This window comes from Bifidobacterium sp. ESL0825, assembly GCF_052606465.1.
The window spans coordinates 1,554,633-1,612,303 of sequence record NZ_CP199589.1 but is presented as its reverse complement, the minus strand read 5'-3'; the positions used below and the strand labels follow the sequence as shown (position 1 = coordinate 1,612,303).

The 57,671-nt window shown below is 60.3% G+C and carries 37 protein-coding genes and 1 tRNA gene (2 of these 38 cut by a window edge); 19 read left to right on the top strand and 19 right to left on the bottom strand.

From position 1 onward, the window contains the following. The 6 genes from yidD to ACUIAG_RS06860 all read left to right on the top strand — a co-directional run. On the top strand, positions 1 to 206 hold the 3' portion of the coding sequence (gene yidD / locus ACUIAG_RS06885; RefSeq protein ID WP_045925193.1) for a membrane protein insertion efficiency factor YidD. It extends 106 nt beyond the left edge of the window; only the last 206 of its 312 coding nucleotides appear in the window; its start codon lies off the left edge, out of view; the stop codon is at positions 204 to 206. Positions 207 to 208: 2 nt separating this feature from the next. Next, the gene (gene yidC, locus ACUIAG_RS06880; protein WP_045925058.1) at positions 209 to 1,231 is read left to right on the top strand and encodes a membrane protein insertase YidC; all 1,023 of its coding nucleotides are present in this window, start codon (positions 209 to 211) and stop codon (positions 1,229 to 1,231) included. 177 nt (positions 1,232 to 1,408) lie between these two features. Further along, positions 1,409 to 2,050, top strand: coding sequence for a Jag family protein (locus ACUIAG_RS06875; protein WP_445339464.1), 642 nt, complete (start codon positions 1,409 to 1,411; stop codon positions 2,048 to 2,050). Between the two features lie 437 nt (positions 2,051 to 2,487). Then, positions 2,488 to 3,369 carry a 16S rRNA (guanine(527)-N(7))-methyltransferase RsmG gene (locus ACUIAG_RS06870; RefSeq protein WP_445339463.1) on the top strand — a complete coding sequence of 294 codons (882 nt, stop codon included), beginning with the start codon at positions 2,488 to 2,490 and terminating at the stop codon, positions 3,367 to 3,369. Between the two features lie 2,057 nt (positions 3,370 to 5,426). Continuing rightward, positions 5,427 to 6,374 carry a ParA family protein gene (locus ACUIAG_RS06865; protein ID WP_445340383.1) on the top strand — a complete coding sequence of 316 codons (948 nt, stop codon included), beginning with the start codon at positions 5,427 to 5,429 and terminating at the stop codon, positions 6,372 to 6,374. Between the two features lie 4 nt (positions 6,375 to 6,378). Further along, complete coding sequence (locus ACUIAG_RS06860) at positions 6,379 to 7,971, top strand: ParB/RepB/Spo0J family partition protein (protein WP_445339462.1); 1,593 nt, start codon at positions 6,379 to 6,381, stop codon at positions 7,969 to 7,971. Positions 7,972 to 8,717: 746 nt separating this feature from the next. On the opposite strand, the gene trxB is transcribed toward ACUIAG_RS06860, so the two are convergent. Next, positions 8,718 to 9,662, bottom strand: a complete 945-nt coding sequence (trxB, locus tag ACUIAG_RS06855; protein WP_445339461.1) for a thioredoxin-disulfide reductase — start codon at positions 9,660 to 9,662, stop codon at positions 8,718 to 8,720. A 109-nt stretch (positions 9,663 to 9,771) separates the two neighbouring features. On the opposite strand from trxB, the gene ACUIAG_RS06850 reads away from it, so the two are divergent. Further along, on the top strand, positions 9,772 to 10,122 hold the full coding sequence (locus tag ACUIAG_RS06850) for a hypothetical protein (RefSeq protein ID WP_445339460.1): 351 nt from the start codon (positions 9,772 to 9,774) through the stop codon (positions 10,120 to 10,122). Positions 10,123 to 11,257: 1,135 nt separating this feature from the next. Here ACUIAG_RS06850 and ACUIAG_RS06845 read toward each other — a convergent pair. The 5 genes from ACUIAG_RS06845 to ACUIAG_RS06825 all read right to left on the bottom strand — a co-directional run bounded on the left by ACUIAG_RS06845 (position 11,258) and on the right by ACUIAG_RS06825 (position 21,061). Beyond that, positions 11,258 to 12,472: a D-alanine--D-alanine ligase family protein gene (locus tag ACUIAG_RS06845; protein WP_445339459.1), complete on the bottom strand. Its 1,215-nt coding sequence runs from the start codon at positions 12,470 to 12,472 to the stop codon at positions 11,258 to 11,260. Between the two features lie 3 nt (positions 12,473 to 12,475). Next, positions 12,476 to 13,759, bottom strand: a complete 1,284-nt coding sequence (locus ACUIAG_RS06840) for an aminotransferase-like domain-containing protein (RefSeq protein WP_045925052.1) — start codon at positions 13,757 to 13,759, stop codon at positions 12,476 to 12,478. 239 nt (positions 13,760 to 13,998) lie between these two features. Next, entirely contained in the window at positions 13,999 to 18,186 is a 4,188-nt protein-coding gene (locus ACUIAG_RS06835; protein ID WP_445339458.1) for a lipid II flippase MurJ, read from the bottom strand. Further along, positions 18,183 to 20,396, bottom strand: a complete 2,214-nt coding sequence (locus ACUIAG_RS06830; protein WP_445339457.1) for a DUF6049 family protein — start codon at positions 20,394 to 20,396, stop codon at positions 18,183 to 18,185. Before ACUIAG_RS06830 ends, ACUIAG_RS06835 begins: the two co-directional genes overlap by 4 nt. Further along, positions 20,393 to 21,061 (bottom strand): NUDIX hydrolase, encoded by a 669-nt coding sequence (locus ACUIAG_RS06825; RefSeq protein ID WP_445339456.1) that lies wholly within the window; start codon positions 21,059 to 21,061, stop codon positions 20,393 to 20,395. Before ACUIAG_RS06825 ends, ACUIAG_RS06830 begins: the two co-directional genes overlap by 4 nt. 81 nt (positions 21,062 to 21,142) lie before the next feature. Here ACUIAG_RS06825 and ACUIAG_RS06820 point away from each other — a divergent pair, with 81 nt between their 5' ends. Beyond that, positions 21,143 to 22,555, top strand: a complete 1,413-nt coding sequence (locus ACUIAG_RS06820) for a CCA tRNA nucleotidyltransferase (RefSeq protein ID WP_445339455.1) — start codon at positions 21,143 to 21,145, stop codon at positions 22,553 to 22,555. A 123-nt stretch (positions 22,556 to 22,678) separates the two neighbouring features. Here ACUIAG_RS06820 and ACUIAG_RS06815 read toward each other — a convergent pair whose 3' ends face one another. From ACUIAG_RS06815 to ACUIAG_RS06780, 8 genes are all read right to left on the bottom strand, one after another. Further along, positions 22,679 to 26,431, bottom strand: coding sequence for an RCC1 domain-containing protein (locus tag ACUIAG_RS06815; RefSeq protein ID WP_445339454.1), 3,753 nt, complete (start codon positions 26,429 to 26,431; stop codon positions 22,679 to 22,681). A gap of 251 nt (positions 26,432 to 26,682) precedes the next feature. Further along, positions 26,683 to 27,294, bottom strand: a complete 612-nt coding sequence (locus ACUIAG_RS06810; RefSeq protein ID WP_029676096.1) for a LytR C-terminal domain-containing protein — start codon at positions 27,292 to 27,294, stop codon at positions 26,683 to 26,685. A gap of 10 nt (positions 27,295 to 27,304) precedes the next feature. Then, entirely contained in the window at positions 27,305 to 28,225 is a 921-nt protein-coding gene (locus ACUIAG_RS06805; protein WP_445339453.1) for a 4-(cytidine 5'-diphospho)-2-C-methyl-D-erythritol kinase, read from the bottom strand. Continuing rightward, positions 28,222 to 29,103: a 16S rRNA (adenine(1518)-N(6)/adenine(1519)-N(6))-dimethyltransferase RsmA gene (gene rsmA, locus ACUIAG_RS06800; protein ID WP_445339452.1), complete on the bottom strand. Its 882-nt coding sequence runs from the start codon at positions 29,101 to 29,103 to the stop codon at positions 28,222 to 28,224. Before rsmA ends, ACUIAG_RS06805 begins: the two co-directional genes overlap by 4 nt. Positions 29,104 to 29,136: 33 nt before the next feature. After that, on the bottom strand, positions 29,137 to 30,540 hold the full coding sequence (locus tag ACUIAG_RS06795; RefSeq protein ID WP_445339451.1) for a G5 domain-containing protein: 1,404 nt from the start codon (positions 30,538 to 30,540) through the stop codon (positions 29,137 to 29,139). A gap of 403 nt (positions 30,541 to 30,943) precedes the next feature. Further along, positions 30,944 to 31,017, bottom strand: a tRNA-Thr gene (locus ACUIAG_RS06790). Positions 31,018 to 31,126: 109 nt separating this feature from the next. Continuing rightward, entirely contained in the window at positions 31,127 to 32,050 is a 924-nt protein-coding gene (locus tag ACUIAG_RS06785; RefSeq protein ID WP_445339450.1) for a thioredoxin domain-containing protein, read from the bottom strand. A gap of 61 nt (positions 32,051 to 32,111) precedes the next feature. Then, positions 32,112 to 34,115, bottom strand: a complete 2,004-nt coding sequence (locus ACUIAG_RS06780) for a serine/threonine-protein kinase (protein WP_445339449.1) — start codon at positions 34,113 to 34,115, stop codon at positions 32,112 to 32,114. A 171-nt stretch (positions 34,116 to 34,286) separates the two neighbouring features. On the opposite strand from ACUIAG_RS06780, the gene ACUIAG_RS06775 reads away from it, so the two are divergent. From ACUIAG_RS06775 to ACUIAG_RS06765, 3 genes are all read left to right on the top strand, one after another. Further along, complete coding sequence (locus ACUIAG_RS06775) at positions 34,287 to 34,685, top strand: carboxymuconolactone decarboxylase family protein (RefSeq protein ID WP_045925043.1); 399 nt, start codon at positions 34,287 to 34,289, stop codon at positions 34,683 to 34,685. Between the two features lie 203 nt (positions 34,686 to 34,888). Next, positions 34,889 to 36,016 (top strand): ABC transporter ATP-binding protein, encoded by a 1,128-nt coding sequence (locus ACUIAG_RS06770; protein WP_101433077.1) that lies wholly within the window; start codon positions 34,889 to 34,891, stop codon positions 36,014 to 36,016. A gap of 172 nt (positions 36,017 to 36,188) precedes the next feature. After that, positions 36,189 to 37,865: a DUF4032 domain-containing protein gene (locus ACUIAG_RS06765; RefSeq protein WP_445339448.1), complete on the top strand. Its 1,677-nt coding sequence runs from the start codon at positions 36,189 to 36,191 to the stop codon at positions 37,863 to 37,865. A 103-nt stretch (positions 37,866 to 37,968) separates the two neighbouring features. On the opposite strand, the gene rlmB is transcribed toward ACUIAG_RS06765, so the two are convergent. The 5 genes from rlmB to ACUIAG_RS06740 all read right to left on the bottom strand — a co-directional run bounded on the left by rlmB (position 37,969) and on the right by ACUIAG_RS06740 (position 43,799). Then, positions 37,969 to 38,961, bottom strand: coding sequence for a 23S rRNA (guanosine(2251)-2'-O)-methyltransferase RlmB (rlmB, locus tag ACUIAG_RS06760; RefSeq protein WP_445339447.1), 993 nt, complete (start codon positions 38,959 to 38,961; stop codon positions 37,969 to 37,971). Between the two features lie 114 nt (positions 38,962 to 39,075). Further along, on the bottom strand, positions 39,076 to 39,846 hold the full coding sequence (locus ACUIAG_RS06755) for a carboxymuconolactone decarboxylase family protein (RefSeq protein ID WP_445339446.1): 771 nt from the start codon (positions 39,844 to 39,846) through the stop codon (positions 39,076 to 39,078). 107 nt (positions 39,847 to 39,953) lie between these two features. Then, positions 39,954 to 40,535 (bottom strand): dCTP deaminase, encoded by a 582-nt coding sequence (gene dcd / locus ACUIAG_RS06750; protein ID WP_024627087.1) that lies wholly within the window; start codon positions 40,533 to 40,535, stop codon positions 39,954 to 39,956. 854 nt (positions 40,536 to 41,389) lie between these two features. Beyond that, a complete protein-coding gene (locus tag ACUIAG_RS06745; RefSeq protein ID WP_045925037.1) occupies positions 41,390 to 42,793 on the bottom strand; it encodes an MFS transporter in 1,404 nt (467 codons plus the stop codon). Positions 42,794 to 42,806: 13 nt separating this feature from the next. Then, on the bottom strand, positions 42,807 to 43,799 hold the full coding sequence (locus ACUIAG_RS06740) for a nucleoside hydrolase (protein WP_445339445.1): 993 nt from the start codon (positions 43,797 to 43,799) through the stop codon (positions 42,807 to 42,809). Between the two features lie 274 nt (positions 43,800 to 44,073). On the opposite strand from ACUIAG_RS06740, the gene fbaA reads away from it, so the two are divergent. The 8 genes from fbaA to ACUIAG_RS06700 form a co-directional block, all read left to right on the top strand. Further along, positions 44,074 to 45,138 carry a class II fructose-bisphosphate aldolase gene (fbaA, locus tag ACUIAG_RS06735; RefSeq protein WP_445339444.1) on the top strand — a complete coding sequence of 355 codons (1,065 nt, stop codon included), beginning with the start codon at positions 44,074 to 44,076 and terminating at the stop codon, positions 45,136 to 45,138. A gap of 174 nt (positions 45,139 to 45,312) precedes the next feature. After that, positions 45,313 to 45,609, top strand: a complete 297-nt coding sequence (locus ACUIAG_RS06730) for a hypothetical protein (protein ID WP_445339443.1) — start codon at positions 45,313 to 45,315, stop codon at positions 45,607 to 45,609. A 151-nt stretch (positions 45,610 to 45,760) separates the two neighbouring features. Further along, the gene (locus tag ACUIAG_RS06725) at positions 45,761 to 47,062 is read left to right on the top strand and encodes an adenylosuccinate synthase (RefSeq protein ID WP_101433069.1); all 1,302 of its coding nucleotides are present in this window, start codon (positions 45,761 to 45,763) and stop codon (positions 47,060 to 47,062) included. A 9-nt stretch (positions 47,063 to 47,071) separates the two neighbouring features. Next, on the top strand, positions 47,072 to 48,040 hold the full coding sequence (locus ACUIAG_RS06720) for an FAD:protein FMN transferase (protein WP_445339442.1): 969 nt from the start codon (positions 47,072 to 47,074) through the stop codon (positions 48,038 to 48,040). A 399-nt stretch (positions 48,041 to 48,439) separates the two neighbouring features. Continuing rightward, entirely contained in the window at positions 48,440 to 49,696 is a 1,257-nt protein-coding gene (locus tag ACUIAG_RS06715; protein ID WP_445340382.1) for an MFS transporter, read from the top strand. A 265-nt stretch (positions 49,697 to 49,961) separates the two neighbouring features. Further along, on the top strand, positions 49,962 to 51,011 hold the full coding sequence (gene ilvC / locus ACUIAG_RS06710) for a ketol-acid reductoisomerase (protein WP_015022635.1): 1,050 nt from the start codon (positions 49,962 to 49,964) through the stop codon (positions 51,009 to 51,011). 410 nt (positions 51,012 to 51,421) lie between these two features. Further along, positions 51,422 to 54,295, top strand: a complete 2,874-nt coding sequence (locus tag ACUIAG_RS06705) for an Ig-like domain-containing protein (RefSeq protein WP_445339441.1) — start codon at positions 51,422 to 51,424, stop codon at positions 54,293 to 54,295. A gap of 252 nt (positions 54,296 to 54,547) precedes the next feature. After that, positions 54,548 to 57,671, top strand: partial view of an immunoglobulin-like domain-containing protein gene (locus ACUIAG_RS06700; protein WP_445339440.1) — the 5' portion only. Its footprint extends 50 nt past the window's final position; only the first 3,124 of its 3,174 coding nucleotides appear in the window; its start codon is at positions 54,548 to 54,550; the stop codon falls past the right edge of the window.

The window sequence follows — 57,671 nt, the reverse complement described above, 5'->3', positions numbered from 1 at the left end:
AGTACGCTCTGACCGCTCTGAGGCGGTTCGGGGCCTTGCGTGGAACCATCCTGGCCGTTCTGCGGCTATTGCGCTGCACGCCTTTCAACAACGGCGGGATCGATGACGTGCCCCAGAGGTTTTCCATCTTCTATCGGTTCCCGTGGTCCAAGGCCCATGAGGAGGCCCGGCTGACCCCCATGGCCCCAGACAAGGAGACGGCCTGACAATGTTCCAGAACAACGACACTTTCACTTTCGATACGGGCATATACGGCTTCTTCTATAAGATCCTCTACCCCATCGAGTGGCTCATGACCTACATCATGACCTACTGCCACAAGTTCCTGACCCTGATCGGGCTCCATAAGGGTCCCGGGGTGGCCTGGGCGCTCTCGGTAGTGATGCTGGTGCTGGTCGTCAACCTCTGCGTGCTGCCGCTCTTCATCAAGCAGCTGCGATCCATGCAAAAGATGCAGGCCCTGCAGCCCAAGCTGATGAAGATCCAGAACAAGTACCGCAACAAGAAGGATCCAGCCAGCCGAGAGGCCATGAGCCGGGAGACCATGAAGGTCTACCAGGATAACCATGCCAACCCCATGAGTTCCTGTCTGCCCGCGCTGGTCCAGGGCCCGGTCTTCATGACCATGTTCTACGTGCTTTCGGCTGTGCCCTTCATCGCCCGGGGCAAGCGGGCGCCCCTTGGAGCCTTCAACCGACAGGTGGCGCGAGAATTCGAGGAGACCACCTTCTTCGGGCTGCGGATTTCGGACAACTTCATGTCCGCCCAGGGTGCGGGCCGCATAGTCATAGTGGTCTTCATTGTGCTCATGTGCCTGGCCATGTTCTACTCGCAGTTCCACAACGTCCGGCGGAACATGCCCAGGTCGGCCATGCAGGGACAGCAGTACAAGATGCAGCAGATGATGGCCTTCATCTTCCCGGTCATGTACATCTTCTCAGGCATCTACTTCCCCTTCGCCGTGCTGATTTACTGGCTGACCAACAACCTTTGGAATCTGGGCCGAACCCTCTTCCAGGTCCGCCATATGCCTACGCCGGGCTCGCCGGCTGCAGAGAGCAAGGAGGAGCGGGACCACCGCCGTGAGAACGCTCGTCGCAAGCGCCAGGGGCTGCCCTCTTTGGAGGAGGAGCAGCTGATGGAGGCCAAGCGGTTGGAGGAGGAAGCCCGCAACAACAAGAACGTCTCCCACCAGCGTTCTCAGCCCCACCGCAAGCGTCGCGGTCGTTGATGCAGCTACTGGCAGCGGTGGCCGGTGCGGTGACCAAGCTTTCGGTCGGGCGGATACTGGAGTAGTCTGCAATCATCACGTCCGTGTATCCTCAATACTGGACACTCGATTGGTGACCAGGAATCCAGTGGACCTGAGGTTATGAATCGGATGTAAACGCGTGTAAGGAGAGCATAGATGTCTCAGTCTCTGGACCAGGGAAAGACCATCGAGCAACTCAATGAGGAGGCGGATGTCGCCGCCGACTATCTGGAGGGGTTGCTGGACATCGTCGACTACGAGGGCGATATCGAGATGGGGGTGCGCAACCACCGTCCGACCGTGCAGATTGTGGCTGACGACGACACGGATATCAAGCATCTAATCGGCAAGGATGGCGAGGTGGTGGATGCCCTGCAACAGCTGACGCGGCTGGCCGTGCAGCAGAAGATAGGGGAGCGTTCCCATCTGATCGTGGATGTGGACGGCTTCCTGCGGCGCAAGCGCGAGCATCTTCGCGAGCAGGCCCTGGATGTGATCGACGAGGTCCGGGAGACCGGCGATCCCGTCAATATGAAGCCCATGAACTCCTTCGAACGCAAGATCGTCCATGACATGGTCCGAGAGGAGGGGCTGAAGTCACGCTCCCACGGTGAGGAGCCCCACCGGTACGTCACCGTCTACCTGAAGGCCAAGAACGAAGACGAGGACCTGTCTGACGATGTTGAGGACGAACCAGTCGGGTATGATGCCCCGCTGGACTCGGATGAAACCGATCAGACCGATGATTCGGCTGACTACGCGGCTGATGACGATCCTGCTGGCGCGGACAGGGAGTGATTGCAGAACCAAGTAGGGCTGTGCGCCGATGAAGTATTGGTGACGTCCGCCTTGTTTGGATTGTTTCATTGTTTGTTGCAGACAGACTGTCTAAGTTTGCTGTGCTTATCGGCCAGGGTCGTGCCATCTGTCAGATGTATTGCCTTGTCTGGCTCATGATGGTGCTGAGTTTGCCATGCTGCTTAATTCGTAATGATCTTGGTTGGTCATCCCCTATAGGAGGCCGCCTCCTATGCTGGTTCCGTTAGGATACTGATGTGTGCCTTCGACGCTATTTTGTAGTTGAAAACCGCATGTTGGTAACTGCCTTCGGAATCCAGTGGTTTCAGATTCTGACATGGTGGAATCTTCTGGATGCAAGATGCAAGACAGTATGACGCTGTCGGGGTCTGTGGCTGTGATTGACTGCGCGTCGAATGTGAATGTGAGGAGTTGAAATGGCTGTTGTGGATGATGAACTGAACGATAGTCCCCTTTTGAGGCAGGTGCTCGGCGATGCTTTGGCACCCATGCAGCGTTTTCACGACAAGCTCTTAGGTGAGGGTGTGGAGAGGGGCATCATCGGCCCTCGCGATGAAGACATTATTTGGGAACGGCACATACTCAATTCAGCTGCCATTGTGCCTTTTGTGCGAGAACGATTGACTACTGATGGTCAGACAGCAACGGTGGCAGATATAGGTTCTGGTGGGGGCTTTCCGGGCATTGTGCTAGCTGCGTGTCTTCCGCAGTGCAGTGTTGTGCTTGTCGAGCCAATGGAGCGGCGTGTGCTCTGGTTGCGGGAAGTCATTGATGAGTTGCACCTGGTTAATGCCTCAGTGCTTCGCAAACGTGCAGAGGATCTGGCCCCGCAATCCTCTCACGCATCGAATCGGCATAAGAAAAGAGCTTCACAAGGCCACCGTCATGGTCGTCGCCGAAGCGAGGAAGGGTCCAATTCTGTTTCTGGCCATGGTTCTTCAACTTTGGTCACCACCAGGAATGGTGATGGTCAGCAAACCGTGAATGATCCTGAATCATCGGCAGCGATGGGCGGAGAAAGTCTGGCAAGGGTAGGTTCCATGCCTTCAGTACCTGAGACTTTTGATGTCGTGACCTGCCGGGCTGTGGCACCTATGACAAAGCTCGCTGGGTGGACCCTGCCTCTCTTGAGATCAGGGGGTCAGCTTATTGCCCTTAAAGGCCGTTCGGCGCAAAATGAGCTTGATAAAGCTGCTAAAGAGATAAAACAATATCATGGAGTGAATCCACGGGTCAGCCAGGCTCCAGTTGCACCTGGTCTTGAAGAAACCCACGTAGTTCTTGTGGACAAACGCTAAAACACCACGTCGATACAACATTATTTTATGACTGCGTTGTCAGAGCATTTACCTAATAGGGAGATAAAAATCAGGAAACTTAGGAATTTGCTACCTCAGAGAATAAATTATCGGCATTCAAACAGAGCCATGTCAAAGCTTATGAGAAATTATTGAACAACTCTTCTTGATCGAAACTGCCTTTTCGGACAGCAACATGAGTGGTTGCCTCCTTACCGTGATGGGCGCCATGCTCAGTTAAGGAGAGTGCAAGCACACTTGTGATCCTGTATTGCCTTCCTTAGAATGGTTTTCACTCCGGAGCTTTTATGAACTTTGACACTCCAGCCTCTATCCTGTGTCAAAGAGTAAGGCTGCAGCTGCTTATACATAATCATAATATTTGAAATAATCATGTCTGTTTCATTTGCGATTGAGCACAACGCTTTGTATCTTCCGGTTGCTTCGCTCCGAGTCTTAGTTGATACTGGTTTTGTCTCCCGTACATCGTTGGGCTAATTGTATCGGATATATCTTCGAACTGGATATACCGCCAACTTTCTGATGTTTGATTAACCGTCTCTGGCGATGTTGTCCTTTTGGTGCTCAGTGATCTATAAATTGACCTGCTTTACCCAGTTCTTGCGTAGACCATCCTATTTATACTCGCCAAGGTGTGCTTATTTACAGGTCCCATTACATACAGGGTTTTAGCGTGTTTAAACCTGTGCATCGATCTTCGTTCTCTGATCATTAACACTTACAGAGCAATATTGATCGTTGTACATGTATGAGCGATAGCTTGAGTAATCGATTAATCAGCCCCGGAGAAACTCCGGAATCACTTTTCAACACCGAATATTGTTCTGAAGTGGGAGATAGAGGTTAGCGCTGCACTGAGCACAAGAGAGATATTCACTAGTTCCTGATGTGTGCACCAGAGATTGTTTCACGTGAAACATTGCAAATACACATCTTATTTAACATTTAACTGAAAAATCATGCTTCGTTGCTTACCGATGTCACAGGTTAATGCCCAGTTGATCGCTGAGGGTATGTGACATAAGAGAGAGGTATTCAAGAGAGGTATCCGAGACAGCTCTATTCAGCAGCATCTTAGCCATGACCTTATTCAGCTGTTGCTGCTCCTAGTGGATGATTTCTTAGTGGAGATTGTTTGCAATGTTTCACGTGAAACAATCGACGCGGAATTCAATAATCTAGATCACGGTTATTGGAGTACATGTGAAAGAATACGGCAATAGCTTCTATATCTTCATTAGGAAACGGGTAGTCTGTGAACACTTTCTTAGAGTCCTTTATGCAACCACACTTGCACCAGGTAGAATACGACGCTTATCGGTTAGTAAGACCTATCGCTTAACAATAATAAATACATATTTATAATTTAAAAATAGAGAAGCGTCTATTGAATCCGTAACATTGACTGCTTGTAGAAGGGCAGGCTTTGTGAATATACAACATGCAAGATTAAAGCACGCAACTACGTGAGCCAACAATCAACAAGGTAATAGTACTTCCCAGACAGTAGAGATGTTTCACGTGAAACACTACTCTGCAGTACAGTTGTACAAGGTCCGTCGCCAAGAGGTTTAATAGGAGCGTTGAAGCAGTGTTATAACCGCTATCCAACAGGTTGATGTATTCATTGACAAGTCCCATGAATAGTATTGCATGCTTAAGTGATGTAGTGAATTTATTGATTCCCGACTTTTAAGTTATGCACAATTTAGACCTCACAAATGAATTATCCACATTATCGTTTGTAGACCATGCCGCCTTGTGGGTAGCGCCAGAATTGTCAATAATCACAAGGCAAAGCTAATAATCTATAGAAAGGGTCAGCGGTGGAGGCACCAATGTAACTATCCACACTTATCCACAGTTATGAACAACGGCTGTGTGTAACTAGCGGTTATTCTGACATGTCCAACTAGGACGGGAAAATTGAGTTGTTATCAAAAGGAGGAAGGTTCGTGGCCGCATCGAAGAAGGTGAAACCCGTTACGAGAAATACCTCGGATAGCGGTGAGCAAAGTACGCCGAACGCATCAGGTATGGAGTCGGCAACGGATATTCTGAATCGAATATTCGCTGACGGGTCAGGTTCGGTGTCCGGTGCGGAAATGGCAGATCTTTCTGCACGTTATCAGGCCTTACGTCAGGCTCAATTCCCTCATCCTTCAAAAACCCGCTTCATTGCCGTTGCCAATCAAAAAGGCGGGGTAGGGAAAACCACTACCACAGTCAATCTGGCATGCGCGTTTGCTGAATTCGATGAACAGGTGCTGGTCATCGATATGGATCCACAAGGCAACGCTTCTACTGCGTTGGGTGTGGCACATGAGTCTGGTACACCATCAACATATGATGTGCTCGAGGGTCGTCTTGGGATCGATGACGTTAAGGTGGTTTCCCCTGAATTCCCCAACCTCGAGGTGGTCCCATCTTCTATTGATCTAAGTGGTGCTGAACTGGAAGTTGCGGATATGCCCAACCGTAATCAGCTGATGAAAAAAGCAGTTGCCGACTATCTCAAAGTCTGTCACCAACACTATGACTATGTTCTCGTTGATTGCCCCCCTAGTCTCGGACTGCTAGTTCTGAATGCCATGTGTTCAGTCAACGAAGTATTGATCCCAGTGCAAGCTGAGTATTATGCTCTTGAAGGACTGCAACAACTACTGCATACTATTGGACTTGTTCAGCAAAGTTATAATCCTTATCTCATAATCTCCACCATGTTGTTGACGATGTACGACAGGCGGACGTTGCTCAGCAAAGAAGTGTTTGATCAAGTCAAGGAACACTATCCAGAGATAGTGCTGAATACGACCATTCCGCGTTCTGTCAAAATCTCTGAAGCTCCCAGCTTTCGGCAAAGCGTTGTCACCTACGACCCTAAGGGAGCCGGCGCTATCGCTTATGAAGAGGCAGCGTTAGAAATCGCGCAGAGATCCGAGCAAGTGCTGGAACATATTGCCAATAGAAGACAGGGGGAGTGAGGACATGACAAGCCGTTCACGGTTAGGCAAAGGCTTGGGGGCTTTATTCCCTGCCCTGCCAGGTGAAGATGATGAAACCAATGCTGACAATAGTCGGCGAGGAGATAACAAAGTACCAAATCCAAGCAATAAGCAGCCTACTCTTCAAGGTTTGGGTGCGGAGTCGAATGGACGAAAGCGCCTAGAGAAGGACGACACAGCAAAAGGCGAGACAAAACCAGAAAGAAGAACTAGGCATTCGGATCCTGCTAGCTCAGAACTCGCGGATTCTGAAAGATTGTCTAAAAGCGGTCGTAAACATACCAACACAGGACAAAAGCGAGTCAGTATTTCCAAGTCGCTCGACGGTGATGTTTCACGTGAAACATCATCCTCGAAAAGGGCTACCAAGCGTAGGTCTGTCCCCTCCATCAGCAGCTTGGAGCATCCGAGCGATCTATTCTTCGGTTCTACGACGACAAATGTTTCACGTGAAACATCGCCGATTGCGGGATCGATAGAGGTTGATGACCTTCGGACAAAGGAAACTCGGCAAAGCATTAACCGTGCAGCTGCTATCGACAATGATAGTGGACTAAATAAAGCGGAGGGCACTAGCCAAGAGGAGCTGAAGCCTGTCCAAGGCGGGTATTTGGCTGAAGTGCGTGTGGACGACATTAGGCCCAATGCTCAGCAACCGCGGCAGATTTTCGATGAAGATGAACTGTTGGAGCTGTCCCGCTCCATCAAGGAAGTCGGTGTATTGCAGCCCATAGTGGTGCGAAAATCAACTTTTGCAGACCGGCCAAGAACAGTCGAGGATAAAACAACTTCAGCTGCCAGTGCAGGAGGTAAATCCGAAGCATTTGACACTAAGACTAGTGAAGAGCAATCGGGCCAGCATTTAAACCAGAGAAACGCTAATCTGGGGCAAACAACCCATTATGAAATCATAATGGGCGAACGTCGGTGGCGTGCTACTAGGTTGGCTGGTCTAAATACCATACCTGCAATTGTGAAAACAACGAGCGATGACGCCATGTTGCGTGATGCATTGCTCGAGAATCTCCACAGAGTAGCTCTTAATCCCTTGGAAGAAGCAGCGGCTTATCAGCAAATGATCGATGAGTTCGGCTTGACTCAGGACGGTTTGTCTAAGTCAATCTCCAAGTCCAGACCTCAGATCACCAACACGCTTCGATTGTTGAAGTTGCCTCCAAGTGTGCAGAAAAAAGTAAGCTCCGGGGTGTTGTCAGCTGGACATGCCCGTGCCCTGCTTACTTTGCCAGATGAAAAATCCATGACGGCTCTGGCAGACAAGATCATTGCTGAAGGACTGTCGGTAAGATCTACGGAGGAACTCGTAGCATTGCAGACCGGGCAGACGAAGAAGAGAGCAAAAAAGCCTAGGGTCAACGCATGGGTAGATAGTCCGGTACGCCAAGATTTGGAAAGCCGCTTTGATACAAAGGTGGCTATTAAGGGCACTAAAAAGCACGGGAAAATAGAAATCGTGTTTTCTTCGCCTGAAGATATGGACCGCATTGTTGCCATACTCCTGGAAAAGGATCAATCCGCGAGTAATAGCAGTCATTCAGGCGACAAAGGCTGGGTTTGATCCCATTCTGAAATTGCGACCGCAGGGGTTGCTCAACCAAACCCTGCCGATAAGGCAAGCGATTGTTTCATAGCTCAATCTGGTTTTGTATGAGCTGATGAGCAATCGCTGCATTTGTCTTAAACCTGGGATGGTTGAATGCCGTTAGTATGTGCCATTCTCTGCACAGATATATCGGTGTTGAAAGGCTGTGTGCAATATATACGCTGCCAGACTGTCGGATTCCGAATGACTGCTAACCGAGCAACCAGATTATGTTGCGGGCTCACGACATCAGATACGATCGGTATCTCAGCTCTTTAGCTGGAATAGATGGATGAGTGCCTCCAATAGTGGGGGCGTGCGGTGAGTCGTTGACTAGCCAGCCAGCTAGTGGGGCATACTGGAATGGCTTGTGTGTCAGCTAGATAGGTGAGTCTTCACCGCTTAAAGATGGTTCTAGAGCAAGCATCGCTCTTGTCTGGTAGGGCGATAGTATACCTGAGCTGGCAGGGCCTTTAGAATTTTCGATGTGGCGAGGGGGGGCTGGGTTGTGCAATGTCTCCTCAGCGGGGAGCAGTTATTTCAGTGGGGGCAATAGTAGCAGCTGTAAGGTCAGTGATGTTCCTATTGAGCGGGCTATTCCGTCGTGACCATTGGACAATTAAGGGCAGCTGAATAGGCGGCTGTGATGGTCAATAAACGATGTGCCTGGCAATCGTAAACTGCCAGGCACGTAAATTCTTGTTTACAGGGCGCATCAGGCCTTATCGGTTATCCAGGCTCGTAAGATACTCTTGAGCATCCAAGGCTGCACGGCAACCCATACCGGCAGCAGAAATGGCCTGACGATAGATCTTGTCGGTTACGTCACCAGCGGCGAAGACTCCGGGTACGGAGGTTTTCGTTGACCCACCCTTGACTAGGATATAGCCGTCCTGATCCAGGTCGACTTGGCCATTAAAGAAAGCAGTCTGAGGGGTGAATCCAATGGCAACAAAAACTCCATTCGCCGGTATATTGGACTGCTGACCTGTTGCTGTATTGCGTACATCCAAAGAGGTTACGCCGCTACCGTCGCCGTTGATCCGCGTGACGACTGAATCGAGAAGGAAGCTGATCTTGTCATTGGCCTTGGCTCGGTCCACCATGATTTTTGAAGCGCGGAAGCCTTGGCGACGGTGAATCAACGTGACAGAGGAGCCGAAACGGGTCAGAAAGTCTGCGTCACTCATGGCAGAGTCGCCGCCGCCAACGACCACGATCGGCTTATTCTTGAAGAAGAATCCGTCACATGTGGCGCAGTAGGAAACCCCTCGCCCAGAAAATTCGCGCTCTCCGGGAATCTCCAACTTTCGATATTGTGAACCAGTGGTGATAACGACTGCTCGAGTTTGGTATTCTTCACCGCCATCGGTGGTGATCCGTTTGATGTCTCCACTCAAGTCAACTGAGACGACATCATCGTATTCGATCTGAGCACCAAAATGTTCGGCCTGCTCGCGCATCTGATCCATCAGATCCGGTCCCAGTACAGCTTTTGGAAATCCTGGGAAATTCTCTACTTCTGTCGTGTTCATAAGCTGACCGCCGGGCGTTAGGGCTCCAGCAATAACGAGGGGAGCATAACCGGCTCTGCCAAGATAAATGGCGGCGGTGTAACCCGCTGGTCCGGACCCTATGACAATGGCATCGTGAACAGTTTGCTTCATAACGCTACTGTATCCATGCATGATGACCGGGTCACACGCGGTGGGCGAAAAGGGTCCTTACTTATCTCACTGTAAGTCCGTTCCTGACAGAGCAGGCTATTCTTAAACCATGGAGAAAACCGTGATAGTGGCTATCGTAACCAATCTTGGGACGATTCTGGTGCTGATCTGGTTTATGCTCCGAGTTGATCGGTTACTGCGGGAGCATCCCAGCCATCAGACAGGTGATAAGGATGAGGATGACAGCTGGCATAGCTGGCGTTTTTGGAATCCTCCAAGCTCTGATGACAATGAAGACAAGTTGGACGCAGATTCTCCGGTAACAGACAAAAGCCTTGGGGCTGATGATGATATGACAGTCAGGTCTGCCGACCGATATACATCCTCGACTCAAGAAGAACCGGGTGAAAGTCCTTCGCGCGCATCGGACAAGGGCGAGGAAAGCGGCGGAGATAAGTAAGGCATATTGAGCAAGGCCGCCGACTGTTCAATCATAGTGGGGTGCGGTTTCGATTGTTTGTTTGATCTTGTGAAATGCAGTCCCTGAACAAGGATAGATTGATGCACTTGGATATATTGATCCACTGATTTGTAGGGCAGTAATGGGGCTTATATCTATAGGTCTTGAAGCGGACACGGGGGAGCAAACCGCGTCAGCACAATATGACTCGATAAATGAATTCTGATAGGAAGATCGTGCTCTCAGCGAGGGCGATGAACAAACTAGGGCAAATGAACTGGGATAACAATGCCTAGGACCGAATGATAATTCGCAGGTGAAAACACAGCTTTCGCTCTCAGTTCATGATGGCATAGTCGAAATGGCCTGATTCTCGATGCTTTAAAAGCAGCATCACCTATATGCCGCCTTGCGGGTTTTTGATGAGATATCTTGGTGAGATAACTTGAGCAACATGATGCGAAACTTGTTGTGATTGCAACCCTATGAAGGCTGTATTCATTCTCGCTCGATCATATCTTTATTCGACCAGCACTTTTAACGGGAGAATCCGTTGTCGGCCATAGACCGCTATATCGCGTGAGGCTCTCGCTGGAGTTGATGACGTAAGTTGATCACCTCGGAATGTTTCACGTGAAACATTCGATATCGACTGTGTTTGTATTCAAGGGTGTGTATCAATACTGCGGTTTACTGAGCGTGGAGTCTTGGAGGATGACCCAGTTATTGTAGCATCGACAATTCATTAGTCCGCGTCGCTTCTGCGAGTAAGTCTTGTCGGCAATATAAAAGCCGGAACCTGATTGAACATGCCTTTCGGTCAATGTTGGCCTTGGCTGAGCAGTAGAGAAAAAGTTGAGAATACAGCAGATGTGGAGAGGCGAGCACATCGAATAGAAGGAAGGAAATAACCGACAACGAATGGTGAATGGTGAACAGCCGTCATTCGATGGCCTGAAAACGATGCTAATGAGAATATGGTGCCTGCCCTGGGTGCTATCCGCTCGGCCTGTATTGCAATCCGTGTATATTGCAGATCCGCCTGGCGCATATTGCACGAATTGCAAACTATGCACCAGGCGGACCCTGCTCGTGCCAGTCGAACGATAGGCGGGACCAGAGAGGCTTTGCTATCTCAATCGGTTCGCTTTTGATTCAAAACTGATTGAACCAATGCCGTGTATAGCTCTGGCAGATTGTAACCAGCGGCCTGCGCTGACTGTGGCAGCAGCGAAGTGTCCGTCATGCCGGGCGCCACATTGGACTCCAGGAATTGCGGCTGACCTTGGGCATCAACAATGAAATCGGTTCGTGAAATATCGCGGAGCCCCAGAGCACGGTGAGCAGTCAGTGCGGCATCGCTGACAGCCTGCGTGGTCTTGGCATCCAGTCGGGCTGGAACATAGAACTCTGTCGGGCCGGGTGTGGAACGAGCTTCGAAATCGTAGGTGCCTGAGGGAGTCCAGATTTCAAGCGGAGGCAGCACCAGGGGGTGTCCGTCAAACTCGAGGATTGACACAGAGACCTCGGTACCCGTGACAGCCTGCTCGATCAGCGCTACATCACCATAGGCAAAGCAGTTGATCAGCGCCTGAGTGAGTTGGCTCTGTTCAGTCACCATGGTGCACCCCATAGCTGAGCCGCCCATGGTGGGCTTGATGAAGAGCGGGAGCCCCAGCGAGCCTAGAAGCATATCGATAACGGGTTCGACACCCAGCTCGCGGAACATGGATTCGGGCAGCGTCACGGAATGCGGAGTGTGCAATCCGGCCATACGGACAACGTTCTTGGCGATGGGCTTGCTCCAAGCGGTCCGTGAGGCCTTGGCCCGGGATCCGATGTAGGGTAGTTCCGCCATCTCCAAGACATCGCGGATGGAGCCGTCTTCGCCGTTGGCGCCGTGCAGCAGAGGCCAGACCAGATCGGGGCGGGTCGACTCGTCGGTCAAGTACGGCAAAAGCGAGCCATCCATGTCGTGGACGCGGACTGTCCACCCGGCCTCCTCCAGGAATCCCTGGACCCGATGTCCCGAGCTGATGGAGACATCACGCTCATGGCTGAGGCCCCCGCAGATCACCAGGATCGACTTATCAGCACGCTTGGTGGCCTTGCTGGCCAGGGAGGTGACATCGTCCATGGTGACTGGCGTAGCCTCACGGATGGAGCGATGTGAGGTCCGCCTGGCTTTTTTGGCCACTTCGCCAGCAGCTGTGGCTGAAGTGGTGGCCGCAGTGCTGGTCGGGCTTGCGACCGTGGTCGTCGTCGCGCTCGCGGTTGCCTTGGTCTTGCTGGCTGCCGCGGTTTTGCCCCCGGTCTGCTGCCGAGGTGTCTTGCTGTGCTTGGGCGCCATGATTCAGCCCCTTTCCTTGCCGCTGTCAGGCTCGAACAGCCGGACGGTGGCGAGTTCGTTCTCGATGACTGTGGACAGTCTGCGTATTCCTTCCCGGATCCGATCGGGGGTGGGGTAGCAGAAGGACAGGCGCATGTGATCCGCTCCCTCCCCGTTATCGTAGAAGGCTGTGCCTGACACGTAAGCCACCTTGGCGGTGATCGCTCTGGGCAGCATGTCCTTGGCGTTGAGCCCCTGGGGTATCTTCAGCCAGATGTAGAAGCCGCCCTTGGGCTTGAGCCATGAGCAGTAGGGCAAATATTTTTTCAAAGCCTCGTCCATGGCATCGCAGCGTTCCTTGTACATCCCCCGGTAATCATTGATCTGCGATTTCCAGTCGAAGTTGTCCAGGTAGGTGGTGATGGTCATCTGGCTCATGTTGGAGGGGCAGAGAATGGCTGACTCGTTGGCCAGAACCAGCTTCTGTCGGATGCCAGGAGGCGCAACCATCCAGGCCACGCGCATGCCCGGGGCGATGATCTTTGAGAAACTGCTCAGGTAGACAATGCCCTCGGAATCGTAGGAGCGCAGGGCCGGATAGGTCTGGCCGTCGAAGGCCAGCAGTCCGTAGGGATTGTCCTCCACAATAAGCACGTGGTACTTTCTGGCGATCTCGATGATCCGCGGCCGCCGCTCGACGCTCATGGTGGCGCCGGCAGGATTGTGGAAGTTGGGTACAGTGTAGAGGAACTTGACCGCTTTGCCTTGGCGGCGCTGTTCCAGAATGGTCTCCTCCAGAGCCTCGGGAATCAGTCCGTCTCCGTCCATGGCCACGTTGACCACATCGACCTGGAAGGACTGGAAGACGCCCAGGGCACCCACATAATTAGGTGCTTCAGCCAGTACCACATCGCCGGGATCGCACATAATCCTGGTGATCAGGTCCAGTCCCGACTGTGAGCCGTTGACGATAACCACGTCATCCGGCTGGACATCCTTGATGCCTTCCAGCTCCATAATGGGCAGCACATCCTCGCGCAGGTGGGGATCGCCCTGTGCTGACCCATACTGCCAGGCCACCTGGCCCTTGCTCCGCAGCATGTCGCCAAGCTGGTCGGCCAGCTTATCGAAAGGCATCCGGCCCAGGTAGGGCATGCCGCCGGCCAAGGAGACTACCTCGGGCCGGTTGGCCACAGCGAAGAGGGCACGAATTTCGGAGGCGCGCATCTGCTCGGCCCGTGCCGCATAGGAGCTGTACCAGGGATCGTTCTTGATGACCTTGGATGCGATATTGGGATCATCCGCCATAACTGACTTCCGCCTTCCTGCCGCCGTTGTCTAAGGAAACTGTATTACCTGCTAGGGCTTTGTTGGAGGAAAAATCCAACACATTACCATTTCGGTACACCCATGGTCGGAACCCCGCCTGGGATTCCTGCCCATTTTCCAGGAACTACCAATCCTAGCTGCTTTGAAGATCGGCAACAGCAAGGCAGCGGTAAGGATGAACAGCCAAGTTTTTCGCCAAGGACGTGTGGCGGACCTGCTTAGAAGGCCTGGACAGACGTGAAGCGTAGGGAGTTGCCCGGCATGCCGTCCATGGGCACCCAGACGACCAGGTCCTGGGTTGTGACCGGTTCACGCAGGGTGACCTGGGTGGTGCCCGAGGGATCGAAGCTGAAGTCGGCCAGCGGCTGCCCCTGGTTGGGCTGGGCCGCTGTGGAGTTCGCGTAGATCTGAGCATGGCCGCCGCTCTGGGGCATGACGATGGTCAAGCGGGAGACTTCCTCCGGCTTGGTCAGGTGCATGTACCATCCGAATCCCTGCAGGCCGGCGGGCTTGTTCAGGAAGAGCTGCCGATCCGACTGATAGGCCGTGGTGTTCTTGGGCTTGGGCGGATCGGGGACCTTCTTGGCCTCCTTGTCGGCATGGCTGACCTTGTCGGCTCCGGCCTTGGCCTTGCCATTGCTGGAAGTTGTCGACTCCTCGTCCCCATCAGTCCCACCGGGGAAGGGGACGTTGGACATGACCGGCCAGCCGCCCTCCTCCTTGCCGACGTTGGGCCGGGAGCCGGAGATGGTCGAGACCGCCCAGACCAAGGCCACTACGATGATTGCGGCCGCTACCGCAATGACTACAGAGCGAGTCGTAAAACGGCCGAATAGACGGGTGTCGGCCATGTCTGTCTCGTCATCCAGATCCTCGTCCTGGCCATCGTCCGGAAGCTGCGAATAGGTCACCGGCGCCGGCATGGAGTGGATCTCAGGCGTGAAGCTGGGGGGCAGGGGCTCCATGACCGTGGTCTGCTGCTCTTCTTCATCAACATCGGGCTGCTTGGGAGATCGGGGCGCTCGCTCGGCATGCTGATTCGAGTCGACATTCTGCCGCTCTTCGTATGCCTGGTCGGTCGAGCCGCTGGCCACGCGGGCATGGGTCCTGTCGTGTGCCTCGGCGTCATCCTCGCGCCGGGCATGTGAGTCTCCATTGCTCTGTGGGGCGCTCTGTGAGGCGGACCGGCTGGATGCCGCCCTGGCCTGACGACCGCCGGACTTGTCGAAGTCCCACTGGGAGAAGCCGCGCTCCACGGGGTTGTCGGCGGTCACGCCGCTGCCGCTGATGGCCTCGGGCGGCCGATGCTGATCGTCTCCCACGGTCGGCATCCGCCCGGTCACTGCCTTGGACTCCTCGTCATGTAAGGCAGCGGGCCTGGCAGTCGTCGTCCTGAGTGCGCTCACATCCATGGCTGCGGTTCTGCGGGAGCGGCTGTTCAGCGAGCGCTGCCGCTGACGTTCGTCGAAGAGCGAGAAGAGGTCGGTGTCCGTGTCTTCGGGATTGAGCATCTCGATTTCGCCCCGGCCGGGGAAGAGCAGTTGGTTGGTCTTCCAGTGTGGCTCATGATGGGTCACAGTCTGTGCGGCAGGCAGGGCGGAGGAGGTCAGCCCATCGGGCAGGGGCAGTACATCCTTGGGATCTACCGGTCTCAGAGCCACGGTCTCGATGGAGGCGCGGCCGTCCATCTCAGGCCAGATCAGATCGCTGTCGGTCAGCTCCTCGGGAGGGATCCAGGGGCTGAGCAGCGCCGACAGCTCGGCCAGAGTGACCAGGGGCACCGGCTTGGCCCCCTGGTCATCAGTCAATCCCAGTCCGCGCATGCAGATGATCCTGAACTCCTCGGGCGTGTGCTTGGGAAGCTCCTGCAGGCTGGGCTGCCGTCCGTCTTGGTCGGGCCGGCGGGTCAGCATGGCGTAGAGCACGCCAGCCAGTTCGCGTATGGCATGCTCCTCGTCCGTCAAACCCATCTCGTTCGGGACTGACGGGTGCGCGATCATGGGCGAGATGGGGGCATCTGCCAGGGTGATAGAGGCCGGCGCCAGCCTGATGGTACTGGTTGAGACTGCATAGTCGACCATGCCGGCGGCATGCAGGGTGCGCATGGCCTCGGTGACCTCGCCCATGATGGTGCCCATGGCCCGGTCGCTCAGCGTCTCGCCGGCGGGCCCGTGCATATAGTCCCTCAGGGACATGCCGGCATCGGGGGCGGTGACGATCAGAGAGACCCCGTCCCGGGTGTGCAGCTGGTAGACCGGAGTGAATCGGCGGTCCTTGTTCAGCGCCAGGCCGGAGGCGTTGACGTTGATCAGGTCCGTGCAGGTCGAATCGCCGGCGATGAAGAGCTGGCAGTCCCTGTCCAGAACCTTGTCCTTGGCCCGCCAGACGCTCAAGCCCTTGGCACGGCGGAGCAAGGTGACCAAGGTGTATCTGCCGAGGATGGTGTCTCCGATATGCGCGTTCATGCTTGCCGAGCTCTCATCAGAAGTGGGGCGTCGCCTGTGGTTGGCGACGCCGTGGTGGACCGTGCTGTTCCTAGGCACAATCCTAACGGGTTGCGGGGCCGGAGGAGCCGGTGGGGGCCCGGCTATCGCGGATTCTCCATCAGTGCCGGGCTCGCGGGTCTCTTCGAAGTTCTCCAGAGCCGCGTCCATGCCAGGCTGGGTGGAATCAGGGGAGGAGGAGTGCACCACCCTGACCGAGCGGTCGGCCAGCCGGGAGGGCCGTCCCTCCAAGGCGTCCAGGCTGCGGACCGGGTGCCGCGCCGTCCTGCCCAGACGGCGGGCCAGGTCGACCATGAGCCGGGTGAATTCCTCGGTGCGCAGCGCGACCAGGGTCACGGCGTAGATGGCCGCTGTCAGCAGGGTGATGACCACGCAGATAAAGAGCGCCTGCACCCAGCTCATGTGGCCCTGCCGGTCCTGGACCCAGGCGCCGACCAGGCGGGTCAGCGGAGCCTTGACCGTCAGGGAGGCTGCCAGCGCCAGGCCCGCCGCCAGAAAAGCCTTGGCGTAAGTGCTAAGAATGCGCCGACCGTCCAAATATCCCTGGAAGGGTCTGCGCAGCATGCCTGCCAGCATGGGGAAGCTGAGGATGTTGCTCAAGGACAGGCTGAGTCCGACCAGGGCCGCCCAATAGCGGGGAGGGGCCAGACGGATGGATGCCAGGACCAGCACCACCTGGATGGTGTTGGAGACGGCTGCGAAGATGAAAGGATGCCGTCCGTCCTCGAAGGCGTAGAAGGTGCGCTGAATGAGCAGGAAGGCGCTCATGGGCACCAGCCCCAGGGACAGGCCTATCAGGGGTCCCGAGATCAGGACTGCCTCGTGGACGCCCACGGAGGGCAGCAGGGCACGGGTGATGGGCACCGGAATGGCCAGCATGACCGCAGTGAAAAAGAACATCATCAGCCCGACATTGCGCAGGGCCTGGCTCAGATCCTCGCGGGCATCCCCAATGCGGCCGTCCGAAACCGCCTTGGACAGCTTGGGGAAGATGGCCGTGCTGACGGAGACGGCCACCAGGGAGTATGGCAGGATGAAGAGGGTGTAGGCGTTCTGGTAGGAGCCGTTGCCGGCGATGTCCAAGGGGTTGCCCTCCAGGGGGGCGCCGTTGTTGATGCGGGCGTTGATCACATTGGCCAGCTGGTCGATGACTACCACACCCATGCTCCAGGCGGCCACCGAGCCCATGGATCGCAGGCCGATGCCCCGCAGACCCCAGCGCGGTCGGTAGCGGAAGCCGCTCATGATCAGGGGGATGAAGAGGACCAGCGCCTGGAAGGCCACCCCCAGGGTCCAGGCTCCGGCGGTCAGGGCCACCTTGCCGTTGTCCCAGAAGCCGACCGGCTGACTGCGGGCGTTGCCGAACAGGAGGATGAAGACCAGGAAGCCCAGGCAGCTGATCAGGTTGGCGCCCACCGAGCTCCAGGCGTATGCGGTGAACCGGCCCTTGGCGGCCAGGATCTGGCCCAGTACCGTGTAGAGCCCGTAGAAGAAGACCTGGGGCATGCACCAGAGGGTGAAGGAGTTGGCCAGGGCCCGCTGTGCGGGGTTCCACTTGGAGTTCAGATAGATGGTGGTCAGCACCGGGGTGCCCAGCATCAGCAGCAGGGTCAGCAGGGCCAGGAGAACCATGGCGACCGTGATCAGCTTGTTCAGCCGGTCAGCTGCGTCCCGCTCCTTGAGTGTGCGCACGATCTGCGGGACCAGGACGGCGTTGAAGATGCCGCCCGAGATCAGGGTGAACATGACCTGGGGGATCATGGCGCCGGTTTGGTAGGCATCGGCTGCGATCCCGGTGGTGCCGATGGCGGCTGCCAGCAGGATGGTGCGGATCTGCCCGGTCACCCGGGAGGCCGCGGTGCCCGTGGCCATGATGGCGGAATTGCGCCCTACGGAGCTCATTCGTCCGGGTCCTTCGTGCGGTGGAACTGCCGCCAGAGCCCCAGGAGCCCAAGCAGCACGGCGAAGACAATGATGAGCAGGCCGCTCATGTCGCTCAAACGAAGATTGCTGGTGATCTGGGCCCGGCGCATCTGACCGAAGGGGCGGCCCTGGCTGTCCAGCAGGCCGATATCCACGTTGGCCCTGCCGGCCGTCGCCACTCTGACCTTGAAGGTCACTTGGGCCTCGGAGCGGGCGGGAATGACCACATCCGCCAGGCGCGAGGTGACGATCTCCATGGAGTCGGTGCGGGCGCTGATGCGGGCGTGGACCGGGTAGGGGTGGCTGTTGCTGACGGTGACGGGCATGGAGGCCGTCTCGCTGACCACGTTCAGGGACTCGCTGGGCGTGATGCTGATGCCGTCCAGGAGCCGGTGGGATATGGCACCGGCCTGATCGGCCAGGCCGGCGGCGGCTGCGGTTCCGCCCAGGGACTTCAGGGCTAGATCGTCATGTGCGGCGGTCAGCCGGTTCAGCCACTGGTGTGGATCCTTGGGCTGGCGGGCGGTGGCGTCAGCATCCTGTCGGGCCAAGGCCTGGCTGTCGGTCTTGCCGGTCGTGGCGCTGGCGGTGGGCTGGGAGGCCTGCTGACCGTCGGCCAGAATGGAGGAGGCGAACCGGTCGATGTCCGCCCTGCTGGCGATCAGAGAGTCCAAGGTGGCTGTCGAGCTGTCGCCATGCTTGGCGCCGCCCTGAGCGTCATCGGCTTCGAGGGCCTTGAGCAGGCCCGATGAGCCGCCGGTGAAGTCGGGTGCTCGCATCAGGTTGTCCATGGGTTCCAGGCGGATCCAGGGAGCGTGCTCCAGCTCGGTCATGATCCTGTCCGCCTGCTGAGTGTCCTGATCGGCATCAAAGCAGACCAGGAGGGAGCGCTCGGCGTAGGGCTGTTCCATCTGATAGAAGGCGCTCTGGGCAATGAAACGTGCCGTCTGCCCCGCCTGGGTCTGCTCCCCGGTGGCTCGCGTGGAGCTGGGGTTGCCCCTGGCCAGGTTGCTGAGTTCGCGCTGGGCCGACAGGACGGTCACCTGTCCGGCCTGGGTGTCGATGGTGTACTTGCCGGTGTGGGCGGAGGTGCCGGCTCCTACCTCGAAGCCCTGCGGGGCAATGACCGTCTGGTAGCCGGCGCGACGGGCTGCGGCGATGGATTCCATGGTCCACTCCTGCCTGCCCTGCCAGGCGTATGTGCCGGAAGCGGCATCAGGATAGAGCTTGGCTGCTGTCTGGGCGCTCCAGGACTCGGGGGTGACCCCGGCCCTGGCATAGCGATCCTGGTTCTGGGAGGCGTATCCGGTGATGTCGAAGTCGGCTGGCTGAATCAGCCCTTGGATCCGGGGGCGGTTGGCGAAGGCGGACAGGTAGACCGGATCGCCCACGGCCTGCAGGGACCCGTGCTTGGCCAGCAGCAGACTCTGCTCTTCCTGGCGGCGGCTCCCTTGACGGGTCAGTGTCACGCTCTGGTCTTTATTCTTGCCCGGGCCTGGATCGGATTCGGCACCGGGCTGGGTCATCAGCGCTGTCATGGCCTTGTCGTCAATGTTCCAGTCCGAGGAGATCAGCGGCATGACCATGGTCAGAGACAGTGCAGGGGTGCCTGCAGTGGGCAGGCCATCCCATGTCCGGGTTAGAAAGGTGAACACGTCGCCCAGGACCCGGTTCTGGCTGTCGCTCAGGGAAAGCCGGACGGGTTTGGGCCCCCAGCTGGTCATCTTCTTGATCGCGTCTTGATCAGCCGGCACGTTGACTGAAACCTCAACGCTCTGCCCGGCCGGGATTGTCGGTACGCTCTGAGTGCCCAGCACGTCTGGGGTGGGGATGCGGGCGTGGCCTTCGGACCAGGCCTGCATGTCGGCCCGGGAGCTGAAGGAGTACAGGGCGCTGGTGGACACGCCCAGATGGGCATTCTCCATGGGCTGGTTCGCGGTGTTGGTCACCGTAGCGCGCAGGGCGTAGCCGGATTTGTCAGTCACCACAGGCATCGACCAGCGCAGGGCCACCTCGGCCGAGTTCTGATGATTGGGGGCAGCCAGGGCCGGTGTTGGCAGCCAGGGAGTCATCACCAAGGCTAGCAGGAGGACGATCGCCGGTAGGATTCGAGCCCACCGAGCCCATCGGTTGAAGGCATGGGTGCGCTGGCTGGTGCGCCCGCTCGGGCGCAGGGGGGTCTGGATCATGGCTGTTTTTTATACTTCCTCGCGTAGAGCCAGGCTATTTTACGCTCATTAGGGTAACTGAGCACGGAGGTCAGGTCGGAAAAGTCCACCCAGATGGCATCTTCGGCCTCATGATCAGGGTCGCCCTCCACGCTCAGGGATCCGCCGATCATACGCAGGACGAAATGATGGACCAGCTTGTGGACCCGTTGGTTGGTTCCGGTGAACCAGTAGTCGATGGTGGCGATGGAATCGGTCACCCTGCCCAGTATCCCCGTCTCCTCGTGGACCTCGCGCACGGCCGTCTGCTCGGGTGTTTCCCCCTTCTCGATATGCCCCTTGGGCAGGCACCATTCCAGGTGGCCCGAGCGGGAGTGCCGGGCGATGATGGCCACCCGGTCATGTCGGTCGAAAATCAGCCCACCCGCCGAATACTCTCGCACTACGGGCAGTTCCTGGGCATCCAGGGAGGCAAAGGTGGAAGGTCCTGAGGCATGCTTATGCCGGGGCATGAGGGCAGGCGTGGGTATGTCATCCTCGGTCTGTATGCGCTCGCGAACCTGCGGATCCAGACGTTCACTTACGGTTTCCACAAGATGGTCCCGCTCCTGCTGTCCGCGGGCATGGGTGCCCGCAGAGTCGGCGCTATGTGCAAGCATGCGCGCCATGTCCGCGGGCGTAATCATACTCCAACTTTACGTAAGGTAATGTGCAGGTGGGGTAACGGTATGCTAGTAGGCGCATCAACTCCGTAGGAAAGGGTGAGCGTGGATTTCCAAGTCTGGCCGGAGGCCATCGAGCTCGGGCGCCTCTTCGCCGAGCAGGGATATGAACTGGCGTTGGTAGGGGGTCCTGTACGCGATCTGCTCCTGCACCGGCACTCCCACGACCTGGACTTCTGCACCTCAGCCCGGCCCGAGCAATTCGAGCCCATCCTGCGTCACTGGGGATCGGGCTTCTGGGACATGGGGCGCAAATTCGGCACCTTGGGCGCGCTGCGGCGGCGTCCTGACGGAACCGAGGTCAAGGTGGAGGTGACCACCTACCGGCGAGACACCTACGATCCCAACTCCCGCAAGCCCGAGGTGGACTATGGGGACAGCCTTGAGGGCGACCTTTCGCGGCGCGACTTCACCGTCAACGCCATGGCCCTGCGGGTGCCCGACCTGGTCTTTGTGGATCCCTACCGGGGGGCCAACGACCTGGCCAAGCAGGTGCTGCGGACCCCGGTGGACCCCCGTCAGTCCTTCGATGACGACCCCCTGCGGATGATGCGGGCCGTGCGGTTCGTGGCCCAGCTGGGATTCACCATCGCTCCGGAGACAGCTGAGGCCATCACCCGCATGACCGATCGAATCAGCATCGTCTCGGCCGAGCGGATTCGCGACGAGCTGACCAAGCTCATGCTGTCCGACCACCCCGTCCAGGGCATCGAGGCCCTGGTGCAGTCCGGACTGGCTGACATCGTTCTGCCCGAGATCCCCGCCCTGCAGCTGGAGATAGACGAGCATCACCGGCACAAGGACGTCTTCGAGCACACCCTGATGGTGGTGGACCGTGCCATCGCCCTGGAGACAGGACCTGACGGACCTGTGCCCGCCCCGGATCTGACCCTGCGTCTGGCCGCCCTGCTGCACGACATCGGCAAGCCCGCCACCAGACGCTTTGAGCCCGGCGGCAAGGTCAGCTTCCATCACCATGATGCAGTCGGGGCTCGGTTGGCCCGCAAGCGCCTGAAGGCCCTGCGCTTCGACCACCACCTGATCGCCGACGTCTGCGACCTGATCTCCATGCACCTGCGCTTCCACGGCTACGTGGACGAGCGGTGGACCGATGCGGCCGTACGCCGCTACGCCCGGGAGACCGGTCCGCTTTATGAGCGGCTCAACCGCCTGACCCGGGCCGATGCGACTACCCGCAACAAGCGCAAGGCTCAGGTCTTCTCCTCCGCTATGGACGAGTTGGAGGACAGGGTGGCTCAACTGCGTCGTCAGGAGGATCTGGATGCCATCCGGCCCGACTTGAATGGACAACAGATCATGCAGATTCTGAACCTCAAGCCGGGACCGCAGGTAGGACGCGCCTATCAGCACATGCTGGACTACCGCCTGGATCAGGGCCCGGTCGACCAGCAGACAGCCGAGCAGGAGCTGCGGGACTGGTGGCAGAGCCAGGGCTAGAGCCAGGCCTGGTCCGCATTCTGCAGGTTCGGCTGCCGCCGGATTATATGTGGAAGATGTTTGCCTGGTCATCAGGTGCCAGGCTGGTATTGGCTGTGATTGTCGTGTGGCCCGGGCTGTTGCTTACTCGTGTGAAGTGTTCATGCTGTCTGTCGTTCGGGCCTGCTTTTGGCGGCTTTTGGCGGCTATTGCGGCTCCGGCGGTGAGTAGTCCTGTGGCGAGCAAGAGGAGCATGCCGTCGCCTCCGGTCAGGGGCAGGCTGGTGATGGAAAGGTACCGGTAGGTGTTGCCCTTGTCGGTTTCCTGCTGTTTGCCGTCCTGGGTCCAGTCGATGGCCACGGGCACCAGCCCCGGCGTGTAAGGGGGAGTGGTCACCTTCCAGGTGCCGTCGGGGCTGGGCTTGAGGCCCTTGCCTGCGGCGAGGCACGTGCCCTGCTCCTGATTCTGGCCGAAGCATACGCTGGTGGTCTGCGGCTCTCCGGGGAATCTGACCGGGCCTGGCCGACTGGCCGGCCAGGCGTTGGAGGGGTCGCGCCCCAGCTGGCCGTTGCCGGTGTTTCCCCAGGTGTAGAGCTGGCCGTCGGAGCCGATGGCTGCGGAATGATACCATCCCAGGCTGGCTTGTCTCCAGGTGAACCCTTTGGGCGCGCCCTGGGGCTTGCTGACCAGGGTCGGTGTCTGCCGGTCGGTGGTGGTGCCGTCGCCCAGCTGGCCGCTGATGTTCCATCCCCAGGCGTACAGGTTCCCATCGGATCCGGAAGCTACAGAATCCCCGTCGCCTAGGCTGGCTTGTGCCCAAGTGAATCCATTGGGCTTCGCGATCTGAATTGGCGTCTGCCGATTGGTGGTGGTGCCGTCGCCCAGCTGGCTCTCGGAGTTTCTTCCCCAGGTGTACAGGCCGCCGTCGGAGCCGATGGCCGCGGAATGATGTTCGCCTAGGCTGGCTTGTGTCCAGGTGAATCCTTCTGGCGCTCCTTGGGGCTTGCCGATTTGCACTGGCATGTTCCGCTTGGTGGTGGTGCCGTCGCCTAGTTCGCCGTACTGATTGTCTCCCCAGGTGTAGAGGCCTCCGTCGGAGCCGATGGCTGCGGAATGCCAGCCGCCTAGGTTGACCTGTTTCCAGGTGAATCCTTCAGGTGCGTCTTGGGGCTTACCTATCAGGACTGGTCTGTTCTGGTTGGTGGTGGTGCCGTTGCCAAGCTGGCCGTATTCGTTGTACCCCCAGGTGTAGAGGCTGCCGTCGGAGCCGATGGCCGCGGAATGAAAGCCGCCCAGGCTGACCTGTTTCCAGGTGAATCCTTTGGGTGCTCCATCGGGCTTGTTGACCAGGACTGGTCTGTTCTGGTTGGTGGTGTTGCCGTTGCCCAGCTGGCCACTGCCATTGTCTCCCCAGGCGTACAGGTTGCCGTCGGAGCCGATGGCTGCGGAATGCCAGCCGCCAAGGATGACCTGTTTCCAGGTGAACCCGTCCGCCGCCCCCTGAGGCTTGTCGACCAGGGCCGGCCTGCTCCGGCTGGTGGTGGTGCCGTCGCCCAGCTGTCCGTCGTCGTTGCCTCCCCAGGTGTAGAGGTTGCCGTCCGAGCCGATGGCTGCGGAATGGTTGTAGCCCAGTCTGATCTGGTTGAATCTGATGCCTCGCTGTGCGGGCGGAGTCAGGGTCACCTCGGTGCCGCCGGTCTCGGGCCCATGGTCCGGGCTGATGGACCAGTGCTGCGTGTCTTCCCTGGTCCAGTGGGCGGTCAGGGTGGTGTCATGGGTGACTGGCTGGCTGAAGTCGTAGGCGACATCGCCTTGGAACCAGCCGTCGAACAGGCAGCCCTCGGCCCTCGGGTCCGGGTAGGGGCGTTCCGCCTGCCCGTCCTGGGTGACGGACTGGCTGGGGGGCATGCCCGTGGGGGCGGGGCAGGAATCGTTTTTGGAATTGAAGCCGACTTGGTATTGGGGGGCGATGTACGTGTATTGCAGGTGATCGTCCGGCTGCGGCCCGTTCCGGCTCCAGCCGACCGTCACGTCTACGCCCCCCGGCTCATGCTTGGGCGTGGATACCTGCCAGGTGCCGTCTTGGTTGGCCGTGATCCCTGTGGCCTTGGCCTGGCCGAACAGGACGCTGGTGGGCGTGACGGCGCCGGGGAAGTTGACCATGCCCGGCCTATTCCAGCTGGTGGTGGTGCCGTTGCCCAGCTGGCCGTTGCCGTTGACTCCCCAGGTGTACAGGTTGCCGTCCGAGCCGATCGCTGCGGTATGGTTGCATCCTGGGATCGTGTATTTCCAGGTGAACCCGGCGGGTGCGCCTTGGGGCTTGCTGACCGGGATTGGCCTGCCCCGGGTGGTGTTGGTGCCGTCGCCCAGCTGGCCGTTTTCGTTGCTTCCCCAGATGTAGAAGTTGCCGTCCGAGCCCAACGCCTCGGTATGCCAGTCGCCTAGGTTGACCTGTTTCCAGGTGAACCCGGCGGGTGCGCCTTGGGGCTTGTTGACCAGGGTGGGCGTGTGCCGGTCGGTGTTGGTGCCGTCGCCCAGCTGGGTTCTGTAGTTCTGCCCCCAGGTGTAGAGGTTGCCGTCCGAGCCGATTGCCGCGGAATGTTGCCAGCCTATGCTGACCTGTTTCCAGGTGAACCCGGCGGGTGCGCCTTGGGGCTTGTTGACCAGGGTGGGCGTGTGCCGGTCGGTAGTGGTGCCGTCGCCCAGCTGGCCGCTGAAGTTCCATCCCCAGGTGTAGAGGTTGCCGTCCGAGCCTATAGCTCCGGAATGATTGCAGCTAAGGCTGGCCTGTTTCCAGGTGAATCCTGCTGGCGTGCCTTGGGGCTTGTCGACCTTGATCGGCCTGGTCTGGTTCGTGGTGGTGCCGTTGCCCAGCTGCCCATACTGGTTGTTTCCCCAGATGTAGAGGTTGCCGTCCGAACCGAATGCCGCGGTACTCAAGTCGCCTAGGGTGAATTGTTTCCAGGTGAATCCTGCTGGCGTGCCTTGGGGCTTGTCGACCGGGGCCGGTGTGTTCCGCTTGGTGGTGGTGCCGTCGCCCAGCTGGCCGCGGCCGTTTTGGCCCCAGATGTAGAGGTTGCCGTCCGAACCGAATGCCGCAGAATGGTCCCAGCCTATACTGACTTCTTTCCAAATGAATTTTTCCGGCGTGCCCTTGGGCTTTTTGACTTGGACTGGTGTGGACCGGTTGGTGTTGGTGCCGTCGCCCAGCTCGCCAGCGCCATTGTCTCCCCAGGTGTAGAGGTTGCCGTCCGAGCTGATGGCCGCGGAATGAAGGCCGCCCATGCTGAGCTGGCTGAGTCTGATGCCGCGTTGCGCGGGCGGGGTGAGGGTGACCTTGGCGCCCCCGGCTATGGGCCCTTGGCTGGGGCTGATGGCCCAATGGCCGTCTCCCTTGGTCCAGTGGGCGGTGAGGGTGATGCTACCGGTGACGGGCTGGGTGAAGTCGTAGGCAACGTTGCCTTGGAACCAGCCGTCGAACAGGTATCCGTCCCTGGCGGGGTCGGGGCTGGGCCGACTGGCCTGGCCCCCGTCGGGGATGGTCTGCCTGCCAACGCTGCCGCCGCCTGCCGTGTCGAAGCTGACCGTCCAGGCTGCGGAGGACCGATCCTGGACGCCGGCAGCATCGCCGGCAGTGTCGAGCGTGGGTGAGGAAGGCATCGGGGTCGTGTGGCTCAGGGGTGAGGATGTTGGCAGGGGTGAGGACGTTGGTGGGGAGGCCGTTGGTGGGGAAGACATTGGTGGGGAGGAGGACGGCGATACGGCCTGCAGGCTATCATCCCCCTGCTGTTTGTCCAGGGTGGTGGGCGTGGCTTCTCCGGATGGATTGCCGGAGCTCCCGGCCAAAGCGGGTGTGCAGGACAGGGCTAGGAGAAAGGCCAGGGCTGCTGCTGCCATGCCCGAACGCTGACGCATGATGAGTCGACCCCCTTCTTCGCAGAGCCTGATACAGCATCCCCCGGACATCGCACTCAAAACTGTAGCAAAAAGCTGTACTAAGAAACTGTATCAAATCCCCAAACACCCACGACCCCAAGGTGTTACACCTACTACCATACCATGCGCGCAAACGCCTCCGGTTGAAGGTTCTACAACAGCCGGGTCCGCGCTCCTGGGCGGGATGCCAGGCCGGCAACATTGCTGCGGTGTCAGGCCTTGGGAGCCTTGGGCAGGTTCTTCAGGGAGGAGGGGTCAGCCAGGCAGCCCTTGATGGCTTTGATGTTACGGCCTACGACAGAGGTGCTGTCCTCGTCGTTCAGATCGGTAAAGGTTGCCCCGATGACCACATCGATCAGATCGTCGCTGCGGTCGTCCATGACCAGAACGGCATCGTTGAATTGGGATCCCACCGTGTAGCCGCGGTCAATGGCCGAGGCGCCGAAGCGTATCTGGGTGCGCGCTGTCTCGGTCTTGCCCGGATAGTCTGCCACATCCTGCATGTTGAATCCCCGATTGCGCAGGGCCGACGCCAGAGCAGTGGCCAGACCGGACTTGTTGGTTCCGTTGAGCACCCGCACACGGATGTCGGGGTGGTTGACCAGCTTGGACTTGTCGGGCGGACAGGGCACAGCGACCCCATAGTTGGGCTTGGCGATGGTGGCGTGTTTGGCGGTATGCCCGATGGATCCGAAGATGATCAGACCACAGATGACCAGGATGACCACCAGGGCGCTGACGGCTATAGTGAAGACCATCTTCTGCCGCCGTCGTACGAACTGCCTGCGGGCCTCGCGTTCGTCGAGTGGTTCGGGATTCGTCATGTTGCCTACTCTACTGTCCATGGGTGACTCGCAGGGGGACCATCCTGGGCAGGACTGGCGAGTCAGCCTCAATGATTCTGTCTACGGCATTCTGCTCCCGCCAGAGTCTTATCAGTGTAGCCGCTTGGTCCAAGTGAGGAACCATAGCCACCACCGATGGGCCGGATCCCGAGACGAAAGCTGGCCCTGCCCCTGCCCGCCGGGCAAGATCCAGAGCCAGGAGCGAGCGTGGGTGAAGAGCACAGGTGGTTTTTTGCAGGTCGTTCAGGTCGCCGGGGCCGGGGCCGATCGCGTCGAAGGCCTTGTATACCTGGGCCGTGCTCAGCTGATCTTCATAGGCGCCGATCAGCAGGCGGCCGGTCAGTCCGGCATTGCGCAAACTTCGAGCCTCCGCACCTGTCGGATCCAAGGGCTCCAGAACCTGGCCGAAACCCGAGCCGTGGCTGAGGCCACCATGCAGGCAGAAGGGCAGGTCTGCGCCCAGCCCGGCGGCGATCCCATCCAGATCAGCTGCGCCCAGCCCGAGCTTCCAGAGCCGGTTCAGGCCCAGCATGGTTCCGGCCGCATCCGTGGATCCCCCGGCCAGCCCGGCGCCCACCGGTATCCGCTTAGTGATGCGGATGGCCACATCCGGCTGGCGCCCGGTGGCCTGAGCCATGGCTAGGAGGGCCTTGACGGCCAGGTTTGCATGGGGATCAGCGTCATGGTCCCCCAGATCGCCCAGATGCTCGCCCTCCATGTGCAGCCTGAAGCCGCTGCCGGGCTCTCTTGGGCGCAGTTCCACTCTGTCCAGGATGCTTACGGCACTGTAGATGGTGTCCAGGCGGTGACGGCCGCCCCAATCCGCTCGGGCGGGTCCGACCCGAAGCAGCAGGTTGATCTTTGCCGGGCAGTCCAGGGCGATCCCCTCCCCGCCGACGGCCGGGCTCACGCGGCCACCTCGCGGCCGGCCCGCTCCAGGGCGGCGAATTCCGCAATGGTCATGGTCTCTCCGCGTCGGCTCGGATCGATGCTCGCCGCCTTGAAGGCCTCGGGGGGCACCAGGCCCTTAAGGGCAGCATGCAGGGTCTTGCGGCGCTGGCCGAAGGCGGCGTCGATCAGAGCGAAAACCCGATTCCGCGTGCGCTCATCCTCGCCGATGTGCCCTTCCTCGTTACGGACAAAGGAGACCAGGGCCGAGTCGACATTGGGAGCAGGCCAGAAGACGTGACGCCCGATCCTTCCCGCTTGAGCGGCACGGCCGTACCAGGCCAGCTTCAGGCTGGGGGCGCCGTAGACCTTGGAACCCGGGCCAGCAGTCAGGCGGTCCGCCACCTCCTTCTGGACCATGACCAGGAACCGGCTCAGATTGGCGAACCGGGCCAGGAGGGTCAGGATGATCGGAGTGGCTACGTTGTAGGGCAGGTTGGCTACCAGGGTCAGGTCGGCGCTTCTGCCCGCGTCGCCTGCCAGCTGAGGGGTCAGGGTCAGGGCATCCCGGTTGATCACGGTCAGCCGGTCCAAGGCTTCCGGCATGCGTTCGCTGACGGTCTCAGGCAGGCGCCGGGCCAGCCCGGAGTCGATCTCGTCGGCGGTCACCAGACAGCCCGCCTCCAGTAGCCCCAGGGTCAGGGATCCCAGACCTGGACCCACCTCCAGAACGGACTGACCGGGTTTCACCTCTGCCAGGCGCACGATCCTGCAGACAGTGCCTGGATCGATAACGAAGTTCTGGCCCAGGCGCTTGGTGGGATGGATGCCGGCCTGGTCGGCGATGCGTCGGATATCGGCGGCACCCAGAAGGCGGTCGCTCTCGCTTCTAGTGTTCATGTCGGTTCGCTGCTCGTGAATGTAGTAGGGGGGTCAGTACCAGTTGTACTGCTCGGAGTGGCGCCAGGCCGTGCTGGGGTTTCCGTATCGTTGGGCGATATACCAGAGGCCCCAGTCGATTTGAATGGCAGCATCGTCACGCCAGTTGGCACCGAATTGACTCATTTTAGAGCCCGGCAGGCTTTGGGGGATGCCGTAGGCACCGGAGAGGTTCTCGGCATCCCATTGCCATCCTGACTCCTTGTTCCAGAGTTTCACCAGGTCATCGAATTGCGAACCTGTCCATCCGCGCTGGGCGGCTGCACCCGAGGCATAGGCTTGGGCTACGCCGGGTCCTGCATGCCAAAGGCCGCTTGGCGATGGGCTTGGCGATGGCGGCGGGGCTGGTGTGTTTTCGGCCTGGCTCGGGGGGTCTGGTTTGGGCGTTGTATTCGAGCCTGATGGCTGCGATGCCTGTGGTGGCGTGGCAGTTGTCTTTCCCGACTGCGCATCCTTGCTCGGCAAGGCGCTTGGGGAGGAAGTGTCCTTGGCATGATCGGATCCCTTGTCCTTGGACTGCTGCCCGCTGCTCTGCCCCTCCTTTGGCTTGTCAGGGCCGACGGCCACCACCTGATCCACTGGCATGGCCACAGTCTCCTCCTTGACGACCTGCTCCGATTCTGCCTGTCCGTCCACATAGGTGACCTGGATGGTCTGCAGACGCTGGCCGGCTACGCCTTCCTGTCGGATCTGGGTCTGGCCTGGCGCCAGGTTCGGGTCGACCACGGTACGTGTAGCAAAGGCCAGGGGGATGGTCTTTTGGGTGTTCCCGTGGGTGACCCGTCGGACACGCAGCACGGTGGCGCCCTGGTCGTGCTCCACGCTGACCCGGTCCTCCTTGCCCAGCACGATGCCCTTGGAGTCCAGGATGGAGGCGGCTGGGAGCTTGCCGTCGGGGGCCACCGAGGTCTTCCCGTCAGCTATGACCGTGACCGGCCCCGCCTGGTTGATGACCAGACCGCCGGTCAGCTGGTTGTAGACGTTGCCTATATCCACGGTGACCTTCATGGCCTGCTTGCGGTTCTCCTCGAAGAATCCCAGCAGCTGGTCCATGCTGGTGGCTGTGGTCCAGAAGGGCACGCGTTGGCCCTGGATGACGATGGTTGTCTGATAGGCGGAACGTACGGTGACTGCCGCATGGTTGCGCAGCTGGCCTCCGGAGGTGGAATCGACCAGGTCGTGGGTCTTGACCTTGATCCCCTGCTGGCGCAGCAGGCCGTCCACGCTGTAGGCGTAGGTGGTCACCATTTTGGTCTGGCCGTTGACGCTTAAAGCCACGCTCTTGCGTGCGGTGATGCCGAAGGCCAGGACCATGGCCAGAACGACCAGGAGTGCGCAGGATGCCACGCGGATCCTTCTGAGCACGACGAAACGCCGCGGCGTCCAGCGTCTGGCCATGTGCTCGCCTCCCCGTTCCTGCCTTGTGCGTACCTGGCAATTCTAGCGGCGCGGGCATGGAGCCAAGCCAGACAATCAGCAAGGTCGGGCAAACATCCACATTTGTCACAGACGGGTGGCAATAAAAAAGCCGACTTGACCGTCATCGGTCAGTCGGCTTTTCAAGACCCGGGCCCTGGGCCGGCGGATCAACGTCAAGAGGACGGGAATGAAGGGGAATGATCCCGTCCTCGAATACGAACGGAGATGGTTGGGGAAAAGCTCCGTTCGTACTTCGGAGAACGAGCCTCCGAAATGACTTACTCGAGGGAAGTATTTGCAATTATCCAGGTAATGTCCATCATTATAGCCTGCCCGGAGACAAAGCTGAATAATCGGATTTTATGGTTCGTTCCTGGCGTAGAGCCTCCTGTCAGAGTCGAACTGACGACCTGCCGCTTACAAGGCGGCTGCTCTGGCCAACTGAGCTAAGGAGGCGGTCCCGGTGGTCCATTACAGCTCCGGGCCGCGGTACGGAATGATATCGTACCATCACCGTGCCCCCAAGGGGGACGCTGGACGCGAAATTTCTCTCGACCTGCCCAGTTCAGTCCAGCGAGCGCGGTTGGCCGGAGGCGCCGATGGCGGGCATGGCGCCCTTGACGCCCACCTTGGACTGGTCCAGGCCCAGAGCCTTGAGCAGGCCCGAGCGGTAGTCCAGACCTGCTTGGGACAGGTTGCCCAGCTCCCAGTAACTGCCGTTGATGCGGACCGTGGGCGTGGTCATCTGCCCCTTGTTGGACCCGGAGGGATTCCAGAGCTCCTTGCGCAGGGGGGTGTAGGTGTCCATGGCCTTGATCCAAGCCCGGTAGTGGCCCTTGAGCGCCTGGTCAGCAACCTTGGGATCAACCCCGGCCTTGATGGCCTGTTGGCGGATCTTGTCGTTGCTGATGGGGTGGTAGTCGGACTCGTCCGGCTGGAAGTCCTTGGCGTAGAGATTGGCGATGAAGGGCAGCAGGTGGTCCGGATCGTGCTGGGCCACGTAGATGGTGGCCGTGCCCGTCCTGGTCGAGTAGTTGTCGGTGGAGAGCCGGTCCATGAAGCTCATGGGATAGATGACCAGGTTGATCTGCCCGGCATCCACCAGACCGGTCAGGGTGGAGTCCAGCCCGCGATGCAGGGCGCCGCAGCCCGGGCACATGAAGTCCATGTAGATCTCCACCGTCGGAGCCTTGGCCACCGGTTTGCCCAGCCCTTGGGAGCTGATCAGAAAGCCGCCCTGGTCATTGGCGGCCGAGGGCTTTTCCTTGACCTTTGCGACGGCCTGACGAGCCTGCTCCAGGTCCTGGGTCTTGACCGGGCGATGGCTGCGCCAGTACAGGAATCCGCCCAGAGCGATCAGCGCGACGAGCGCCACGGTGACGATGACGCCGATCATGGTCTGCTGGCGGCGCTCCTTGGCCTCCTGGAGCCGGCGGGCCTCTTCCTGGGCCTTGAGCGCGGCCTTGCGGTTCTGCTTGCCCTTGGACATGACCTGGATCCTTTCCTTGGCGTACTGAGCATAGTGTAGCCGCCAGGGGTGGAGCGCGGCCTTAGGCGCGCAGGAGGTGGATGGGGGCCCAGTCCATGGAGGGCTGGGCGATCAGCCCGGCCAGGAGGACGGCAATGATCAGCAGCCAGATCAGGAGCAGGATCCACCTGCGGCGGGGGTTGCCTGGCGCCGTGGGATCCTGGCGGCCCATGGGGATGCGACCCGCCGCCAGCCGCAGGACCATGTTGCCGCTGTTGGCTTTGGGGGCTGAGCGGTTCTGCGTCGGCAGGGTCGTCAGCAGCCAGCCTGCCAGCGTCGCCAGGGCCATGGCCAGTCCGCCGGCGGACAGCGGCCTGGCCGCTGGCAGGGGGAGGGCCAGCAGGTGCTCGCCCAGGGTCAGGCCTGCGCGGACGGTGGTGAGGGCGCCCGCCCAGGTCAGCGGCAGAGCCACCAAAACCTGGACGAGGATCATGCCCGGCAGGCGCAGCAGGGCGGCCGCCAGGCCCTTGAGCAGGTGCCAGGGGAGGGCGGCTGCGTTCAGCAGGCGGTCGGTGCCCCGCCGAGCGCCGTCGCGGCGCAGCTCGCGCTCGATCTGGGCTTTGATGCTCCATCCGGCAGTGCTCAGGGCCCAGAGAAGGATTCCGGCGGTTGCCAGCGCCGAAACCGGGGCCAGTGCTGTCAGCAGGGCAGGAAGCATTCCCAGCATGACCAGGCAAGGGGTTCCGGCCTTCAAGTAGCGCAGGCGTCGCATCTGGGCAGGGGGCTGGTCTCCCAACCAGTGGGCGTTTGCGTCATTGCCGTATCCGCTGGGCAGGGGCTGTGCCGGCGGTAGCGGATCCTGAACGGTGGTGGTTTGGAGATCTTGACGATCGGCTACTGGCTGGAGATCCTGCCAGGTCTGCGTCTGCTCCTGCTGCTCCTGGGCTGCCGGAAGGGGATTCAAAAGGCTGGTGGGCTGTTCCGAATCGGGCAGGAGGGTCGTCTGCTCATCGGTCCCCTTATCTGTCGGAGGTCGTGACCAGGCCGTCCGCGGACTGTCTGGATCGGCTTGGGTGATCGGCGGCATGGGCATGGTGGCCGGCTCAACGACCATGGTGGGCGCGTCGGCCTGCCCGTCAGCCTCCGAAGAGTCGCCGCCAAAAGGGCGCATCGTCTCCTGGCTGCCCTTGCCGGGTTCCTGGTCGTCTTGCTCCCCCTGCCAGGCCTGCGGATCCATGGCATCCCGGCTGATGGCCTCCAGGAGCTCCTCAGGCGTGCAACGCGCCCCCCGGTCGGGGGAGAGCGCCGAGCGCAGGGCTCTCATAGTGCCCATGGGCAGCCCGGACAGGTCGGCATTGCCCGAGGCCTCCCGCTCCAAGACCGCCATCATGGGTTTGTCGCCGAAGACCGCTCGTCCGGTGGCTGCATAGGCCAGAACGGCGGCCGTGCTCCACCAGTCGGTTCCCTGGTCGGCCTCGGCTCCGTCGATGATCTCCGGAGCGATGAAGCCAGGGGTTCCCATGACCAGCCCGGTCCGGGTCACATGGCTCTGCCCCTGGCCCATGGCGATGCCAAAGTCCACCAGCACCGGACCTGAGACCGAAATCATGACATTGGTGGGTTTGATGTCCCGGTGGACGATGCCCGCCTGGTGGACGGCAGCGACGGCATCGGTCAGCTTCCGTGCCAGCCGTTCCAGGTCGTCGCCCTGATAGGGGCCGTTGACAGCCACGTCGTCGCGAAGATTGCGCCCCTCGATCAGTTCGGTCACGATGAAGGCCAGGGCATCATCAAGTTCCATATCCACGATCCGGCAGACGCCTGGATGACGGATCCGTTGCAGGGCCAGAGCCTCGCGTCGCAGGCGCTCGCGGGCCGAGGCGCGGTCCCGTTCATCAGAGTTGTCTGGCGAGGTCTGCTCGTCCTCCTCCAAGGATTCCCGCAGAATCTTCATGGCGTAGTCCTGGCCCCCGCCATCCCGCGCGCGCCAGACGGACCCCATGGCTCCGCCGCCCAGGGGCTCAATCAGGGTGTAGCCCCCGACCAGCCGTCCCGGCCTTAGGTCCAAACCCTCAAGATCGCTCATATCTCCATTGTGCCCCGACAGGTTGAAAAGCACCTGATTGCGGCCTCTGCTGTTTCGCCGTGTCCGGGATTGCCGGAGTTGGCTCCACCACCGGCGGCATAATGCATAAACAGGCGTTGATACAATATTATCGTTGGGGAAACATCCAAATATCAAGAAAGAAGGGGCTTCATGGAAGCTTCGCGCTTTGAAAAGGGCTCTGAGGCCTTGGCCGCTATCGACGGCAAGGGAGGTCAGGCCGTCATTGACTCTCTCCAGGATATAGCGCCGGACCTGGGCCGCTGGATTGTCGAATTCGCCTTTGGCGACATATACACCCGGAAAGGACTCGATCTCCAGCAGCGTGAGCTGGTCACCATAGGCAGCCTGGTGACGCAGGGCGACACGGCTCCGCAACTGGCCGTTCACATACAGGGGGCCCTGAATGTTGGGCTGAGCAAGGAGGCTGTGGTCGAAGCCATACTCCAATGTGCTCCCTACGTGGGATTCCCGAGGGTCATCAACGCGATCAACGTGGCAAGGACGGTCTTCGAGCGCGGCTCTGAAGATTCCGACAAGTCCAAGGATTGAGTCGGCAAGGGCATACACGTCGAATTCAGACCTTGGTGTATAGTGGGCACTGGCTCAAGGGAGAGTTTCTCTTAACCGCAAAATAGAAGACCGTCGCATGGCCATGCCGATGTCGGTGTTGACCCCGGGACGGAAACCACAGTGAACATCAACCCCTTCACTACGGATCGTTCGGCACGTACCTGCCGATGAAAGGATGAATAATGGCAGAAGTGGTATTCGACCACGTCACTCGTATCTACCCGGGCAACGATGAGCCCTCGGTCAGTGACCTCAGTCTGGACATTAGAGACGGCGAATTCCTTGTTCTGGTAGGGCCTTCCGGCTGCGGAAAGTCCACCACCCTGCGCATGCTGGCCGGTCTGGAAGAGGTCAACAAGGGCCGCATCATGATTGGCGACAAGGACGTGACGACCATGCAGCCCAAGGACCGCGACATCGCCATGGTCTTCCAGAACTACGCCCTTTACCCTCATATGACCGTGGCCGACAACATGGGCTTCGCCCTGAAGATCGCCGGCACCCCCAAGGACGAGATTCGCCAGCGGGTGGAGAAGGCCGCCGAGGTGCTGGATTTGACCGAGTACCTGGACCGCAAGCCCAAGGCTCTGTCCGGTGGTCAGCGTCAGCGTGTGGCCATGGGGCGCGCCATTGTGCGTCAGCCCAAGGTCTTCCTGATGGATGAGCCTCTGTCCAACCTGGACGCCAAGCTGCGTGTCCAGACCCGTACCCAGATCGCCGCCCTGCAGCGTCAGCTCAACGTCACCACCCTGTATGTGACCCACGATCAGACCGAGGCTCTGACCATGGGCGACAGGATCGCCGTCATCAAGCTGGGCGTCCTGCAGCAGGTCGGTGCGCCTACCGAGCTCTATGATCGGCCCGAGAACGTCTTCGTGGCCGGCTTCATCGGCTCGCCTTCCATGAACATCAACATCCACCCCGTGGTCAACGGCCAGGCCAAGATCGGCGAGGATACCATCAGCCTGCCTCGCGAAGCTGTCGACAAGCTGACCCCTGAGGACCAGGGCAAGATCGTCGTGGGCTTCCGTCCCGAGAATGCTTCTCTGGCCGGTGCCGACGAGCCGGATGCCTTCTCCTTGAAGGTGGCCAACGTGGAGGATCTGGGCTCCGACGGCTACATCTACGGCAACATTCTGACCGACAACAGCGCGGCTGAGCAGGCCATCGTCATGTCTGACCAGAACAAGTTGACCACCATCCGCGTCAATCCGCGCGACCTCCCCAAGGTGGGCGACGTGGTCAAGATCCATATCGATCCTGAGAAGATGCACCTGTTCTCCCCGGCCAGCGAGCTGCGGCTGAACTGAGTCTTCCTGCGACCCTGCGGTTCGGCCACGGTTTCCCGCCGGTCCGCAGGGCCTGTATCGATCATTGATATCATCTCCTTTCCTTGTTCGACCGGGTGACCAGGAGCCCCGCGCGGCGCATCCGTGCGGGGCTCTTCCCGTATAGGATGGGCGGCGATGGGATGGATGAAGCATGACTAGCGTGAATATCAACCGGGCGACGGCCTCCTCTCTGGATCCCCGCGCCATGAAAGCCACCTCGATAAAGACCACGGCCGACCCCTCCTCCGAGCGGGAGCCGGCAGCCCTGCACATCACAGCCACCAGCTCCAACCCCAGGATGTTCACCCTGCCCTGGGAGAGGCCGCTGGCCACCTGGCCCCGGGATCTGCTGGCCAACCTGCCCAGAGGCATATCCCGGCACGTGGTGCGCTTCGTCCACGTGGGCGACGATGTCTATGCCATGAAGGAGATCACCCAGCGGGTGGCCGAGCGTGAGTACGAGCTCCTGCGCAAGCTGCAAAAGCTGGAGCTGCCTACGGTCAACCCCATAGCCGTGGTCACCGGTCGGCACACTCGCGAGGGCGAGCCCCTTGAGGCCATGCTGGTCACCCAGCACCTGAAGTTCTCGCTGCCCTACCGTGCCCTCTTTGCCCGCAACCTGCGTCCGGACACGGCCGAGCGTCTGATCGATGCTCTGGCGGTTCTTCTGGTAAGGCTCCATCTGGCCGGCTTCTACTGGGGCGACGTCTCCCTGTCCAACGTGCTCTTCCTGCGCGACGCCGATGCTTTCTCGGCCTTCCTGGTCGATGCCGAGACCGGAGATTTGCACCCCAGCCTGACCGACGGTCAGCGCGAGTATGACATCGATCTGGCCAGAACCAACATCATCGGCGAGCTCATGGATTTGGATTCCGGCAATCTGCTGGCCGGCGAGGTGGACGAGGTCGGTGTGGGCAACCGACTGGTGGACCGCTACCACTCCCTCTGGAGCGCCCTGACGGACGTGGATAGCTTCGATCCGGACGAGATGTGGAAGATCGAGCGTCGCGTCAACCGGCTCAACGATCTGGGCTTCGATGTGGACGAGCTGGAGATGAAGACCGAGGAGGACGGCAACCGGGTGCTAGTGCGCCCCAGGGTGGTCGATGCTGGCTACGCTTCCCGCAAGCTGCTGCGGCTGACTGGTCTGGATGTGCAGGAGAATCAGGCCCGGCGGTTGCTCAACGATCTGGATGCCTACCGGGCATCCACCTGGCGGCAGGGCGAGGACCTGGAGATTGTGGCTACCGACTGGATGCGCGAGGTCTTCGAGCCCACCGTGCGCATGATCCCGCCGGAATACCGCTCGCAGATCGAACCGGCCCAGTTCTTCCATGAGGTGCTGACCCACCGCTGGCTGATGGCCGAGAAGGCCGGCCACGACGTGCCCATGGCCGAGGCCGTGCAGAGCTACATCAGCGAGTCCCTGCCCGAGTACCGGCTGGACTCCGAGGACATGAAGACCATCAACGAAGAGGCCGATGCCGGGGTGGTCGATGACGAAATGAGTTGGCAGGACGCCCATGCCCAGGCTGGTCAGAGTAAGCAAACTGCCCGTAATCAGATTGACAAGGATGCAAATGGCCATGAGGAGGGGGGCCATGACGCAGCCAACAGTGGGATGGCTGACCAAACCAGTGTTGGAGGCCAGACCGGAGCGGGCACCCAGAAGGATCGCGACCGGGCAGGCGAGGAGGTGCCGTCGCAACCAGCCTTTGAAGACGAGAATGGCGGCCGAAGCTCGCTGAGATCGGTCTACGCCCCCGGCAGCCTGGATGCGGCTGCCGACGAGGACGATCAGGACGATGCGGTCTGGGCCTCCAGTTGACTCTTGGGTTTGTGCGGCACCGGTCTGTTGCATGCTGGCTGAGGCGCGCAGGCTGTTACTGCTTGGGTCTGCCCGTCTTCAGATTGCCGGTGCCTGCCTGGGGCTATTTGGCTTGGCTGGCGGACCGTCGGCGTGCCATGGCTACGGCGTACAGGCTGATGCCGGCCGCCACCGAAGCGTTCAGGGATTCCACCGAGCTGGAGATGGGGATGGAGGCCAGGGCATCGCAGTTCTCTCGGACCAGGCGGCTCAGCCCCTTGCCCTCGGAGCCCAGGACCACCACCAGCGGATCGGTTTCGAAGCCTGTCTCGCCTACTGTGGCGGTGCCTGCGCCGTCCAGGCCGACCGCGTAGTAGCCGCGCTCCTTGAGCCCTTGGATGGCCTTGGTCAGGTTGACCACACGGGCCACGGGCAGATGGGCGGCGGCTCCGGCGGAGACCTTCCAGGCCGCGGCTGTGACCGAGGCGCTGCGTCGCTCGGGCAGAACCACCCCCGAGGCCCCGAAGGCCGCTGCTGAACGGATCACTGCCCCCAGATTCTGGGGGTCGGTGACCCCGTCCAGGGCGATGAAGAGCGGGCGTGCGGCGATCTTGGTCGCCTGGTCGGCTCCTTCCAGGGCGGCTGCGTGTTTTTCGGCCCTGTCGACCAGGCTCTGCAGGGAGGCGTACTGGTAGGGCTGCACCTTGAGGACCACGCCCTGGTGGTTGCCGGACCGGGCGATGCGGTTCATCTCCAGGCGGTCGGCTTCCAGCAGGTTGAGCCCTTCCTGCCCGGCCAGCCGTACGATCTCCCTGGTCCTGTCGTCGTGTTCCATCCGGGCGGCCAGATAGAGCTGGCTGGCCGGGACTCCTACGCGCAGGGCTTCCAGAACGGCGTTGCGGCCGATGACCAGATCGTCGGAATCGGAGGTGAACCGGTCGGCCCGGCGGCGGGCCGCCAGGCGTGGGTCGGCCGCCTGCCTGCGCTGGGCCGCCTGCCGGGCCTTGTAGGCCTTGTGGTAGACGCGATCCTCGGCCTTGGGCGTGGGCCCCCTGCCGCGCAGTTTGTTGCGGTGCTTGCCGCCCGAACCCTTGGTCGGGCCTTTCTTGTTAGCCATGTCTTCAGTGTAAAGGCAGGCGGGAACCGGTTGGCTGTCTGTCGGTCTCAACATCTGCAGGGTGAAGACACGCTGTACCTTTATCGTTCAGGCCGCGCAGACCGACCGTGCGGGTCATCCCAGAGCGGCTACCTGATCAGGATCTGGGAACTCCATCCACTCGACCGGGGACTGTCCCTTCGATGCCAGGGTGACGGCGATGTGGGCCATGGATGACCGGCCTGAAGCCCCATGCCAGTGTCTGACGCCAGCCGGGCAGAAGACCACATCGCCTGGTTCCAGTCTGCGCGGCTGATGGTCTTCCTCCTGCTCCCACCCTTGCCCGGCGGTGACGATCAGGAGCTGGCCATGCGGGTGGGTGTGCCAACGGTTGACGCATCCGGGTGCGAAGGTCACATTGCTGGCTGAGCATTCCGCGTCCGGATCGGTCAGGGGGTGCAGCCAGACATGGCCGGTGAAGTTGGGTCCGTCTGCCGAATCTCCCAATGGATAGGGCCCTGAATCCGGCTCGGTCCCGGCTTTAGATGGGGTTGCAACGGTATCCTGGCTCTCGTCGTCGCTGTCGCCCTCACCATAGACCTCCTTGGCCAGGTCGAAAGCCGACCATGCCTTGGGCCATCCCGCATAGAAGGCCAGGTGGGTGATCAGCGCCACCATTTCAGTGCGGGTGACGCCATTGCCCTTGGCCATGGCCATATGGCTCTTCAACTGGGGGAAGAGCCCCATGCTCATCAGGCCTGCGCAGGTGATCATGCTGCGGTCCCGAGCCGAAAGTTCGTCCTCGCGGGACCAGACCTGGCCGAAGAGCACATCGTCGTTGAGGTGGGCGAATTGCGGTGCGAATCGACCGAGTTGGTCGTGGCCCGCCGTTTGTTTGATTGCCATGGGTTGATCTCCTTGCCGTCATCTTGGCCGGGTCATTCCGGCAGGTTCAGCTATACCCCTTCGAGTGCGCTCGAAGTCAAGGTGATGGCGGAAGCGGCTGCTGGCAGTCAGTCCGAGACGTCGGCCTTGTAGAAGTTGACGTAGGAGCGTGAAGGGGTCGGACCGCGCTGGCCCTGGTAGTGGGAGCCGTTGTGCTTGGATCCATAGGGGTACTGGGCGGGCGAGGAGAGCTGGAAGAAGCACATCTGGCCGATCTTCATGCCAGGCCAGAGTTTGACCGGCAGGGTGCTCACGTTGGACAGCTCCAGGGTGATGTGCCCTTCAAAGCCCGGATCGACGAACCCGGCGGTGGAGTGGGTCAGAATGCCCAGACGACCCAGGGAGCTCTTGCCCTCCAGCCGTGCGGCCAGCGTCGAGTCCAGCTTGACGTACTCCCAGGTGGATCCCAGAACGAACTCGCCTGGATGCAGGATCCAGGGTTCGTCCTTGGGCACCTCGAACTGCTCAGTCAGTGCGCCCTGGTCCTCTGCCGGATCCACGTAGGTGTACTGATGGTTGTTGAAGACCCGGAAGTAGCGGTCCAGGCGCACGTCCACGCTGGAGGGCTGGACCATGGCAGGCGTCCACGGGTCCAGATTCAGGTGTCCTGCCTGGTGGGCATCCAGGATGTCATGGTCGCTGAGCAACATGCCTAGGTATCTCCTTCAGGTTCGTTGATCGAGGGTCTCTCCTCTGACGGGAAACCATCCGAAATCCAGTCTAACCGGCCCTATGCCCGCTTTCTGACCTGGCCGGATTCACAGAGAATTTTCAGATAACACTATCGTCACTACAAGGTAGCTGTTCTTTACTATAGATATCGGCTCAAAAACCGAACGGGCGGTTGACCTCCGTCCGACAACTGATTTCCCTTTCTTCTCTCTCGCCCGGCGGTGTTCAAGCACCGCCGGGTTCTCTTCATTTTGGGGGAAGGATCAGCGCGCCGACGTTTCACGTGAAACCACCTGGCCAATGGCTCGATTGAGTTCGTTGAGGCTTATTGCAGGACAGCAGGGCATTCGCAAACCCATGAGACGTCTAGTGTTTGATCGGGCCGGGCTTCTGTTCCTTGAGCGTCCATCTCCTTTGGATTTGAGACTCAAGGTCGGCTAATCTCCAAGATGGGCTCGAAAGTTCCGGGCACTCGCATTCTCTGGTTCAGATTCCTCTTCTCTGATGTCTATATCAATTGTGTTTCGGTGTACGGCCCGAGTCGTAGGCACAGAATTGAAGACAGGAGCTGAAGATATGAAGATATGGAAGAACCCCCGTCAGTTATGGCTATGACGGGGGTCCTCCACCGGGGGGAGGGGCGGCGATCTTCTTGCCTTCGGCGGCTGAGGGAAGAGGGGGACTATCACAATGCCGAAAGCAGTCCGAACTCCGCTTCCTCCCCGGTTCGCGCGGCCGGGTGCCGGGCCTGGACCTGACCCATTCCCAAGGCTGGGAAGAGCAGACCGGGCCGTGCGGCTATCCGACCAAGAATGTGTGGGTCACACCAGCCTTACTCCTGGGGAGCCTTGGCTGACATGGCCTTGTGGAAGACGGCCACGATGATCAGGGCCAGCAGGGCGGCCAGCGCCATGACCCAGAACATGTTGGCCACCTGGGCCTGGATGCCGGTCTTGACGCCCGCCAGTGCATGCGACCCGAATTGGGGATTGGCCATGAGTCCGCTGTAGACAGCCATGCCGATGGAGGCCGAGGTGTTCATCATCAGATCCCCGATGCCGATGCCGCGTCCGTTCTGATCCACGGGCAGGGTGGCCGAGAAGGAGTCGTAGAGGGGCGTGTAGGACATGGTGATGCCGGCGATGAAGACCGAGGCCAGCGCGGTCAGGACCCAGAAGCCCGAGGTGAGCATCAGGGCCGAACCGGCAGCTCCGGCGATCATGAGCAGGGCGGACAGGATCAGCATGGGCAGGCGTCCCATGGCGTTCATGATGACTCCGGACAGGCAGCCCACCAGAGTGGCCACGATGTAGACGATGGTCAGGCAGAGGGAGACCTGGCTCAGGGAGATCCCGTAGATGCGGTCGCCGATCACGTTGTAGATGGGCACGCAGGCGAAGTTGAAGAAGTAGAAGACGAAGAGGGCCAGCAGGACAGCCATGTAGGCGCCGTTGGTCACGAATCCGCGGCTCAGGAAGGGGTTGGCGCCCTTCCAGACGTAGCCGGCGAAGATCAGGATCAGGATGGCCAGCACCCCCAGCATCCAGGTGGCCGGGAAGGAGAAGTAGACGGCTACGAATCCGGCGATCAGCGCGAACAGGGCGATGCCGAAGACATCGATGCGCTCGCCCTTGATGCCGGTGTCGGGCGTGTACTTGAGCACCGGAGGGATCAAAAGAACGGAGACCAGCGGCACCAGGAAGAGGTAGCGCCAATCGATGGAGGTGATCAGTCCGCCGGCGAAGATGCCCACGGCAGAGGATGCGTAGTAGACGGCATTGAAGATGCCCAGATAGAAGGCGCGCTCCTTGTCGCTCAGGTATTTCATGGCCATGACCAGGAAGACCGAGCCGGCCACCTGGCCACCCGCGGTCTGGATCATGCGGGCCAGGACCACGGCCCAGAAGTTCGATGCGCCGAAGAAGCCCAGGAGGCTGCCGATGATCAGGGCGCCCACGCCGAACAGGGTCATCTTCCGGGGGGAGATGTAGTCGCAGAGGGTTCCGTAGAGCATGCAGACCACGCCCAGGACGATGCCGGGCAGGGTGCTGATCAGCGAGGCGTTGGCGGACATCCCCAGGGAGTCGCCCACGTTCTGGAAGACCAGGTTGAAGGCCTGGATCATCAGTGTGCCCAGCAGGAAGATGGTCAGCAGGGCCGGCAGGGCCCGCTTGGTGCTGCGGCGGTTTTCGTCCACTGTCGCTTCGGTAGCCTCGGTGGTGATGGATTCGCTCATGACTGCCGTCCTTCTATCGTTCGCTCTCGGTCTTGCGCACCAGGGTCAGAAGCCTGTCCATGAAGCGCCGGGTGAACCGCTCGGCGTCGACCGACAGGGCCACCTTGGTGTTCTTGACCGTGTTCAGAAGCCTGCTGGGGTCGCCGATGGTGCGGGCCCGCTGTGGTCCCTCGGTCTCGACCATCAGGTTGGTGGCGAAGGTGGTGACCAGGCTGGGGTCGATGGCCACGGCGGCGGCCAGGGGGTCGTGCAGGTTGCATCCGCCCAGGTAGACCCCGCTCTCCTTTTCGCTGATGTCGATGTAGTAGTCGGTCATGTCTGCCAGGAAGCGGCCGGCGCTGGTGCCTGTGGCGCGCAGGGCCTCGGTGTCCTCGCGGCTCATCAGCGCCTGGGTGGTCACGTCCAGGCCGACCATGGTGATGTCTGCGGTGGTGGCGAAGACCCGGTTGGCAGCCTCGGGATCCTGGTTGATGTTGGCTTCCGCGAAGGGGCCTACGTTGCCCGGCTGGGTCAGCGTGCCGCCCATCATGACAATGCTGATGCGGTCGACGATGTCGGGGGCCTTTTCCAGGGCGGCGGCGATGGTGGTCAGAGCGCCGGTGGGCACCACGACCAGCTCGCCCTTGGGGTAGCGGCGGACCGCGTCGATGATGAAGTCCACTGAGCTCTGCTGGCTGGCCTGCCGGTCGGTGCGTGCGGGGATTTCAATGTTGCCGGTGCCGTTGGCCCCGTGGAAGATTTCGGAGTCCGGCGGAACGCTGAAGGATTCGGCCGTGCTGGGGTGATCGATTCCCTTGAAGACCGGGATGTCCTCCCTGCCATACATGGCCAGCAGCCGCAGATCGTTGTCGACGCCTTGGTCGAGCACTACGTTGCCGTAGGTGCCGGTGATCCCGATCAGTTCGGCGTCTGGGGAACCCAGGACGTAGGACAGGGCCAGCGTGTCATCGATGCCAGTGTCCAGATCCAGGATGATCTTGCGGACGGTTTCCTTGCTTGCTGACACGTTGGTCTCCTTCCCAGAAGGATGGGCAGCCCCAACCCTCTGCTTACCTATGTCGTGCCTTCCCTAGGCTGATTCGTTACTGCCGTGAAACAAACAACCTGTTTGATGTAACGTTTCATCAAACTGTACGGAGCTAAACTACCTGCGGCTCGGAGGCTTGTCAAAGTGCGTCGCGGGGTGTTCGCCATCAGGGCAGAGACAAGCAAATCCATCGGTGATGTCTGCAGCTGCGAGTGGCCGGCCGCTTTTCCGCGCAACCGACGATAATGAGGGTATGACTTTAGCGACTCCTGAACGGTATGTGGCAATGCTCGATGCGGCCAGACGGGGGTCCTACGCCTATCCCGCCATCAATGTGACCAGCACGCAGACCCTGAACGCGGCCCTGCAGGGGCTGGACGAAGCACAGTCTGACGGGATCATCCAGGTCTCCGTCGGAGGTGCCGCCTACCTGTCCGGACAGCGTCTGGTCGACCGGGTGGCTGGCTCCATCGCCTTTGCCAGATTCGCCCATGAGGTGGTCGCCCGCTATCCGAGCATCACCGTGGCCCTGCATACGGACCACTGCGCCCCGCAATACTTGGACGAGTGGGTTCGGCCCCTGCTGGCCTACGAGAAGGATCAGGTGGCCCACGGTCAGGATCCGCTCTTCCAGTCGCACATGTGGGACGGTTCCAGCCTGCCCCTGAGGGATAATTTGGCCACGGCCGCGGAGCTGCTGGAGCTGTCCCGCGCCGCCCACGCCGTACTGGAGATTGAAGTGGGCACTGTCGGCGGCGAGGAGGATGGTCACTCGGCTGCTATCGACCGGCGGCTCTATTCCTCGCCCGAGGACGGTCCCAAGGTGGTTGATGCCCTGGGTCTGGGCGAGCGCGGTCGCTACATGGTGGCCTTTACTTTCGGCAACGTGCACGGGTCCTATAAGCCTGGTGTGGTCAAACTGAGGCCCGACCTGCTGGGGCAGATCCAGGCCAGGACCGCCAAGGCAATATCCGATGGGGAGGTTGGCGGCATCCCCGCTCCGAGCGCCCCTGCCGACAAGCCCTTCCTCTTGGTCTTCCACGGGGGCTCTGGCTCGCAGCCGGAGGAGATCGCCTCGGCCGTCGCCCACGGGGTGGTCAAGATGAATGTGGACACCGACACCCAGTACGCCTTCACCAGGGCTGTGGCAGGGCACATGTTCGCCAACTATGACAAGGTCCTCAAGGTGGATGGGGAGGTCGGCGAAAAGAGCGAGTACGACCCTCGTTCCTGGGGGCGCCAGGCCGAGGACGGGATGGCGGCTCGTGTAGTCGAAGCCTGCCAGCAGCTGGGCAGCGCAGGGCGGGCCATGAGATGAAACGGCATACGCCATCCAATTCACGCCCGCCCAGACAGGGAATACACAAGACTGCTGCTTGATTCCTCAACGACCCCGATGATCGGCCGTCCCTTATGGGCCCAATGGCTGGTGCTATTGGTCGCCATCCTCCTCATGGGCTTCGGCATCTGATTGTATGCCAAAGTTGTCTTGGTGAGGTGGGCTGAACGTCAGCCTACCGAGTTGACGGCCTATGGTTTCTTCGTCTCCTTGTTGGGCGGGCTGGGCGGCGGTTCTGGCTTTCCGCGCCCTGGATCGCTGGCTGGGCTGGGTGCCTGCACTGACTTTGACCTCACTTCTTTCGGGCTCATGCATGCGCTCAACCCTGGCGCCACGCTCTTCTCGTGTCTGGCCATAGCCATCGAAGCCGGTCTTATGCTGGTTCCATCCTGGTATCCAGGCATAACTCTGGATCTGCATAGGCTTTCATATAGGGTGGAACCTTACTGAAGCCCTGTTGGGAATTCCGGTCTCCGGCCAGAATATACGCGGCTTCCCTATTTCCGGATCCGTCTTCCGCTCCATACGTGGGGTTAGGCTCGTCTATGGATGGTCTGCCTTTGTTTTCCTTGAATGGCGACCAGTGGATAAGGAGCATCGTATGCCGGGAATCGTGATCGTCGGGGCCCAGTGGGGCGACGAGGGCAAGGGCAAGGCAACGGATCTGATCGGCGAGCACATGGACTACGTCGCCAGGTTCAACGGGGGCAACAACGCCGGCCATACCGTGGTCGTGGGCGATCAGGAGTACGCCCTCCATCTTCTGCCATCAGGGATCATCCACCCGGCCATTACCCCGGTCATCGGCAACGGCGTCGTGGTCGACCCGGCCGCCCTCTTCGAGGAGATCGATGGGCTCCAGTCCCGCGGCGTGGACTGCAGCCGGTTGAGGATCAGCGAGTCCGCGCACATCATCGCCCCCTACCACCGGACGCTGGACAAGGTGACCGAGCGCTTCCTGGGCAAGCATAAGATCGGCACGACAGGCCGCGGGATCGGCCCGGCCTATGCCGACAAAATCAACCGTGTGGGCATTCGTGTGCACGATCTGTTCAATGTCGACCACCTGCGTGACAAGGTGGAGGCCAGCCTGCACCAGAAGAACCAGATGCTGGTCAAGCTCTACAATCGGCGGGCCATCGAGGTGGAGGCCACCGTTGAAGAGCTGGCGGGATACGCCGAACGGCTCAAGCCCTATGTGGCGAATACCTCATTGATGCTCAACCAGGCCCTGGAGCAGGGCAAGAATGTCCTCTTCGAGGGGGGACAGGCCACCATGCTGGACGTGGACCATGGCACCTATCCCTTCGTCACTTCATCCAACTGCACAGCCGGGGGCGCCTGCACCGGCACCGGCGTGGGCCCGACCAAGATCGACCGGGTGGTCGGCGTGGCCAAGGCCTATGTGACCCGTGTGGGGGAGGGGCCCTTCCCCACGGAGCTGGACAACGAGCAGGGCGAATGGCTGCGCCGTCAGGGTCACGAGTACGGGGTGACCACCGGCCGCTCCCGCCGCTGCGGCTGGTTCGACGCGCTGGTCAGCCGCTATGCAGTGCAGATCAACGGCCTGACCGACATCGTGCTGACCAAGCTGGATGTCCTCTCTGGTCTGGAGACCATCCCGGTCTGCGTGGGCTACGACATCACCCGCTCCGACGGCTCCAGGGCCAGGGTGGATCAGATGCCTGTGGACCAGGCCGAGTTCCAATCCGCCCAGCCGGTGTACGAGGAGCTGCCGGGCTGGCGCGAGGACATCTCCGGCGCCAAGAGCTTCGAGGAGTTCCCGACCAAGGCCAAGGACTACATCCACCGCCTGGAGGACCTGTCCGGCTGCCGCATCTCGGCCGTGGGCTCGGGTCCGGGCCGCGATCAAATCGTGCAGATCCACTCGCTGATCGACTAAGGAAGATCCATGGCTCTGCCCTGCCTGACCGCCTTCCCTGAGGCGGTCGGTACGGGAATCATCATCTCCACGGACAGGCCTCTGGGAGAACGGCTGCACGGCGCCATCGTCGATCTGATTGAGGGTTACGAGCGTGCCCTGTCACGGTTCAGGCAGGATGCCATACCTGCGCGAATGGCCCAGGCTACTCATGGGGGCAGGTTTGTCTTTCCTGACTACTGCCAGGGGCTCTTTGACCTATATGACAGGCTGTATACCGCCACTGACGGGGCCCTGGACCCCATGGTGGGCGAGGACCTGACCCGTCTGGGCTACGGAAGACAGCCCACCTTCCGGCTGCAGGCCGATGCCGCCGGTCATCTGGGACGGATCCACGGGCGACCGACCTGGGGTGATGACCTCAGGCGTCAGGGTGCTGTCCTTATGACTACCGGCCCGGTCAGCCTTGATTTCGGGGCGGTTGGCAAGGGCTATCTGGTAGACCTCATTGCCGATCTGCTCGAACCTCGTGTCGAAGAGTACCTGATCGATGCCGGCGGCGACATGCGTATGCGGACCTCTCACCTGGTCTCCATCGCCATGGAGGATCCCGGCGATCTGTCTGCAGGCGTGGGTCGGATCGAGCTCTCCCGCGGCTCCTTGTGCGCCTCGGCACCCAGCCGTCGCCATTGGACCGACCGGTCCGAGGATGCCGCAGCGGCGGGATTGACAGCACTTCACCACATCCTGGACGCCATCGACGGCCGTCCGGTCGACCGTGTGCTGGCCTCCTGGGTGGTGGCCGGCGAAAAGGACAACGAACACCCCACGGGTCTGGCTGACGGACTGGCCACCGCCCTCTTCCTGGTGCCGCCGGATGCGTTGGCCGCCCGGTTTTCCTTCTCCTGTGCCCTGATGTATGCCGACCGACAGGCCGTAATCTCAGACGAATTTCCTGGTCGGTTCTTTACTGGCTCCAATAACCATCCGTCCACATAGTGGACCTGTCTGGTTGAGCAAGCCGGTGTCAGGCCTATGGTCGGCAGCAATGCGGATGCGCAGAGAACGCATCCGGTTTGTGAATGATGAAGGGAGGTTCGCCGTGATGACCAGCTTGACAGACACCCGCCGATTCGACACCGTGTCCGCACGAATTATTAGCCCGTCCTCACCGGCGGACTGACTCGACAATCTTCATTGTTCGACCCCGTCGGAAGGCGGGGCTGGACGCATAGGCTTCATCGCATCAGACCCTGCCGACAGCGGGGTTTTTCTATAAGGAGATGAGATGAAGTGACGGCAAACGACGTCAGTGTTGCTTCCCCGGCCCCGGCAGCGTCCGCGCCCGGCAGCACCCGTGTGACCCGCAGCTCGGTTCGCACAGTCATCGGGGCCTCCATGGTCGGCACGGCCATCGAGTTCTACGATTTCTACGCTTACGGGACGGCTTCGGCCAACTATTTCCCCAAGCTCTTCTTCCCCAAGACCGATCCGACTGTGGCCCTCCTGGCATCCCTGCTGACCTTTGCCATCGCCTTCATCGCGCGGCCCTTGGGATCCTTGATCTTCGGACACTTCGGGGACCGCCAGGGACGCAAGACCACCCTGGTGGTCTCCCTGCTGACCATGGGCTGCTCCACGGTCCTGATCGGCGTCCTGCCCACCTATGCCACCTGGGGACTCTGGGCCGTGGTGGTCCTCTGCCTGTGCCGGTTCGTGCAAGGTATCGGCCTGGGCGGCGAGTGGTCCGGCGCGGCCCTGGTGGCCACCGAGAACGCCCCGGAAGGCAAGAGGGCGCTCTACGGCTCCTTCCCTGAGCTGGGCGCCCCCATCGGCTTCTTCCTGGCCAACGGAACCTACTTCCTGCTGGAGATGTTCTGCACCCCCGAGCAGATGCTGAGCTGGGGCTGGCGCGTGCCCTTCCTGCTCTCCGCCATCCTGGTGGTCGTGGGTCTGGCTGTGCGCGTCTCCATGCAGGAGACCCCTATCTTCCAGATGGCCCTGGATCAGCAGAAGGTCGTCAAGACCCCGCTGCTGGAGGTCTTCCGCAAGAGCTGGCGCCAGGTGCTCCAGGCCACCTTCCTGGTCGCAGTCACCTACACGCTCTTCTATACCCTGGCTACCTGGTCGCTGGCTTACGGCACCAAGCCCAAGTCCCAGGGCGGCGGCGGACTGGGCTTCACCAACCAGGAGTACCTGCTCATGCTCATGGTCTCCATCCTGGTCTTCGCCCTCTTCATCGTGCTGGCCTGCGTCTATGCGGACCGCATCGGCCGTCGCCGGGTGCTGATCGGCAGCTCCGTCATGCTGGTGGTCTTCAGCCTGGTCTTCCCCTACCTGCTCATGGCCCATCACAACACCTTCCAGGTCATGGTCTTCCTCTGCGTCGGGTTCGTCCTGATGGGCATCGCCTTCGGGCCTATCGGCGCCTTCCTGCCGGAGCTCTTCGACGCCAACGTGCGTTACTCGGGCTCCGGCATCGGCTACAACTTGGCGGCCATCGTGGGCGCGGCCTTCGTGCCTACCATCGCCACCTGGCTCTCCTCCCACTGGGGAGTGCGCTCGGTCGGGCTCTACCTGGCCGTTATGGCGGTCTGCTGCCTGGTGGCAGTGCTGACCTGCCACGAAACCAAGGATGTGGACTTCACCAAGTAAGCCTTGGGATGCATCCCGCCGGCCGGTTCCTCGAATTGCGCCGGTGTCCGAACAACGAATTGCGGACAGTCCATCTGGCCATATCACGAGTATGGTTGGAGGCATACCGTATCCATAGGGTACGGATCGGGGTCAAGGACAAAATCCGTCGCCCCGGTCGAAAGAGCATCGTCCGCCTGGAACAACAACAGGAATTCACAGTATTTTGCGTTCTCCGGCCTGGAAGAGCCGGTCCGGTTGGACCGCACATAAAGGAGTGTAGATAATGGCAGCACAGATCTGGTATGAGAAGGATGGGGACCTTTCGGTTCTGGATGGCAAGAAGGTGGCCATCATCGGCTACGGTTCCCAGGGACATGCTCATGCACTGAACCTGCGTGATTCCGGTGTGGACGTTGTGGTCGGCCTGCGTGCCAACTCCAAGTCGGTGCCCTTCGCCAAGGAGCAGGGCCTGGAGGTCAAGACCGTGCCCGAGGCCACCAAAGAGGCCGACATCGTCATGATCCTGGCTCCCGACCAGTACCAGCGCAACATCTGGCGGGACGACATCGAGCCCAACATCAAGGAGGGTGCGGCTGTCGCCTTCGCCCACGGGTTCAACATCCATTACGGCTACATCAAGCCCAGCGCCGACCACCCGGTCTTCATGGTGGCCCCCAAGGGCCCGGGCCATATCGTCCGTCGTGAATATGTCGCAGGCCGTGGCGTGCCCGTGGTCGTGGCCGTGGAGCAGGATCCGCGCGGCGACGCCTGGGACATCACCCTGGCCTATGCCAAGGCTCTGGGCGCCCTGCGCGCCGGCGCCATCAAGACCACCTTCAAGGAAGAGACCGAGACCGACCTCTTCGGTGAGCAGGATGTGCTCATGGGTGGTGTCAACCACCTGGTCGAGGCTGGCTTCGAGGTGCTGACCGAGGCTGGCTACCAGCCCGAGATCGCCTACTTCGAGGTCTGCCACGAGCTCAAGATGCTGGTCGACCTGATGAACGAGGGTGGCCTGAACAAGGCCCGCTGGTCCTGCTCCGACACCGCTCAGTACGGCGATTTCACCTCCACCGTGGTTGACGAGTCCACCAAGGACAGGATGCGTCACCAGCTGCAGCGCATTCAGGACGGCTCCTTCGCCAAGGAGTTCATCGACGACCAGGATGCCGGCGCCCCCAAGTTCAAGGAGCTGCAGGAGAAGTACTCCCACGAGAAGATCGAGGAGGTCGGCCCCAAGCTGCGCGCCATGTTCTCCTGGAACAAGGACGTCAAGGATGCCGACGAGGCCCAGTCCTTCACCGGCAAGATCGCCCGTTCCCAGGTGCAGTGACCTCTAGGTTCTGAGCATCAGCTGCCATTTCCTTGGCATCGCCGCAGACCAGCATTCGATGCGAATCTGGTCTGCGGCGATTTTTTTTTATTTGAGGCATCAGGGTTCAGCGTTGTGCCTGGGCTGCATGGTTCGTCAATCCGTACGGTAATGAGATGCCCGTTATTCGTTCCTGCCAATGCTGAGAATCTATTGTTATTGAATCGTTATCCTTTTCAGGGACAGCGGCTGATCGCAGATGTCAGAATGGATTTTGGCATAGGTGCTGACGTGATGATCAATTATGGGTCATGACCCATCTATGAATACTCGTCGTGCCGACTCAGGGCAGTCATCGAAGCCAAGCCGCAGTCGGCATGACACTGCAGGCGGGATTGCGATATCCCGATGAGCCAAAGGTGGTGGAGCGCATGAAAAAAATGAAAGCATTGGTGTCGGTCATTGCGACCCTGCCGATGTTGCTGTCCTTCGCAGGAGGTACGGCATACGCCCTTGAGCGGCCTGAGACAAAAGGGCAGGAAGCCAGCTCGCTGACCCCGGTTGCCTCCTATGACTTTAGTCAGGGAAACTTATCGGATTCAGTCAATGGCTATGCCATGACTCTTCACGGCGGGGCATCCATCGGGGCCTTCGGAGACCGAAACGGAAACGAGGCGCTGAATCTGCAGAACGGTCAGTCAGATGCTTCAAAAAACGTTCAATATGCTGAGCTGCCTTCGGAAATCTTCGGGTCAATAGGCAACGAGGCGACCATCGACTTCGCTGCTAAGTCGAGGCATGCTGACGATGGCAATTATTTCTCGCTGGCTATCGGCAAGGATGCTTCGCATTACCTTTTCTTCTATCTGAGCAAGACCAGCGCCAAATTGGCTGTTGCGGACAATGGCTGGCACAATGAGCCCTCCTTCAAGGAGCAGCTCGACGACAATGACGGAATCTGGCATGACTTCCGAATCATCATCAAGGATGATTCCATGGCCCTGCTCAGGGACAACAAGTTGGTGGGAATCAAGACCAAGACCGGTATCAAGCTCTCCGATCTGGGGGGTTCCACCACCTACATCGGCAAATCCTTCTATCAGGGCGATGCGTACTGGAATGGCGCCATTGATGACCTGAAGATCTACAAGGGGGCCGATCTGGTCATGCCGACTGGGCTAACCGTGACCGGAACCGGCCTGGTGAACGGATCCCTGGCCTTGATGGAGAATGATGAGCGGCAGCTGACCGCAACAATCACGCCTGAGAGTGCCATCAGCAAGGAGGTGAGCTGGGCCTCGTCCAATCCCTCTGCAGCTACGGTCGATGCCAAGGGCAAGGTCAAGGCTGTGAAGGCTGGAACCAGCACCATCACCGCCACCAGCCGGGCTGGCGGACTGGTCAGTTCAGTCGACGTAACCGTCAAACCCTTGGATCCGGAAACGGCTGCCCAAGATGATGTGGATGCTCTGATCGCCGGGGTTCCCTCTCAGGCGACAGGGAACCTGCCTTTGCTGGCCAAGGGACCCAGACATGATGTTGACGTCACCTGGACTTCTTCCGACCCTGGTCGCATCACTCCGACGGACAGCAATTACCAGGCACAGGCCAATGGGGCATCCGACCCCTATCGGGGCGCCGGCATCGTCACCCGACCCTCTTATGGGCAGGGCGATGCCAAGAAGGTCAGCCTGACGGCCACCGCCAAGGCGGGCAATGGGCGCACTGTATCGCGCAGCGTCGATGTCGTGGTCAAGGAGAAGCCGAGGTCTGCGCCCAATGTCGGGTACGCCTCGGTCACTTTTCTCTCTGACGCTGACAAGACCGGAGGAAAAATCGGTGAGGCCCTCTATGAATCGGCGACCTCCACCGAGCGCAATGACTTCTTCTCTTTCAGCCCCATCAACAATGGCGACCCCGTCATCACTTCCAAGACAGACACCACCGGCTTGCGCGATCCATACGTGCTGCGCTCGCATGATGGCGACGAATACTATATGATCGCCACCGATCTGAAGGTCTCGCGCCAGGGCTGGGGCCAGAACCAGCAATATGGCTCGCTGAAGATCGAAGCCTGGAAATCCAAGGACATGGTCAATTGGACGCGGACCAACGCCGATGACGGTTCGGATGCAGGGATCGTCGTCAATTCCCCCAACCAGGGGATGACCTGGGCTCCTGAGGCATTCTGGGATGACGCGCTGAACGCCTATGTGGTCTTCTTCTCCTCACGGGCCTATACCGACGGCTCACGCTCGACAGCCGTCACCGGGAAGAAGGGTTCCCCGTACAACATCGTGCGCTATGCCATCACCCGGGACTTCAAAACCTTCACCCCCGCCAAGGACTGGCAGGACACCGGATACTCGCGCATTGACTCCACGGTTTTCAAAATCGGCAGCTACTACTACCGAATGACCAAAAACGAAGAGAACGGTGCCGCAGGATCCTACGTGGTGGATGGCAAGTCCACCTTCCTGGAACGATCGAAGTGCCTGACCTGCACCACGGCCAGTTCGGATCCCGATGCTGATGAGACCAGCACCTGGCGGTTGCTCGACCAGCGGCTGCTTCCCTTTGAGGGGCCGGAATCCATAGCTCTGAACAAGGATGACGTCAACCAGAACGAAGCCGGTGACGCCATGGTCATCATGGCTGATTCCGGTGGATATCAACCCTTTATGACCAGCAAGACGGATCTGAGCCGCACCGACTGGTCCCACAGGCTTTCGCAGACGCCGGGATGGTTTACTCAGAAGAAGCCGGGCAAGGGCGTCACCGGGTATGTCACGGATGACGGCATGCCCACCCCGAAGAGGCATGGGGCTTTCGTTGCCGTGCCTCGGAATGTTCTGGAAGCCATGCATAGGTACACCACAGCCAACCCCTCGCATCTGGAACCGGTCGCCTCCACAACCCAGGCTGATTATGCCTCGGACAGCCGCAAGCTGAGCGTGACCGTCAAGGCCGAAGACCAGGGCGATGTGGCTGGCGCTGTACGTATCACGCAAAGCCCGGCATCGCGGCTGGGTCAGTCTTGGACGGCCGATGTGAAACTGGGGGCAGATGGAAAGGCGACGCTGACTGTGCCGGATGAGGTCTCCGGAGATATCAGAGTCGATTATCTGGGGTACACCGACAAACTGGTCAAGCCATCCTCGACCAAGGTGACCGGGCTTGTCGCCAAGGCTGCAGACATTGGCGTGCCTGGCACGTCGGATACCCACCTCTCCCAGACATCTCCCATTGAGCAAGCCAAGGCAGGAGGTGCTGGGTCGGTTTCACCGGACCCGGGGCTTTCTTAAACAGGTGCATCCGTTGGCGTCATTGCCTTGGCTGCGCTCGCATGCGCAGTCCTGGCAATCTGCTGGTTGCGATCGGCCGGGTATAGGTCGGCATCCAGGCACTGACTGCTATGACCGGCTGTCCCTATGGGTTTTTCGAGGAACGGCCGGCGTCGGCAGTCCAAGACAAGAGGCTCCCGGAATCAGCTATTCCTGGAGCATTCAAGAGCCACCGCAATGATGTGGTGGCATTACACAGGAAGAGGCCCGTTAATGAACGGACATGGAAAGAAAGCCCTGGGGTTGCTCCTAGGGTGTGCAACACTGGCATCGGGGTCGCTGCTGCCCCTTGTCGCATCGGGTGAGGAGACAGAGAAACCGCTGATCCATTATTCCTTCGACGCTGCACCCAGCGGCCGGACCATAGCCAACGAGGGCTCTGACGGTCACAGTGACGCCACTCTGGAAGGCGATGCTTCCGTCAAGGATGGCCGTCTCGTGCTGACCGGCACCCAGGACGTAGTCATTCCCACCGGGGCCTTGAAGGATAAGCAGGACCTTACCGTTTCGATCTGGCTGAAGAATGATTCCGGCTCCATGAACACTTCAGCGGCCTACATAGGGAACGCAGATACCACTAAAGGGTATTTCCTGCTCAACCCATCCAACCCTGCGGGGCGGGTCAAGGCGGTAATGACCACAGCGACCGCCGATCAGCCCAACAATTCTCCATGGGGCACTGAAGTGGGTCCAGGATCCACCGGGGCTCCCTCATCCGGCTCCAAATCCACTGACGACATGGCTCTGTACACCACGGTCATCAGCGGCTCTACAGGAACGATGAGCTCCTATCTCAATGGCGCTCTGCTGGGTTCTTCCACCTACTCCGTACCCCAAGGCGGTCTCGGCAATTACGGGGATCTGGTCGCCTACCTGGGCAAATCCTCCTATCCCGATCCAAGGAGCAAGATCGAGGTCGATGATTACGCCATCTATGATCAGGCCATGGATGCCGCTGCGGTCAAAGGGATCTATACCAGCCAGGCCTTGGAGAAGATCATGCCGACGGTAGCAGTCCCTGCTCAGGCGAGTGAGAACTTCACCCTCCCCACGGACCTCTCGGGCGTGCATCTGGACTGGGCATCCGATTCACCGGCCCTGGCAGTGGCTGGTGACGGGACAGTCACTGTCAACAGGCCTGCTTCCGGGCAGCCGGATGCGAGGGTGACCCTGACGGCCACTTTCAGCCTGAACGGGGTCACTCGCACCAAGGCCTATCAGGTTTTGGTTCCCCATCTTCTGAGCGATCAGGAGCAGGCGCAGGCTGATCTGGATGCCGTGGGCATCGAGAATGCCGACGATGTGCGAACCAATGTCTCCATTCCTGCAGTTGGGGAGCACGGTTCCTCCTTCACCTGGTCCCTCAAGGATCCGGGAACGGTCGGCGCGGTGATCGTTGATGGCGTCAACGCCTCTTCCAAGACTGTGAAGGTCAACCGTCCCGCCGCTGGCAAGCCGGCTGCAACCGTGGTCTTGAGTTTGGAGGTCAGGCATGGCGACAGCAGGCTGGTCAAGGAGTTCACCCTCAAGGTGCAGCCCATGCCTGCCGACAACTCCAAGGATCAGGCCTATGTCTGGGCATTCTTCACCGGCGAAGGCGTCGGCGGCGAGAAGATCAGCCTGGCTGCGTCCAAGGGCAACAATGCACTGGATTGGAACACGCTGAACAACGGTTCTCCCCTCTTCACCTCCAGCAAGGGCGAGCAGGGGCTTCGCGATCCCTTCATCATGAGGTCCAAGGATGGCGACAAGTTCTACATGCTGGCCACCGATCTGAAGATATCCGGACGCCCCAATGCGCCCGGAGGGCTGAGCGGTTTCATGGGTGCCCAGGCCAACGGATCCAAATACATCGAGATCTGGGAGTCGGATGATTTGACCCACTGGTCCCAGGAGCGGCATGTCAAGGTGAGCACCGACTATGCCGGCAACACCTGGGCGCCTGAGGCCTATTACGACGCCGAGATCGGCAAGTACGTGGTCTACTGGGCATCCAACCTGTATCCGGGCACCGATCCGGCTGAAAGGACCGCGCTGACTTACAACCGGATGATGTATGTCACCACCGACGATTTCATCAACTTCTCCAAGCCCCAGGTCTGGATCGACGTAGACCGCAGGGGTCAGCCCGGCTCGGGATCCATCGATGCCACCGTGCAGAAGAAGGATGGCACCTACTATCGCGTCTATAAGGACGAGAAGACCATGACGCTGCGTCAGGAGAAGTCCAAGGACCTTCTGGCCAAGGTTGCGGGATCCTATCCCACCGCCGCATCCGGCGATGCCAACGACTGGTCCCTGGTCGGGGAGCGCATCGGCGGCGGGCAGGCCAACGGATACGGCGGTACTTTCAGCGCCGGCGAAGGCCCATCCCTTTTCCGGGCGAACGATGGGGATGTCAACGGATACCAGTACTACCTCTTCGCCGATCAGCCCAATTACCACGGCGGCCCCAACCACTATGTGCCTATGGCCACGAACAATATATCCAAGGCCGACCAGTGGAAGGTGATCGGCGACAAGATGCCCGAGGCCAACTTCCCGACCAATACGGACGGCGGCAAACCACGGCACGGCACTGTCCTGCCAGTGACCAGGGCTCAGTATCAGAAGGTCCTGGAGGCCTATGCGCCCCATGTGGCGGTCACCTCGGTTCCGGCCATGTCTGTAGAGACGAAGGTCGGTCAGGATCCCACGCCGAACCTTCCTGCCCAGGTGGAGCTGACCAAGGCTGACGGAAGCAAGGAGCAGGCGAAGGTGGCTTGGGATGCCGTGGATCCGTCCGCCTACAGCCACCCCGGAACCTTCAGGGTAAGCGGAATCGCTGCGGATGCTTCTCGGATGCCCGTGGAGGTCACGGTCAAGGTCCTCTCCAATGACGCCAGCCTCAAGTCTCTGACCGTGGCCGGCCAGCCAGTGGATCTGGCGCAGGCCTTGGCGGGTACTGCCACGCTGGCGCTCGCCGACCTGCCTGGACTGACAGAAGCCGACATCACCGCTCTCGCCACGGATGATCAGGCTACTGTCGCCTTGACCTTGGACTCTTCTGGATCAGCTGAAAGGATGCTGACGATCAAGGTCACAGCGGCGGATAAGGCCACCACAAGGACCTACCAGGTCAAACTGACCCAGATTCGCAGCGCCCAGCCCGCACCCGACAAGGACAACGCCCAGAAGCCGGGGCATTCATCATCCGGCAATTCTTCCGGCACTGCGAACCCGCAGGCACAGGCCCGTCTCTCCCTTTCCGCCACAGGTGTGGACCTGTCGAAGGTTCCAGGCCTCCTGCTGGCAGCAAGCCTAGGGCTGGTCCTTATTGCCGTCTGCAGGTTCTTCG

What these genes read in the sequence shown, in the direction of transcription:
- yidC (WP_045925058.1), top strand. Translation starts at nt 209, where the DNA reads ATGTTCCAGAACAACGACACTTTCACTTTCGATACGGGCATATACGGC.
- ACUIAG_RS06875 (WP_445339464.1), top strand. Translation starts at nt 1,409, where the DNA reads ATGTCTCAGTCTCTGGACCAGGGAAAGACCATCGAGCAACTCAATGAG.
- ACUIAG_RS06870 (WP_445339463.1), top strand. Translation starts at nt 2,488, where the DNA reads ATGGCTGTTGTGGATGATGAACTGAACGATAGTCCCCTTTTGAGGCAG.
- ACUIAG_RS06865 (WP_445340383.1), top strand. Translation starts at nt 5,427, where the DNA reads ATGGAGTCGGCAACGGATATTCTGAATCGAATATTCGCTGACGGGTCA.
- ACUIAG_RS06860 (WP_445339462.1), top strand. Translation starts at nt 6,379, where the DNA reads ATGACAAGCCGTTCACGGTTAGGCAAAGGCTTGGGGGCTTTATTCCCT.
- trxB (WP_445339461.1), bottom strand. Translation starts at nt 9,662, where the DNA reads ATGAAGCAAACTGTTCACGATGCCATTGTCATAGGGTCCGGACCAGCG.
- ACUIAG_RS06850 (WP_445339460.1), top strand. Translation starts at nt 9,772, where the DNA reads ATGGAGAAAACCGTGATAGTGGCTATCGTAACCAATCTTGGGACGATT.
- ACUIAG_RS06845 (WP_445339459.1), bottom strand. Translation starts at nt 12,472, where the DNA reads ATGGCGCCCAAGCACAGCAAGACACCTCGGCAGCAGACCGGGGGCAAA.
- ACUIAG_RS06840 (WP_045925052.1), bottom strand. Translation starts at nt 13,759, where the DNA reads ATGGCGGATGATCCCAATATCGCATCCAAGGTCATCAAGAACGATCCC.
- ACUIAG_RS06835 (WP_445339458.1), bottom strand. Translation starts at nt 18,186, where the DNA reads ATGAGCTCCGTAGGGCGCAATTCCGCCATCATGGCCACGGGCACCGCG.
- ACUIAG_RS06830 (WP_445339457.1), bottom strand. Translation starts at nt 20,396, where the DNA reads ATGATCCAGACCCCCCTGCGCCCGAGCGGGCGCACCAGCCAGCGCACC.
- ACUIAG_RS06825 (WP_445339456.1), bottom strand. Translation starts at nt 21,061, where the DNA reads ATGATTACGCCCGCGGACATGGCGCGCATGCTTGCACATAGCGCCGAC.
- ACUIAG_RS06815 (WP_445339454.1), bottom strand. Translation starts at nt 26,431, where the DNA reads ATGGCAGCAGCAGCCCTGGCCTTTCTCCTAGCCCTGTCCTGCACACCC.
- ACUIAG_RS06810 (WP_029676096.1), bottom strand. Translation starts at nt 27,294, where the DNA reads ATGACGAATCCCGAACCACTCGACGAACGCGAGGCCCGCAGGCAGTTC.
- rsmA (WP_445339452.1), bottom strand. Translation starts at nt 29,103, where the DNA reads ATGAACACTAGAAGCGAGAGCGACCGCCTTCTGGGTGCCGCCGATATC.
- ACUIAG_RS06795 (WP_445339451.1), bottom strand. Translation starts at nt 30,540, where the DNA reads ATGGCCAGACGCTGGACGCCGCGGCGTTTCGTCGTGCTCAGAAGGATC.
- ACUIAG_RS06785 (WP_445339450.1), bottom strand. Translation starts at nt 32,050, where the DNA reads ATGTCCAAGGGCAAGCAGAACCGCAAGGCCGCGCTCAAGGCCCAGGAA.
- ACUIAG_RS06780 (WP_445339449.1), bottom strand. Translation starts at nt 34,115, where the DNA reads ATGAGCGATCTTGAGGGTTTGGACCTAAGGCCGGGACGGCTGGTCGGG.
- ACUIAG_RS06775 (WP_045925043.1), top strand. Translation starts at nt 34,287, where the DNA reads ATGGAAGCTTCGCGCTTTGAAAAGGGCTCTGAGGCCTTGGCCGCTATC.
- ACUIAG_RS06770 (WP_101433077.1), top strand. Translation starts at nt 34,889, where the DNA reads ATGGCAGAAGTGGTATTCGACCACGTCACTCGTATCTACCCGGGCAAC.
- ACUIAG_RS06765 (WP_445339448.1), top strand. Translation starts at nt 36,189, where the DNA reads ATGACTAGCGTGAATATCAACCGGGCGACGGCCTCCTCTCTGGATCCC.
- rlmB (WP_445339447.1), bottom strand. Translation starts at nt 38,961, where the DNA reads ATGGCTAACAAGAAAGGCCCGACCAAGGGTTCGGGCGGCAAGCACCGC.
- ACUIAG_RS06755 (WP_445339446.1), bottom strand. Translation starts at nt 39,846, where the DNA reads ATGGCAATCAAACAAACGGCGGGCCACGACCAACTCGGTCGATTCGCA.
- dcd (WP_024627087.1), bottom strand. Translation starts at nt 40,535, where the DNA reads ATGTTGCTCAGCGACCATGACATCCTGGATGCCCACCAGGCAGGACAC.
- ACUIAG_RS06745 (WP_045925037.1), bottom strand. Translation starts at nt 42,793, where the DNA reads ATGAGCGAATCCATCACCACCGAGGCTACCGAAGCGACAGTGGACGAA.
- fbaA (WP_445339444.1), top strand. Translation starts at nt 44,074, where the DNA reads ATGACTTTAGCGACTCCTGAACGGTATGTGGCAATGCTCGATGCGGCC.
- ACUIAG_RS06725 (WP_101433069.1), top strand. Translation starts at nt 45,761, where the DNA reads ATGCCGGGAATCGTGATCGTCGGGGCCCAGTGGGGCGACGAGGGCAAG.
- ACUIAG_RS06720 (WP_445339442.1), top strand. Translation starts at nt 47,072, where the DNA reads ATGGCTCTGCCCTGCCTGACCGCCTTCCCTGAGGCGGTCGGTACGGGA.
- ACUIAG_RS06715 (WP_445340382.1), top strand. Translation starts at nt 48,440, where the DNA reads ATGGTCGGCACGGCCATCGAGTTCTACGATTTCTACGCTTACGGGACG.
- ilvC (WP_015022635.1), top strand. Translation starts at nt 49,962, where the DNA reads ATGGCAGCACAGATCTGGTATGAGAAGGATGGGGACCTTTCGGTTCTG.
- ACUIAG_RS06705 (WP_445339441.1), top strand. Translation starts at nt 51,422, where the DNA reads ATGAAAAAAATGAAAGCATTGGTGTCGGTCATTGCGACCCTGCCGATG.